We start from the raw sequence: 57671 nt of genomic DNA on the forward strand, positions 1-57671 counted from the left end.
TGCCGGAATACTCGCGCCTTTTTCTCCACGGATGACCGCATCGGCATATTCTTCGGCCAGCAGCATGTATTGTCGCGTGGTTGCCACATCGCCCCGGGCTGCCGGCACCATGGCCAGTCCGCGATAGAACGATGACAGCGAAACCAGATCCACCGGCGCGTCGCTCGAAGCAATCTGCCGGGCGGCCTTTTCGCCAGCGTCGATGAACCATTTATTCAATTCATCATCGATGGAATCGCCTTTCAGTTTCCAGACAATCGCCTGCGAGCAAACGTCCAGAACCCTGGACGGTGGCATACGTTGAGCCTGTAGCAATGCCTTGAGCGCAGTGAAGTCTTGCTGATGCGAAGTGGTCATTTCAAGACGGTTCTGAATGGCAAACCGGGTCAGATGAAATGTCACACGCTGGTCGGGAAACAGTGCCTCGTAAGGTATTTTGGTCAATACCTGATTGGCGTAACGGTACCTGCAACTGGCGGCCAGACACTGTGCAAGGCTCAATTTCTGCACCGGCGGGGCCCATTCCAGCATGTCGGCCAACCACTTGACCTTGGTCACCGGGCCATCCATCGGGTAAGAAAAAAACTCCAGTTCGTCGACACCGATTGCGTGGCGCTGTGCCACTTCAATCAGCGTTGAGGGCTCAAGCAGTTGAGGCACCCGGTAAGGCACCTCATCGAAGTTCTGCTCCGCCAGCCCCGCACACACGGAGCGCGACCAATTCGTCGGATGGGCGCCTGCGTCATCATAGAAAAACACGGCGCGCGAAAAAGCATCGTCCAATTTGCTGTGCATATCACTTTCCCTAATGACATGTAGAAACTGCGCTGTCGAGATTAAATACGGCCGAAACAATGCTTCGGCCGTACCTCACAAGACACCGGTATCTTGTGTACAGCGGACAATCAGAGGATGAACAGTGCCGAAAGGATTCGGTTCTGTACGCTATTGAACTTAATCATGTTGAAGCTCCTTTTTAAAAGTATGCATGGCATATCCATGCGATTCCGTTACTTCGTTCACGACCGAATCTTTCAATGCGGCCGAAATGGAAGTTACTGCTTCTCAGAGGATGAACAGCGCCGACAGCATCCGATTTTGTACGCTTTGATATTTGATCATTTCACTGTCTCCATGTGATTTAAAGTTTGCTGCAAATTGCAGCGACGTAAGATTTAGCTGTCGTCCGAAGATACGTCAAGAAAGTTTGTGAAAGGCACGCGCCAGGGCCAAACGAACCTTCTAGTTAGTTCCGTTGGCGTTTTTCGACGTGTATCAATGGTTTAAATGAAAAATAACCCGATCATGTTTTTTGCGATGCGCGACGGTGCACAGAAAGTTACCCGCCGTCGCGCCTCGCAATTTCGGCACCTTCAGCGTTAAAAGGTACAGCAGAAACAAATTGCAACAGTCCGTGGTGAATTGACGCACCTACAAACCTCAACTAGTTTAAACAACCGTCACCGGTGGTAACTGGATGTATCCGCCGTGGGACAGCGCATTCGAATGGAGTTCGACCGGCCGACACCCGCCTCGTCAGCCGTATGATCAGGAGCGATCAACCATGAAGTCCCTTAATCTGGGAATCCTCGCGCACGTCGATGCCGGCAAGACCAGCCTTACCGAACGGATCCTGTTCGATGCCGGTGCGCGTTTGCGCCTGGGCAGTGTGGATTCGGGCAACACCTGCACCGACAGCCTGCTGCTGGAACGGGAGCGTGGCATCACGATCAAATCCGCCGTGGCCTCGTTCGAGCTCAACCACCTGCTGATCAATCTGCTGGACACCCCCGGGCACCCGGATTTCATTGCCGAGGTGGAGCGTACGCTCGCCTTGCTCGACCTCGCCGTCGTCGTGGTGTCGGCCGTCGAGGGGGTTCAGGCGCAAACCCGGGTACTGGTCAACGCCCTGCAACGAATGGCGATACCTCATGTTTTCTTCATCAACAAGGTTGATCGTAAAGGCGCCGATTTCCTGCGCACCCTGGAGGCTCTCCAGGCTCAGCTCAAGAGTCACCCGTTGGCCTTGTGCACTGTGCGAGACGCCGGCACGGCACAGGCCACGGTCGAACGCATTGATCAGGCGTCAGCCGAGGTCACGTCACAGTGGCTGGACGTGCTGTGCGAACACGATGAGACGTTGTTGCACGACTACGTGACGGCGGCGCAAACAATCGACGGTTCGCGCCTTGAACAAGTGGTGCGCGAGCAACTGGGCAGAGGCCTGGTCAATCCGGTGTTTGCCGGGTCCGCCATTACCGGTGTTGGCGTCGCACAGATGATCGAGACGCTCACGCGGTTGGCCCCGGCCAGATGTCACGATGCCGAGGCACCTGTGCTTGCCTCGGTATTCAAGATCGACCGGGGCTGGGGTGGGCACCGGCGTTTTCATGTCTGTGTCCAGGCCGGCACGCTGCACGTACGCCAATCGATCGAGACGCCGCAAGGCACCAGCCGGATCACCGCCATTCAGGTCTCCGAAAGCGGCGGTCTGCAACCGGCAACGCTTGCCCGCGCAGGCCAGATCGCTTGCGTCACCGGGCTTGAAGGCGTGCGCATCGGCGATCGGATCGGCGCGTGCAGAGAACGCAACACAGCCGCGCGCACCTTTACCCCGCCGGCGATCGAAACCCATGTTTCAGCCGCTTTGCCAGCGCAGACCAAAGCCCTCTGGGAAGCATTGAGCCTGCTGGCCGAACAGGATCCACTGATCGATTTGCGCCGAAACCCGGCGGGGCTAATGTTCGTTTCGCTGTACGGCGAGGTGCAAAAGGAAATCATCCAGGCCACGCTGCAAGAGGAGTACGCCATCGAGGCGGTCTTCGAGGAAAGCTCGGCGATCTGCGTTGAAACCTTGCAAGCGTCTGGTCAGGCCCAGGAATCAATCGATGAACCCGACAACCCGTTTCTCGCCACCGTCGGTATTCGTGTCAGTCCAGGGACGGCAGGATCGGGACTCACATTCATTCGTCAAGCCCATGCCGGGCTGATGCCGACGAGCTTCTACAAAGCGATTGAAGAATCGGTCTTCGAGAGTCTCAAGGAAGGCCCGTGCGGCTGGATGGTTCACGATTGCGAGGTGATATTGACCACCGTCGACTATGCATCGCCCTCAAGCACTGCGGCTGATTTTCGACACCTCACACCGCTGGTACTGGCTGCAGCGATCAGCCGCGCCGGCACCGCGGTCTGCGAGCCGCGCAGCCAGTTCAGCATCGAAGTGCCGGCGGCCTTGAGCAGCGCGGTGCATGGTTTGCTGGCCAAGGCCGGGGCCACAATCCATGGCACCACGCTGGACGCAGAGACCGCGCGGATCGAAGGCTCGATCGTCACCACGCGAATCTACAAGTTGCAGCACCAGATACCCGATGTCACCAGCGGCCTTGGTTTTATGGAAAGCCAATTGGCCACGTATACGCCAGTCACGGGCACTGCGCCTCGCCGGGAGCGCACCTTGGCCAACCCTTACAATCGCCAGGATTACCTGCGGCAAGTCAGACTGGGCTTGCGCACCGGACGGCCGGCAAGCAGTGCTTGATGGCTATTGAACCGGCGGCTGGCTGATCTGATTGAGATGACTGACATCGGCGGCCGGCAGGTGCAGTTGTGGCGCCGCCATGATCTCGCGCAATTGCTCGACAGTACTGGCCCCCACCACGGGTGCCACCACCGCAGGTTGCGCCAGCAACCAGGCAAGTGCGACTTGCGTACAGGTGCTGTCGCAGTCCCGTGCAATCCGGCGCAGTGATTCAAGGATCTGCCAGTTGCGCTCGTTGAAGTAATCTCTCTGTACACCCGGCGCGCGCGGAGAATCCGGCAATCCTGCCTGCGGGTGGTACAGGCCAGACAAAAAGCCCTTGGCGAGCGGGTTATACGGCAAGAGTCCGACGCCCTCTTCCACGCACAATGGCTGCAGTTCGGATTCGACACGACACCGTTCGAGCAGGTTGTAGCGTTCTTGAACACTGACGTAGCCGACCAGTGCGTTGCGCTCGCTGATCGCCAGTGATTTCATCAGGCGCCAGGCCTTGAAGTTGGAGCAACCGACGTAACGCACCATGCCCCGCTGCACCAGATGTTCGAAGGCGCGCAGGGTTTCTTCGACCGGAATATCATCGTAGTCATCATGGGCCTGATACAAATCGATGCAGTCGACTTGCAATCGCTCCAGCGAACCCTCCACAGCCTTGACGATGTGCCGCCAGGAAAGCCCCTCGTCATTCGGCCCAGGCCCCATGCGCCCGGACACCTTCGTTGCCAGCAATACCTCATTACGCCTGGCCGTGGTTTGCAACCAGCGGCCGACGAACGCCTCGGAAGCCTTGCCACCGACACCGTCGCCCAGAACCGGGTAGACATCCGCGGTGTCGATCAGGTTACCGCCCGCTTCGACATAGGCATCGAACAAGCGGCGTGAGGTAGGCTCGTCGACCCACCAGTTGCATTGTGCGGTTCCCATCGCAATCGCGGAAACCTTGAGTCCCGAGCGTCCCAGTCGTCTGTAGTTCATGATCGATATCGCCGTCCCTGTTACGAAGCTTCCATGATGTCGCGGGGCAGTATAGTGGAGTCTCGGCACCTGCCCCCTTCAAGGCTGACTGCTTTGCAGGTGTCACAAATACCACCGGTACTCCCGCGCACTGATCTCCTGCATGAATGCCAAATGATCCTGGCGTTTATTCTCGCAATATACATCCACAAACTCTGCGCCCAAGCCCTCACGCAACTGCGGCTGATGCTGCATCGCACGCACGGCTTCTAACATTTCCTTGGGAAAATCGATCCCGCTGTTGCGGTCTTCATTCAGCGGTGTGATCGGTTCTTTAGCCGATTCCAGCCCGTGTTCAAGCCCCACCAGAATCGCCGCCAGCACCAGATACGGATTGGCATCCGCCCCCGCCAAGCGATATTCAACCCGCAGGTTCTTTGCGTCCGACTCGGGAATCCGCAAACACGCATCACGATCCTCAAAACCCCAACTGGCTTTGGTCGCGGTGTTCACCGTGCCGCCCAATCGGCGCATTGAGTTCTGGTTCGGCGCGAAGATCGGCATGCTGTGCGGCAGCAATTCCAGACACCCCGCGACTGCATGGCGTAGCGGCTGCTGCTCATTGGCCGCCAACAGATTATTGCCGACTGCGTCGTACAAACTGACATGCACATGCATGCCGCTGCCCGGATGCTGCAAGTACGGCTTGGCCATGAAACTGGCGCGATAACCATGCTTGAGCGCCACACCTCGCGTGCTGCGGCAGAATAACGCCGCCCAATCCGCCGCACGCAAACCGTCGTCGAGATGGCCGAAGTTGATTTCAAACTGTCCAGGGCCAAGCTCAGCGGTAATCACCGTGGCGTCGATACCTTGCGCCCGAGTGGCTTCGACCATGTCATCGAGCACCGGCGCGAAGCGTGAAAGACGTTCGATGTGCAGGTTCGGTTGATCATCGGCGTCGTCGGTCAGGTCGTCGCGAGGAAATTGCGGCAGACCGTCGCGCAGCTTTTTATCGAACAGGTAGAACTCCAGCTCAAAGGCCACCACCGGGTGAATGCCTTTGCGGGCCAGGCGCTTAAGCACCTGTGCGAGCACTTCACGGGGTTCGAATTCGATCGGCTTTTCAGTGCCGTCGGAAGTGATCAGCATCTGCCCCAGCGGCTGCGCTTCCCATGTCACCAGTTTCAGTGTGCCCGGCACCAGACGGCGCACGGCATCCGGATCGCCGTCGTTGAAGCAGTAATCGCCAATCGGGAACAAACCACCCTGCACGCCCAACAGTACGCAATTCTGCGGCAGCTTCAGTACGCTGCCGGCGGCGACTTTTTCGAGCATGTCGATTGGATAACGCTTGCCATAGAAGTGCCCGGGAATGTCCAGGCAAATCAGATCGACATAACGCACCTCGGGGTAGCGTTGGCGAAAGGCACGCACTTCGGCGAGCAGGTCAGCGCAGACAGCGTCCATCGTGTTCATCCTTTGTTGTGATCAGGTGTAGACCCAGAGCACGCGGGCCAGCTGCTCGGAGAGGTTGCCGTAGCGGCAGCGGGTATGGCTGTCGAACTGGAAGCTGTCGCCGGCCTTCAGCGTGATCGGTTCTTCGTCGTTGCCCAGCCATAAGGTCAGCTCGCCTTCGAGGACATAACCGCCCTGCTCCGAGCTGTCGGTCAGATGGCGATCACCGCTGCTCGCGCCGGCTTCCAGATGGCTTTCGAGCATGGAGAACGAGGCGCGGATCTGCGGCGACACCAGAATGTCGGTGATGCCATTGGCGTAATACAGCGTGCGACGCTCGTCCGGGCGCGTCACCCACGGCAATTCCTTGGGTTTGGGCAGGCTGTAGAAATACGTGGTCGGCACGCCGAAGGTTTCGCTGATTGCAGTCAGGTCCGCCACGGTAGGCCGCGACAAACCGCGCTCGACCTGCGACAGGAAGCCCACCGAACGACCGATCTTGTCGGCCAGTTCCTTCAGGGTCCACTTCTTGTGCTTGCGCAGGTCGTGGATGAGGATCGCCAGCGCGGCGATTTCTTCTTGCTTGTTCATGGCCGCGATTCCAAAAAAAGTCTCATCAAATGCTGTCGCGCAGTCGATACCAGGCCTTGCCGATGGCTTCCAGCGGTGCAGCGAAATGTTTGCCACCGGGGAAACGGCCATTGCTCAAGCCCTGGTACAGCGCCAATTCATCACTATCGCCGAGGATCGCATTGGACACCGCACGTGCGGCAGCCAATGTCGGCAGGACGCCGTGGCCCGAGTAACCTTGCAACCAATAACGGTTACCCTCGCCGCCAACGTCCGGCGTGCGGTTGATCGTCAGGTCGATATGCCCGCCCCAGGCAAACTCGATGCCGACACCCTGGAGCTGCGGGAACACTCGCTCAAGAAACGGCCGCGTCGCCGCCGCGATGTCCTTGGGCATGCCGCCCAGGTAAGTGCAGCCGCCGCCGAACAACAAGCGGTTGTCCGGTGTGCAGCGGAAGTAATCGAGGACGAACTGGTTGTCGGTCACGCAGACATTGCGCGGCAACAGCGCCTTGGCCTGCTCAGGCGTCAGCGGTGCGGTGGCGACCTGATAAGTGCCCACCGGCAGAATGCAACTGGACAGTTGCGGGTCGAGTTCATCGAGATAAGCGTTGCACGCCAGCACCAGCACATCGGCGCGCACCGAACCGCGCGCGGTGTTGACCCGGAAACCGTCGCCCTCCTCCTGATAACTCAACGCCTTGCTTTGCTCGTGGATACGCCCGCCGGCCCGCTCGATGGCGGCCGCCAGGCCAAGCGCCAGTTTCAGCGGATTGAGGTGTGCGCCTTGCGGGTCGTACAGCGCGGCCTGATAGCGATCAGTGGCCACCCATTCGGGCAATTGATCACGAGGAATGAACTGCAAGGCATCGTGGCCCCACTTGTGACTGGCCTCGTGTTGCCATTCGCTGAGCAAGCTGACCCGCCGTGGCATCACCGACGTCCACAAATGCCCAGGGCGATAGTCGCAATCGAAACCATGGCGCCCGGGCAATTCGCGCAATTCGTCGGCAGCCCAGCGCATGCCATCCCAAAGCCGTCTGGCCCGCTCATAACCGAGAGCGGCTTCCAGCGGCGGCATATCGCACGACCAGCCGAGAATCGCCTGCCCGCCATTACGCCCCGAGGCCGCCCACGCCACGCGACTGGCCTCCAGCACGATCACGCGTTTGCCCGCCAAGGCCAGACGCAGCGCGGTGTGCAGGCCACTGAAACCGGCGCCGATGATCACCACGTCGACGTCATGTTCGCCTTCCAGCGCCGGCCGATGGCGCAGAATATCGGCGCAACTGTGGGCGTAATAGCTGTCGACGTGCTGGCTGGATTGCTGAAACATTCACGACCCCATGAAATTTGTTTCTTGTAATTTCATGAAAATCTACAGAAGAAATTTCACACAGGCAACTCGACCTTCGCGATCAACCCTCCGCTCTTGCGATTGCTCAGCGTCAATTCACCGCCCTGCTCACGGACGATGGCTCGCGCTGCGGAAAGACCCAGACCCACACCGCCGGTGTCACGATTGCGCGAAGTCTCCAGCCGAAAGAACGGATCGAAGACCTGCTCCAACGCCACCTCGGGAATGCCGGGGCCTTCGTCGCTGATCTCGATGCGAATCGAATACTCGTCACGCTTCAACGCAATGACCGGACGCTGCGCATACTTCAGCGCATTCTCCAACAGATTGACGACCACCCGTTTGATCCCCAGTGGCCGGCCTTCATACACCAGATGCGCCGGGCCGCCGAAGTCGACATTGATCTGCTGATCGCGGTAATCATCGACGATGGTTTGCAGCAGCTCCGACAGATCGAACGCCGTGGTCTGCTCGCGGTGGGTGTCTTCGCGGAAGAACGCGAGCGCGGCGTTGATCATCGACTGCATCTCTTCAACGTCGCGAATCAGTTTGCCCTGATGATCGAGATCTTCCATAAATTCGCTGCGCAAGCGCATGCGCGTCAGCGGCGCACGTAAATCATGGGAGATCGACGCCAGCATGTGCGTGCGCTCGGCGATGAAATGCTGGATCTGCGCCTGCATGGTGTTGAAGGCAATGATCGCCTGACGAATTTCGTCGGGGCCTTCGAGCTTGATCGGCGGTGCGCGCAGGTCGGTGCCAAATCTTCTGGCGGCACGCGTGAAGCGCTGCAACGGATTGGCCAGTTGCCGGGTGGCGACCCAGGCGACGAGCAATGTGGCAATCAGTCCCAACGCGATGACGATCACGATACGCACGCCAAATTCCAGACCCCAACTGCGCTCCGGCGGGATAAATGACAACCAACTGCCATCGACCAATTGCACGACGGCGGCGTAATGCGCCTGGGCACTGCCGTTCGGCCAGTCGCCTGGGCTGAACACCTCGATTTTTCGATCATTGCCCAGCAGTTGCTGCAGCACCGGCACCCTGCTCGCTGGCAGGCGAAGGCCGTCATTGGGCAGATCGAAGTCCGCGCGCTGCGCTTTCCACGACACTTGCAGCATGGCGCTGCTCGCCGCAGCGGCCAGTTGCGGGCGCAGGTTGGCCGGGGCTGCCTCGATCACCCGGGATGTCGCGGCAATTTGCTCGAGCAGGCCGGTGCGTTCAATCGGTGGCCGCGCCCAGATCCCGGCGACTTGCACGAACAGTGCATTCAACGCCAGCGACGCGACCATTGCCGCAATGATCGTCAGGGCGATGCGCCGGCGCAGGGTGTCGCCACGCCACAGTCGGCGAATCACGAGCGGCTGACCTTGGCGGTGAACAGATAACCGCCGTTGCGCACGGTACGGATCAGGTCCGGGCGCTTGCTGTCCGGCTCGATCTTGCGCCGCAGGCGGCTGACTTGCACATCGATACTGCGATCAAAAGCGTCGTGACCATGGCCGTGGGTCAGGTCGATCAACTGCTCGCGGGTGAGTATGCGCTGTGGATGATCGAGGAACACCACGAGCAAATCGAACTCGCCGCCGGACAGCGGAATCATCACGTTTTCCGGTGAGCGCAGTTCACGACAGGTGATGTCCAGATGCCAACCGGCGAAGGCGATCACCGGGCGGGAAGGCTCGACCGGGTTGCGCTGTTCAGCGGCGCGACGCTGCAAGGCACGTACGCGAGCGAGCAGTTCTTGTGGGGCGAACGGCTTGGTCAGATAGTCGTCCGCGCCCAGTTCCAGCCCGACAATGCGATCACTCAGTTCGGCCATGGCGGTGAGCATGATGATCGGAATGCCCAACTGCGCGCGCACCTTCTGGCACAGGCTCAGGCCACTTTCGCCGGGCATCATCACATCAAGAATGATCGTGTCCGGCCGGTTCAGTGCGATCGCCGCCCACATAGCCTCGCCGTGCGGCGCCACGTCGACTTCATAGGCGTGCTGCACGAAGAACTTCTTCAGCAGCGCGAGAATTTCCACGTCGTCGTCGACGAACAGCAGTCTGCTCACAGTTACAGAATCCATGCACCAAAAAAAGCCAATCTAAAGCCATTTCGGCGCCCGGGTCATTTATTTCAATCGAGCAACATTTCTACGCAGCAGACATCAAGCGGACATTCTCTGGCAAAACCTCGCGGGCATTCTGCGGCCATTCCAATCCAAGGGGGTTCGCATGAAGCTATTGAACGACAACCATTGCGCCGCGGGGCACAACAGCAATCGTCCCTTGATCCTCAGCCAGCGCACCGCCGCGCTCGGCCCCGACACGCCGATTGTGTTTCAGGAGTCGTGCCTGAGCGTTTCCAGCGATCAGAGCCGCATCGTCCTGCGCCGCTACTTCGAGCAGTTCAGCCCGACCAATGCGCACTGGGTCGAATACGTCCACAGCATTGCTGCCGCCGACCTGATCCAATGGATCATGAGCCACGGCCAGTTGCACATCGAATGTTCCGACAGCATCGCCACGCAACCTCACAAGGAAACCCGTTAATGACCCGCACGCATTCGCTGTCGCTGGCCCTCGCCACCACCCTGAGCCTGTCGGCCTGCAGCAGTAACAAGGTCGAGCACAGCGGCTTTCTGCATGACTACAGCGTGTTGACTGAACGTCAGTCGCCGTCCGGTCAGCCGGTGCTGGCGTGGGTCAGCCCGGCACTCGCCCGGGGCCGATATACCCAGGTTTACCTGGCGCCAAGCCAGTTTTACCCAAGTGCCGAGCCGACGTCGCGGATTCCGCTGAGCACGCTGTCCGGGGTCACTGACTACTACGATGCGGCGCTGCGACTGGAATTAGGCAAGGTGATGCATCTGGTCAACCAACCGGGGCCGAACACGTTGGTGGTGCGCCCCGCCATCACCCAAGTGGCGACCAGCACTCAGGGTTTGCGCTTTTATGAGTGGCTGCCGGTCACCCTCGTCGCTGCCGGTGTGAGCACGGCGACCGGCATCCGCGATCAGGACAGCCAAGTCGCCACCGAGGTGTCGTTCGAGGACGGTTCGACCGGCGAGGTGATTGCCGAAGTGGTGCGCAAAGGCACCGGTGTGCCGCTGGAGAACGACAAGCAGGTGTTGACCGCCGATGATGTCAAGGTTGTGCTGGATGGCTGGGCCAGCGACCTGCGGCAATCGTATACGGCCATCCGCCGGTAAACACATATCCCCTGTAGGAGCTGCCGAAGGCTGCGATCTTATTGGGACGCGGAGCGTCCCCGGCTGCATTCCCACGCAGAGCGTGGGAACGATCAATCGCAGCCTTCGGCAGCTCCTACACAGGTGTGCAAGGAAAAAAAGCGCCGAGCAGTGAATTATTTCGTGTCCTCATGTATCTGAGCCAAAGAGTACGCGCCATCAAAAAGATGGCATCTACGCGGCACGATGGATCAGCAAAGAGAAGACCCGGATGAAATCACGCAAGAAAACCGTCAAGCCGATCGGCCTGAACGACATCACCATTGTCGACGACGCCAAGATGCGCAAAGCGATTACCGCTGCCGCCCTGGGCAATGCCATGGAATGGTTCGACTTTGGTGTCTACGGCTTCGTCGCCTATGTGCTCGGCAAAGTGTTCTTCCCCGGCGCCGACCCCGGCACCCAGATGATCGCCGCGCTGGCGACGTTCTCGGTGCCCTTCCTGATCCGGCCGCTGGGCGGCTTGTTCTTCGGCGCCTTGGGCGACAAGTACGGGCGACAGAAAGTCCTCGCCGCGACCATCGTGATCATGTCGCTGAGCACCTTCGCCATTGGCCTCATCCCCTCCTATGCCTCGATTGGCATCTGGGCGCCGATCCTGCTGTTGCTGGCGAAAATGGCCCAAGGCTTCTCAGTGGGCGGTGAATACACCGGTGCGTCGATCTTCGTCGCCGAATACGCGCCGGACCGCAAGCGTGGCTTCCTCGGCAGTTGGCTGGATTTCGGCTCGATTGCCGGTTTCGTCCTCGGTGCCGGCGTGGTGGTGTTGATTTCCACTACGCTCGGCGAAGCGAAGTTCGAGGAATGGGGCTGGCGTCTGCCGTTCTTCCTCGCCTTGCCGCTGGGCATGATCGGCCTCTACTTACGTCACGCCCTGGAAGAAACCCCGGCGTTCCAGCAGCACGTCGAAAAGCTTGAGCAAGGCGATCGCGAAGGCCTCGCCGGTGGCCCGAAAGTCTCGTTCAAAGAGGTCGCGACCAAACACTGGCGCAGCCTGATGACCTGCATCGGCGTGGTGGCGGTGACCAACGTCACCTACTACATGCTGCTCACCTATATGCCAAGTTACCTCTCGCACAATCTGCACTACAGCGAAAACCGTGGCGTGTTGATCATCATCGCGATCATGGTCGGCATGCTCTTCGTACAACCGGCGATTGGCTTCATCAGCGACAAGATCGGCCGCAAGCCTTTCATCGTGGTTGGCAGCATCGGTTTGTTCATTCTGGCGATTCCGGCGTTCATGCTGATCAACAGCGGGAAGATCGGTTTGATCTTCGCCGGTCTGCTGATGCTGGCCGTGCTACTGAACTTCTTTATCGGTGTCATGGCCTCCACCCTGCCGGCAATGTTTCCCACGCACATTCGCTACAGCGCGCTGGCGGCAGCTTTCAACGTCTCGGTATTGATTGCCGGCCTGACTCCGACCGTGGTCGCGTGGCTGGTCGAGAGCACCAATAATCTGTACATGCCGGCGTATTACCTGATGGTCATCGCCGTGATCGGTCTGGCCACCGGGGTGACCATGAAGGAAACCGCGAACAAGCCATTGCGCGGTGCCGCGCCGGCAGCCTCGGACCTCGAGGAAGCCAAGGAACTGCTGCAAGAGCACCACGACAACATCGAGCAGAAGATCGAAGACATCGACGCCGAAATCGCCGCGCTGGAAGCCAAGCGCAAGGAACTGGTGCAGCAGCATCCGCGAATTAACTGAGTCGTTTTATTCACTCATCCAAATCGCCCGGTCAGCCAAATCGGCTGACCGCGGCATCGATGAACTGGCGCACTTTCGCGGTCTTCTGCCGATGCGCCGTGTACAGCAGATGCATCGCTCTGCTCGGCGCCTCAACCCCCTCCAACAACCTCACCAACTCGCCTCTGCGCAATGCCGGTTCAAGAAAGTCGGCAGGCCCCAGCACAATCCCGAAACCATCCACCGCCGCTGACAACAACGCCTTGCTCTCGTTGACGTGCAAGCGACTGCTCACCGGCACGCGCTCGACCTGCGCACCGTTGAAAAACGACCACTCGTGATCGGCAGGCCGTGACCAATAGGCATAACCCAGGCACTCATGTTGTTGCAGATCGGCGGGCACTTGCGGCGTGCCGTGTTCTGCCAGATAGCGTGGCGCCGCGCAGACAATCAAGCGATACGCGGCCAAGGGCCTGGCGGTGAGGCTAGCCGTGGCCAACGGGCCGATCCGGAAAGCCACCTCAAACCCCTCCTCCACCAGATCCACCGCACGGTCTGTCAGGTGCAGATCAATTTCCACTTCAGGGAATTCGCGCAAGAACGCGGTCATGAACGGCATCAGGCTGTACGAACCGAAGGTTACCGGCGCGCTGATCCTGAGCTTGCCGCGCGGCGTGTCATTCATGATTTGCGCCAGCGAATCAGCGGTCTCTGCCTCAGTGACGATGTGCTTGCAGCGCTCGTAGTAGGCCTGGCCCAGTTCGGTCAGGCTCTGCCGGCGCGTGGTGCGATTGAGCAACCGCGCACCCAGCCGCTGTTCAAGGGCGGCCACGTGTTTGGCAACCATTTGCGCCGACATGTCGAGGCGTTGCGCGGCACTGGCGTAGGAGCCCGCTTCGGCCGCCATCACGAAAGCCGCCATGCTGGTCAGCCGATCCATTCGAAACTCCTGTTAGCGAAAGTAAGTAACAGAGTGCAATTTATCTGCATCTGGTCATGAATCATCATAGTGGCTCCCCACCTGACAGAGGAACACACCATGCGAATTGGAATCGTTGGAGCCGGATTCATTGGGCGCGCCGTCGCGCAAATCGCCCTCGCCGCCGGGCACGAAGTAATGCTCAGTAACTCACGCGGCCCGAAGACCATGAGCAGCGTGCTCGCCGGCATCACCGGCTGCCAGATCGGCACGGCCGAACAGGCCACACAGTTTGCCGACGTGGTGTTGCTGGCCATCCCCTACGAACACATCCCGAGCCTGCCGCCAGCCTGGTTCGAAGGGAGAATCGTGCTCGACGCCAACAACTATTACCCCGATCGCGACGGACACATCGCCGTACTCGACACCTTCCAGACCACCACCAGCCGTTTGCTCGCCGAGCATCTGCAGGGCGCCACCGTGGTCAAGGTGTTCAATGCCATCCTCGCCGCGGACTTGCTCACCGATGCCCGCCCGCACGGCTCCAGCGAGCGGCGCGCCCTGCCCGTCGCCGCAGATGACGCTGACGCCAAGGCGTTGGTCGTGGGTTTGCTGGACGAACTCGGCTTCGATGCGGTCGACGCCGGAGGCCTCGATGAGAGCTGGCGATTCGAGCGGGCGAAACCGGCTTACTGCGCGCCGCTGGACAAGTCCGGGCTGGAGATAGCCCTGGCTGCTGCCGAGCGCGAGGTCGAGTTACCCTTGAGCAGTTGGCGGCGCTGATAAAGCCTGAACAGCGTCCAGCCAGTCGTGCTCCGGGTGCAACAGCGTCAAATGTCGAACCAGCCACACGCGTTCCTGCACCGACATCCGCGGTAAAGCCATGGCGAAATCGCTGCGGTCTTTGGCGCGCGCGTGCTTGGCTTTGAACAAGAGAACGGCAGCAGGTCGCAGATACGGAATGCCGGCCGGGCTGCGCATCACCATGTCGGCGCGTGAACAGACAATCGACGGATCGCGTTTATAAACCCAGGTGTCCGGCGTGCCTGGTTCGATCATCACATCCACGCGCCAGGCCTGTGCGGCGCGGTCGTATCCCCAGACCTGAAAAATGTCTGCGGCGGGCAAGCAAATCGCTGACAAAACCTGGAACGTACCGTCCTTCACCGCGTAGAAGTCGAGATCGCTCAGCGCCTGACGAAAACACGCAAAATCCGCCCGCAACACCGTGAACTCCAGATCATTGTGAGTCCGGGTTTGCCGCCCGTGCCACAAGTCCAGCGCCCAGCCGCCGACCACACACCACGGGTAGTTTACCGCGCTCAGACGTCGGGCCAATTCGTCAGGTGTCCAGGGTTGCCATTGCTCTTGATCGGGCACCAGCGGCCGGGCTGTCGTCATGTCTCAGGCTCGTTGTTCTATTGATGGATAACGGGAGTGCGCCATTCGAACCGCTTTCACCACCCGGCTCAAGATTTTTATCAGCTAGCCTTGAAACGGATCGCACGTCATTCAAGGAGCCGTCATGTTCAAGTTCATCAAGACCACCGTGATCGGCGGGCTGCTGTTCATCCTGCCGCTGGTGCTGATTGTCGTGCTGATCGAAAAAGCCATCCACCTGCTGCGCGGGCCGATGGAGAAGTTGTTGCCGATGTTCAAAGGCTATGACGTGGCGGGCGTGACGCTGGTGAGTGTGGCGACGTTGCTGGGCCTGATCGTCCTGTGTTTTCTCGCCGGGCTGCTGGCACGCACGTCTGCGGCGGCGCGGGCGCTGGAGGCCACGGAAAACAAGCTGCTCAGCAACCTGCCCGGTTACCAGTTGTTCAAGGACACCACGGCGCGGTTTGCCGGGCTGGAAAACGAGGACGGTTCCAAGGTCGGCCTGATTGCCGAGGGCGAAGGCTTTCGCCTGTGCCTGATCGTTGAGAGCGTGGATGACTGGCTGACGATTTTCATGCCCGACGGTGGCCCGGCGGGCAGCACTGCCGGTGAAGTGCGACTGGTGCCTGCCGCACACGTCATCGTTACTGAGCTGTCGTGGCTGACCCTGGCCACCGGGTTACGCCGAGGCGGCCGTGGCATGTTGGCGCAGATGCAAGCGTGGGTGCCGAAAGCCTGATCAAGGCGCATTGACCACCACATACGTCACATCACTGCCCTGATACTGCGGCTGGTACCAGGTCGAGCCGCATTGCATGTAGGCGACGTTGTACTGAATCACCTGCACGCAACTGCTGGGCATTTGCGCCGGGGTAAAGATTGCCCCTACCACCGCCGCAGTGGCCGCGACGGTTGCCGTTACCGCCACTGCGGCCGCCACCGGATGGTAGTGATCGTCGTAGCCATAACGGCCATGGCCGTCGACATCAATATCGACATCGCGGCTGTTGTCGATGTTGACGTTTCGGTTGCCGTTGTTGACGTTCGTACGGTTACCAACGTTGTTGCCGGCATTGACCCGGTTACCCGAATTGACCCGATTGCCCGAATTGACCCGGTTACCGGCACTGACATTGTTGGTGCGCTGCGGCGCATTGATCCGCTGCGCCCGTTGCGCATTCGGCGCCGGCGCGCGGTTGACGTTGGCGCGGGCATGCCCCTGGGCGCGTTGCCCCCGGGCATCGGCTTCGACGACATAACCGGCGGTCAGCAGCGTGGCGGCGGCCAGCGACAACAACAAACTCCACGTCATCGACTTGTTCATGTCACTGCCCTCCCTGATCGCTGGCTTTTTTAAACGCAATCGCCACATCGCCTTTGCCCGGTTTGAAGGTGAACTGCGTGTCCGGAATGGTCGGCTTGAGGTTCCACTGATACACCGCGCTGTACTCGGGGAAGCTCTTATCGTCGGTGGTGGTGATCACCAGCTTGCACGGCAAGGGTTTGTCGGAGCGGGTCAGCCACAATTGCCAGTCGATACCTTCCTGGCGAAACGCCAAATGATCGCAGAGCTGGCCCTTGATGACCGACGGGCCCACGTACAACGCGGCTTTCAAGGCATCGATCTGCGCCTGATCACTGCCGAACAGAAACAGGTCCTCCATCGGCACCTGCACACCGTAGAAATTCTCGACCTTGTGCAGGGTTTCCGCCACGGTGGCCGGGGCGTCGACGGTGGTGTAGTACTTCAGGTATGGCGAATACTGGGTGAGTTTTTTGCCGTTATAGAAAAACTCGCGGGTGCGCACATCGCCTTCGCTTTTCGCATACAGGCGATCATGGCCGACCACTTTCAGGGTGTTGGCGGACTCGGTCTTGATCTTCTGCCCGGACTCAAGAACCGTGTCGCGCGAGACTTGGGCGTCGACCTGGAATTTCGGCAGGCTGCGCAGGTAATCGCCCATATCGATGAGCTTGTCGACCACTTGCGGGTTGATCAACGGCGCATCATCGGTGGCCGCGTGAGGGGGCGCCGCCGGCGGGTCTTCGGCGCGGACTCCCGGCGCGAGAACCAGTGTGAACATCAGGCAGACAATACTGGCTGGGGCTTTCATCGGTTCCGCTCCTGTCCCTGCGTGGGCGTTGCGCCCGAAGGGCGACTGACTGACCAGCCTAGACGTCCGCTAAGGTGTACGCCAATGCGTCAGCGAGAGGGATGAGTGTCACGGTAGATTTTCTTTGCGCTGGCTCTCCAGAAGCTCGGTGATATCGGCCGGTTGATAGACCCAGCCGATGAACAATTCATAGCCAACCGCCAGAATCACCGGCCCGGTGAACAAACCAATAATGCCGCTGGTGACCATGCCCCCGAGCGCGCCGATCAGGACTACTGGCATCGGCACCGCGACGCCGCGTCCCAGCAGCATCGGCTTGAGCACGTTGTCGGCAAGCCCGGCAATCGCCATCCACACCGCAAAGATAATCGTGCTGGCGCTGACCCCGTCCACGGCGAAGACATAAATCACGATGGGCAGCGTGATCAGCAACACCGGCAATTGGGTGATGCCCAGCAGCAGCACCATCAAGGCGAGAACACCGGCCGCCGGTACGCCCATGACCACCAGTGCCACGCCGACCAGCAGCATCTGAATAAAGGCGATGCCGACCACACCCTGTGCCACGGCGCGGATGGTTGCCGTGCACAGTTGGGCAATCTGCGGGCCGCGCACCGGCCCGGAAATACGTGTGGTGACTGCAACCGCTGTGCGGTGGCCGCGCTCGCCGTGGTGCATGATCAACCCGGCAACGATCAAGGCAATCACAAACACCACGATGCCTGCGCCGACGCCGGCGGCTTGATGCAACACCACTTTGCTCCAGTCCTTGAGGTGTGGCGCCAGTTCCTGAAACACCCAGCTCAGATCCTGTGACGCATGCATCCAGATGCCGTAAAGCGGCGCGCCAATCAACGGCCAGCCTTCAACACTGGCCGGTGGCGGCGGTATCTCGAACTGCCCCGCTTCGAACGTGTGCATGCTGCCCTTGATCGAATCGGCGATCGAAGCACCCAGCAGGCTCAACGGCAGCATCAGAATCACCAGGCCCAGCAGCACCAGAATGATTGCCGCCCAACCGTAGCGATTACCGAGTTTGGCGCCCAGAGCCTGATTCAGCGGATACAGCGTGACGGCCAGGATCAGCGCCCACAGCATGACATTGAGAAACGGATGGAAAATGTCGTAGCAGAACAGCACCAGAACGGTGATCAGGCCGGCTCGAATGAGCACGTCGAGCAATGCTCTGGAACTCTGAAACGTTATCAGCGGTTTGTCTTCCATGTCGGCTCTCCTGATTGGGCCAGCGTTGAACCGCTGTGAGCCTAGTCCACTTCCAGCTCATCGTCTTTTAGCCTTAGCGCTCCAGCATGCCGTGACACAACAGATTCAGAACCCCGCGCATGTGCAAGGCGTGCGCGGGGCGATCCGGCACCTCCTGCGTGGCGAGGCGAATGAACGCCATGTTTGCGTATTGGTTGAACAGCGTCGCCACCACGTCGAGATCGATCAATTCGCGCACTTTGCCGGCCTGCTGAAAATGCAGAAGCAGCGCTTTGGTCTCTTCGATCACGGCGGCATTCCACGGGCTCATCGCCTCAGCCAACTCACCGGTCAGCAGGAACGGCGCCAATTCTCGCCATAACGAAGCCGGCATCGCTTGTAGCTGGTAATCGGTCATCAGCCCTTCGAACTCGCACAGCGCTTCCAGCGGATCACTGGCATCGTCGAGATTCGCCCGCGCCTCGCGCATGGCTTGCTCGTCGGGTTGCTTGAGCAAGGCCAGCAGAATCTCCTGCTTGCCGCCGAAATAGTTGACCACGGTGGGGGCGGAAACCCCCGCCTGCACGGCGATCTGGTCCAGCGTGGTAGCCGCAAAACCGTTGCGCTTGAACAACTCGAGCGCCGCCTCGGCAATCACCTGCCGGCGCTGTTCCTTCTGCCGTTCTCTGAGTCCGCTCATGTTGCCTCTGATGATCCTTGCCAATGGCCCTCAGCCTACGGAGATCTTTTTTCACCGACAAATATTTTCTTTACAAAAATATTTTTAGATGACAAAACTTTCTCCGTGCAGCGCTGCAACGAGCTCACTCACTTGCCCTTTGCTCTGGAGATCCGCCATGTCCGCCGAACTCGATTCGACCCGCAGTACCCGCGATTACCAAGCCTCTGACGCCGCTCACCACATCCACGCGTTCGTTGATCAGAAGGCGCTCAACGAGGAAGGTCCGCGGGTGATGGTCAGCGGTGATCGGCTGGCGTTGAGGGATAACGACGGCAATCGTTACCTGGACGGCATGTCCGGCCTGTGGTGCACCAACCTTGGTTACGGGCGCAAGGATCTCGCCGCTGCTGCGACCGCACAGCTGGAACAACTGCCCTACTACAACATGTTCTTCCACACCACTCACCCCGCGGTGATCGAGCTGTCCGAACTGCTCTTCAGTCTGTTGCCCAAGCACTACAGCCACGCGATCTATACCAACTCCGGCTCCGAAGCCAACGAAGTGCTGATCCGCACCGTGCGCAAGTTCTGGCAGGTGATGGGCCAGCCCGAGAAGAAAATCATGATCGGCCGCTGGAACGGCTACCACGGCTCGACCCTGGCCGCGACGGCGTTGGGCGGGATGAAATTCATGCATGAGATGGGCGGGACCATTCCCGATGTCGCGCACATTGATGAGCCGTACTGGTTCGCTCACGAAGGCAACCTCAGCCCGGAAGCATTCGGCCTGCAAGCGGCGCGGCAACTGGAAGACAAGATTCTTGAGCTAGGCGCCGACAAGGTCGCCGCGTTCGTCGCAGAACCGTTTCAGGGTGCGGGTGGGATGATCATTCCGCCGGCGACGTACTGGCCGGAAATCCAGCGTATTTGCCGTAAATACGATGTGTTGTTGTGTGCGGATGAAGTGATTGGTGGTTTTGGTCGCACGGGTGAATGGTTCGCCCATCAGACGTTCGGTTTTGAGCCGGACACATTATCGATCGCCAAGGGCCTGACCTCGGGTTACATCCCTATGGGTGGCTTGATTCTGTCGCGGCGCATGGCTGAGGCGCTGGTGGAAAAAGGTGGCGTATTTGCCCACGGCCTGACCTATTCCGGGCACCCGGTGGCGGCCGCGGTGGCGATTGCCAACCTCAAGGCGTTGCGTGATGAAGGTGTGGTCACCCAGGTAAAAAACGACACTGGCCCGTACCTGCAGAATTGCCTGCGCGAAGTGTTTGGCAATCACCCGTTGGTGGGTGAGATTCAGGGCGTTGGTTTGGTGGCGGCGTTGCAGTTTGCTGAGGACAAGGCCAGCCGCAAGCGCTTTGCCAATGAAAACGACATCGCCTGGCGTTGCCGCACGATTGGCTTTGAGGAGGGATTGATCATTCGCTCGACATTGGGACGGATGATCATGGCCCCAGCGCTGGTGGCCACGCGCACGGAGCTGGATGAGTTGATCGACAAGACGCGGATTGCGGTGGATCGGACGGCGCGGGAGTACGGGGTGCTGTGATCGACTGCGGTCATACCTGCCGTCTGTGAACACCATAAAATCCCTGTGGGCGCTGGCTTGCCAGCGATGGCGATAGTTCAGACACATCATTATCGAATGGGCTGGCCCCATCGCTGGCAAGCCAGCTCCCACAGGGAATGGTGTAAGCCTGAAAGGGAAAATCGGTTGGAGATCAATCCCGCCGATTACTCCATGCGCCGCTTGGTGTTAAATAGGCGCCAGTCTTAACCTTGTCGCTTATAGCTGTGCAACGAGAACCGATATGAACACCCACTCCAGGAAAAACACCCAAATTCAAACAGCGGTGAGCGCATGATCGAAGTCACCGAAGTTTCCATTGCCCAACTGCGCGCCGCGCTCGAGTCCGGCCAAACCACCGCTGTCGAACTGGTACAGGCATATCTCGCACGCATCGATGCCTACGATGGCGCCGACACCCCAACGGCGCTGAATGCCGTGGTCGTGCGCAACCCTGAAGCGCTGAACGAAGCCCGGGCGTCCGATGCCCGCCGTGCCGCAGGCAAAACCCTCGGCCCGCTCGACGGCATTCCCTACACCGCCAAAGACAGCTATCTGGTCAAAGGCCTCACTGCAGCGTCCGGCAGCCCGGCCTTCGCCGATCTGGTCGCTTATCGCGACGCCTTCACCATTGAACGTCTGCGCGCGGCCGGGGCGATTTGCCTGGGCAAAACCAACATGCCGCCGATGGCCAATGGCGGCATGCAACGTGGCGTCTACGGTCGCGCCGAAAGTCCTTACAACGCCAATTACCTCACCGCGCCGTTTGCCTCCGGTTCGTCGAACGGTGCCGGTACCGCCACTGCCGCGAGTTTTGCCGCGTTTGGTCTGGCTGAAGAAACCTGGTCGAGCGGGCGTGGCCCGGCGTCGAACAACGGCTTGTGCGCCTACACCCCGTCGCGCGGCGTGATTTCGGTGCGTGGCAACTGGCCGTTGACGCCGACCATGGACGTCGTCGTGCCTTACGCACGCACCATGGCCGACCTGCTCGAAGTCCTCGACATCGTCGTCGCCGAAGACCCGGACACCCGTGGCGACCTCTGGCGTCTGCAACCGTGGGTGCCGATCCCGAGCGTCAGCGAAGTGCGCCCCGCCGCCTACGCCGATCTGGCCGCCAACAGCCAAGCGCTGGCCGGCAAGCGTTTCGCCGTGCCGCGCATGTTTATCAATGCCGACCCTGAGGCTGGCACCAGCGAAGCCCCGGGCATCGGAGGCCCGACCGGCCAACGCATCAACACCCGCGCCTCGGTGATCGACTTGTGGAAGCAGGCGCGTCAGGCCCTCGAAGCGGCCGGTGCCGAAGTCATCGAAACCGATTTCCCGCTGGTGTCCAACTGCGAAGGCGACCGCCCCGGCGCCCCGACCGTGTTCACCCGGGGTCTGGTCTCCAAAGAGTTCCTCCACCATGAACTGTGGGACCTGACCGCGTGGGCGTTCGACGACTTCCTGCAAGCCAACGGCGATCCGAAACTCAATCGTCTGGTCGACGTCGACGGGCCGAAAATCTTCCCGCACGACCCGGGCACCCTGCCCAACCGTGAAGGCGATCTGGCTGCCGGCATGGATGAGTACGTGCGCATGGCCGAGCGCGGCATCACCCCGTGGAATGAAATCAGCACCGTGCCTGACGGCCTGCGCGGCCTGGAGCAAACCCGACGCATCGACCTCGAAGACTGGATGGACACGCTTGGCCTCGACGCCGTGCTGTTCCCGACTGTTGCCGACGTCGGCCCGGCGGACGCGGACGTCAACCCGGAGTCGGCTGACATCGCCTGGAGCAATGGCATTTGGGTGGCCAACGGCAACCTGGCGATCCGTCATCTCGGCGTGCCGACCGTCACCGTGCCGATGGGCGTGATGGCCGACATCGGCATGCCGGTGGGCTTAACCTTCGCCGGCCGCGCCTACGACGACTCGAACCTGCTGCGTTTCGCCGCCGCGTTTGAATCAACCGGCAGCAAACGCCAGATCCCGCCACGCACGCCGCCGCTGGCGTAAACGCGGTTAAAACTGTAGGAGTGAGCCTGCTCGCGATAGCGATGTGTCAGCTTGGATAAACTTGGCTGACACACTGCCATCGCTGGCAAGCCAGCTCCCACAGATTTCCGCTCCCGCCACAAAACCCTCATTCAACCCAAAACCCTGTAGGAGTGAGCCTGCTCGCGATAGCGGTGTGTCAGTTAAATTTATCGAGACTGACACACCGCTATCGCGAGCAGGCTCACTCCTACAGGGGGTTGTGTGATGCCGTTCATTGAGCACATCCGCTCAATCCCCTGCCCTACATTCCCGCGATCATCCCAGCCATCTTAATTGCCGCTGGCCACCGACCATGATCGACCGCGCCTCTTCACGCCTCACCCTCCTCGCGCTGCTCTGCGGTCTGAACTCAACCGCCCAAGCCAGCGGTTTTTTCGACGATGCCAAAAGCGAAGTGCTCACCCGTAATTTCTACTTGAGCAACGACTATCGCTCCCCCTCACCGTCCGGAAAAAACTACAAACAGGAATGGGCTCAGGGCCTTATCGGCACTTTCTCATCCGGTTTCACCGCCGGAACGGTCGGTTTCGGCATCGATGCCCACGCCTTCGCCGGGCTGAAACTCGACGGTGGCAGAGGCCATTCCGGGACCGGTCTGCTGCCGGTCGACAGCGATGGCCGCAGCGAAAACGATTACTCCAGCGCAGGCGGTGCGCTCAAGCTGAAAGCCTCGCGCACCACCCTCGCCTTCGGTGAAATGACCGTCGAAACCCCGGTGTTCGACACCTCCGACAAACGCTTGCAACCGGAGTACGCCACAGGCTTCCTGCTCAACAGCGCCGAGTTCGACCACATCAACCTGATGGCCGGGCATTTCACCGCTTTCAAGAACCAGGACAGCTCCTCCGGCAGAGGCGACTTCTACGGCTATGGCGCCAATACCGAGGCCGGCGCGATCAGTTTTCTCGGCGCCGATCTGTTCACCGACAGCCCAGTGGGCGGCGCGCTGTATGCCTCCGACCTGAGCGACACCTGGCATCAGTACTACGGCAATCTGCACTTCAAGCAGTCCGGGGTGCTGCTCGACGCCAACCTCTACCACACCCGCGACACCGGCCGAGCGCTGGCCGGCGCCATCGACAACACCGCGTTCAGCCTCTCCGGCAAATACGCCTTCGGCCCGCACGCGGTGATGCTCGGCTGGCAAAAGATCAATGGCGACACACCGTTCGATTTCGTCGGCGGCGACTCGATCTACCTCGCCAACTCGATCAAATACGCCGATTTCAACGGCGCCAACGAACGCTCCTGGCAAGCGCGCTACGACCTCGACCTCGGCGCCTTCGGCATCCCCGGCCTGAAGTTCATGACCCGCTATGTTTCCGGTAGCCACATCGACGGCACCCACGCGCCCAAGGGTGGCGCGTACAACCCGTTCGATCCTGACAGCGGCAGTTACCAGCCGCAGCAAGGTGACGGCGGCAAACACTGGGAGCGCGATATCGATTTGAAATACGTCGTGCAATCGGGCGCGGCGAAGGATCTGTCGGTGCAGGTGTCGCATGTTTCACACCGGGCCAACGAGGCGCAGGCCGGTGATGACATTGACCGTATCTACGTGGTGATCCAGTACCCACTGGGTTTCTAACCCATCGCCCATCCCGAATTGAAACACTTTCCCCTGTAGGAGTGAGCCTGCTCGCGATAGCGTCTTTTCAGCAACATTCATGCTGACTGATACACCGTTATCGCGAGCAGGCTCACTCCTACAGGTTTCTGCGGCGATCACCAGGCTGTACCTGTGGGAGCGAGCTTGCTCGCGAAGGGGCCAGTGAAGTCAGCGCAAATCGCCTTTTAAACTCAGGCGTTTAAAAGACACCTTCAGACACGCCTTTCAGGCTACAAATTCTTGCGCCATTGCCTACAGCTACGCCAGAATCCGCCGGCTTGTGCGCCTTGGGGGCGGGTTCTATTGTGGGTCGGTCGCTGATTATCAGTGATCGGGTTTAGCAGCCCGGTTTTTTCTCTAGACGCACAAAGTCCGTTGCCGTTATGGCGGCTTTGCGTGGGGCACTTCGGTGCGCCGGGTTCTAGAGTCCTGGTCTGCTAACCCGCGTACAGCCGCCACCTCCTTCGTTAGCAGCGAACAGTGGCAGCTTCAATACTCTAGAGGCTTTACCCATGATCAAACCAACACCAAACCCGCCCGAAACCGACCTCGCCTCCCCCTACGAATCCCTCGATTCCAACAAACTCAACGACGCCGCCGAACGCGCCCTCGATCACTACCTCTGCCCACCTGGCTCCACACCGCCGCCCCGTAAAACCCGCCGGATGTACGCCGTCACCGCAGACTTCAAAAACGAGGAACTACTGGCTGATGCCAGCGAAACCCTCGCCTCCGCCAGAACCATCGCTCATGACTTCGCCCATCTCATCCCCGCGTCGCAGCGCAGGACGCTGTTGGGCATCGCGCAATTGATCATGCTCGGCGAGCTGGCGGTGAATCGGGTGATGGATAATCTGGAGTTGCCGCAGTAGCAGGAATACAGATCGTTCCCACGCCGAGCGCGGGAACGATCAACACCGGCAAGATCAAAAGATCGCAGCCTTCGGCAGCTCCTACACCGATGCCCGTAGGAGCTGCTGAAGGCTGCGATCTTTTGCTTTTAACCTCCAAACCAATGACCACTCGTCGCCACCTGTCAGATCTGACAGGTGCGCAATTCTCAATTAAGCGCTCTGATAACCCCTGCCCGTTCCCAACACGCAGGAGCCTCATCCATGACCACCTCAACCCCGCCGGACAACACCGTCCTCGTCCTGTACCCGCCAGAGGTCAACGGCCAGACCACGTCCGTGGTAGGTGCACACATCGGCGTGCCCTTGGTGGCCTATGATCTCGTCACCGACGGTGAAGGCGCCGTTGTCCTCGTCGACCCACCGTTGTCGGGCACCATGGATCCCGGCGACGTCATGGAGCTTTGGCTTGAGAATGAACCGGCCGCACTGGACAGCGAAACCATTGAGGATCCGGACGGACGCACCACGTTACGCATTCCCAAGGGTCGCCTGCATCCGGACGAGGTCAACAAGATGTACTACACCGTCAGGCGTGGCAGCGACAATCGAGGCATTTCCACACCACCGCTGGAAATCCTCTACAACCGCATCCGCCCCGGCTTGAAGGATCGCTTTCCCGAAATCGACGGCCACTCCGAACTCGGCCTGGACTTGTCCGACCTCATTAAACAAGGCGTCGGCAAAGACTTCGTCAGCGCGCCCGTCTGCTTCCGTTATCCCTACTGCCGCGCTTACGACACCATCAGCCTGAAGTGCAACGGCGAAATAAAGACCTTCCCGGTCAGCAACGATCAGGCCCCCGAACCGCCGAACCCGGGCACCGAAAAGCCAACGACCGTCTGCTTCACGGTGGAGCGCGAGTTTCTCGACAAAGCGAAACGTCAGAACAAGGTCCTCAACTTTTCCTACACCGTGACCGATCAATTGCTCAATGGGCCGGATCCCGATGCAGTATGGTCCGCTGCGGTGGCAGTGAATGAGGATCTGGATGGCACGCTCCTGGACATGCCGATTTTGCGAGAAATCATAGGCGATACAGCCGACGAGCCGGGCATCATTGATCTTAAAAAACTCGGTAGCAATCCACTGCTACTGTACATATCGACGGTCGACCCGCGCTTCGAGCCTGGCGACAAAATTGAAGCCACTTACACCGCGAAAATTCCGGGCGAAGATGACAAAACAGTGGTGCTCACCGGTCAAGTCGAAACGGACGACATCGGCAATAAAATAACCTGCCTTCTGAAAGTACTGAACAAAGACGTCATCGTCGCCACCAGCGTATCGGTCAAATACAAATTACTGCGAAAACTCGACGACACACTGAAAGCCGAATCCAACATCGCCACTGCAACAGTAGAAGGCGAGTACATGGAACTGAAGCCCGCCGGCGTTCAGCAAGCCACCGGCAACAGCTTGGCCCCAATGGCTGCCGTTTCCAAACTCACTATTGTCGTGCCACAAGGCACCACCCACCCCACCGACCTGCTCAACGTAAGCTGGATCCCCGAACCCGGCACCCACGCTGAAGGCTCATTCACCAGCGATCCACGGCCGATCAGTGAGATTGGTCTGAGCATCGATATTCCGCCGTCACTCGTGGCCTTTTGTCTGGGCGGCAGAGTGACCGTCAGTTACACCATTACCCGTGGCAACGGCCAGCCGCAGCCGTCTGATCCATTCATCCTCAATGTGCAGGAACTGCCCCAGGCAGAACTCATCGCTCCTCGCTTGAAGGAAGCGAGCAATGCGGGTGAAGGATCGGAGCTGAATCTGGCCGAGCTGACACCTGAAGGCAAAATGTGGTGTTCGGGGTTTCCCTTCAATGCGGTGGGGCAATATGTCTGGTTGCTGTTCAGGGGCACTAACGCCGATGACTCGACCTATGACAAATACATTTGGGCGGCACCGTTTGCCTTCGTCAATGATGACTGGGTGAAGAATCGCTACTTCGAAGCGACCGCGCCTTATGAGGATTTGAAAGGGTTGAAGGATGGGACACCACTGACCATGGAGATGTGGGTAGCGTTTGGGAAGAGTGAGGATTTGGGGTTGGCGAAGCGGTTTTTGCTGCGTACGTATACGGTTAGTGCGGTTCAGGTTGTGGTGCCCGCGATCACATCGGTCAAAGGCACTTCCAGCGATGAAGAAATCCCCCCTGGCAGCCTGACTGTACAAACAGACATCACGCTGACGGGGACGGCTACGCCAAGCACAAAGATTGATCTGGTCAATGGCAGCGAGACGATTTCAGACGATGAAATTCCAGTCGACGTCCACGGAGACTGGACCGCTCGACTGAGGGTGCTGGTTGCCGGAAACACCTACAACCTGCGCGCTAAACGCAAGGATGGTGAACTCTCCGCAGCTCACGATCTGGTTGTCGTCGCGCTAGTGAAGCCGACGCTGGACAATGTGCTGGATGACAAAGGTGTGGAGGTGCCTGACCGTGCAACGACCGTCAGCACAACAGTGAAACTCAAAGGCAAGGCAAGTTACGGCCAGAAGGTCGAAATCTTTGATGGTAGCGGGGCAAGCGCAGTTTCTAAGGGCATCGCAACGGCAAGTGAAAGGACTGGCGAGTGGGAGCGTGAAATCGAGGTGGCGGTCCAGGATGCTCTGCACCGGTTGTATGCAAAGTCTCTTTATCACAGCAGCTCGACCTATTCGAATGTCCGCCACGTGGGGGTGACTGCCTCCACCGCTCCAATACTGACCTCAGTAAAGGGCTCGCCGAGCGGTGTCGAAATTCCGCAGAACGGCACCACGGTAGAAACCGCCGTAACGCTGTCCGGGATCGCTGCCAAGGGTCAACAAGTCGAAATATTCGATGGCGCCACTTCAAAAGGCAAAGCGACTGCCGATCCCGCAACAGGTAAATGGGAGCTGCCGGTTTCAGGCCTGAGCGCGGCCGTGCACAACTTCAAGGCCAGTGCGGTGTATGCGCCGGGGGTCGAATCGGCGGTCAGGACCCTGACCGTGACCGCCGCCACCGCCCCAACGTTGACCTCCGTGAAGGGCTCGCCGAGCGGTGTCGAAATTCCGCAGAACGGCACCACGGTAGAAACCGCCGTAACGCTGTCCGGGATCGCTGCCAAGGGTCAACAAGTCGAAATATTCGACGGCGCCACTTCAAAAGGCAAAGCGACTGCCGATCCCGCAACAGGTAAATGGGAGCTGCCGGTTTCAGGCCTGAGCGCGGCCGTGCACAACTTCAAGGCCAGTGCGGTGTATGCGCCGGGGGTCGAATCGGCGGTCAGGACCCTGACCGTGACCGCCGCCACCGCCCCAACGTTGACCTCCGTGAAGGGCTCGCCGAGCGGTGTCGAAATTCCGCAGAACGGCACCACGGTAGAAACCGCCGTAACGCTGTCCGGGATTGCTGCCAAAGGCCAGAAAGTCGAAATCTTTGACGGCGCTGTCTCCAAAGGTCCGGCAACGGCAGATCCCACAACCGGTGTCTGGACGTTGCTCATCATTGCCTTGGCTGTGGCAGCACACAGCTTTACCGCCAAGGCGCTGTATGGATCCGGTGCCGCCTCGGCCGCCAGGACACTGACCGTCACAGCTGACGCTCTGGAAATAGATACCTCACCAATGGTGCTGGATGGGCCCCACTTCTATCCGGCGCCGGCCCCCCATATCCCGCCTTTCGATACGACTGCATATTTACACGATAACGCGCATCGCACACGAGAAGCTCGGGGCGGTAATCCTCCTTACCAATACAGTTCGTCAGACCTTAACGTTGCTTCCGTAGATCCAAAAACTGGCCATGTTGTTTCTACAGGAATAGGAACCGCACGCATCACCGCGCGTGACGAAAGGGGCGCGACCAACAGTTACGAGGTTAGCTGTAAAAACGTTTATGAACTGGTATTCAACTCGCTGCACCGCACTCACGCAGAGTCCATGGCTTGGCTCACATCCATAGGCGCCCAACCTTTCCCACATGAATTCACAAACGACCCGACTGCCCAGGCCGCGTCTTTTAGTTTCCAAAAGGTAAGCTCATCCCCCTACCATTATTGGTACACAGCTAAAACCTCCAATCCATCTCAGCCGCAGGCAGCCACATGCTTCACAAGGGGATACGCACAATGGGTCACACCGCCTTATTCAAAAGGCATAAATTTTTCAAATGAAACAGTCGACGTTTACTCGCCATACCAAACCATTGGATTCAAAGCCAGGAGGTTTTAACGTAAAAAAGGGATGGATTTATTTAACCAGTGATTTAAACGTCGGGGCTTGATCAAGGTTTTTTCTGCTAGCCGGGATGGCCCTTTCGCGAGCAGGCTCGCTCCCACAGGGAAACGCATTCCAAATGTGGGAGCGAGCTTGCTCGCGAAGGGGCCAGTGAAGTCAGCGCAAATCGCTTTTTAAACTCAGGTGTTGAAAAGACACCTTAAGACACGCCTTTCAGGCTACACATCCTTGCGCCATTGCCTACAGCTACGCCAGAATCCGCCGGCTTGTGCGCCTTGGGGGCGGGTTCTATTGTGGTGCGGTCGCTGACGAATCAGCGATCGGGTTTAGCAGCTCGGCAATTTTCAAGGCACGCGAGTACTGCCATTACGTTATGGCGGCTTTGCGTGGGGCACTTCGGTGCGCCGGGATCCTTGAGCCTGGTCTGCTAACCCGCGTACAGCCGCCACCCTATCCGTTTAGCAGCGATGGAATGACGGCTCCACATCTCAAGGAGCTTCACGATGATCAAACCAACACCCAACCCACCCGAAACAGACCCCACCTCCCCCTACGAATCCCTCGATTCAAAAAAGCTCAACGACGCCGCCGAACGCGCCCTCGATCACTATCTCTGCCCACCCGGCTCCACGCCACCACCCCGTAAAACCCGCCGGATGTACGCCGTCACCGCAGACTTCAAAAACGAGGAACTACTGGCTGATGCCAGCGAAACACTCGCCTCAGCCAGAACCATCGCCCATGACTTCGCCCGCCTCATACACGCGTCGCAACGACGGACGCTGTTGGGGATTGCGCAATTGATCATGCTCGGTGAGCTGGCGGTGAATCGGGTGATGGATAATCTGGAGTTGCCGCAGTAGCGGGGATACAGATCGTTCCCACGCTCTGCGTGGGAATGCCTCAACGGACGCTCCGCGTTCGGCTCTGGATGGGACGCAGAGCGTCCCGGGCTGCATTCCCACGCGGAGCGTGGGAACGATCAATCTACGGCAGCCGTTCTTTGGCTTGTTGGAAACTGGCGGAAGGCAGCCGGAGTCGAACCTGCCCGGGAACGGATGCCGTCCCCAACCGGGTTTGAAGCCCGGCCGCGCCACCGGGCGCGATTGCCTTCCTTGAACTCATTGCGCGTCGGCGTTGGCCAGCGCGTTGTCGGGGCGGATCTGGCGGGATTCGCCGATGCGTCGGGTCAGGCCGACGCGGTCGAAATATTCGAGGTACTGAATACAGCGTTTGCGTCCCAAGCCTAGCGCATCGCGGAAGGTTGTCACCTGGATCTGCGGATTTTCCTTGGCCAGTTTTAACAACACGTCAGCCATTTGGCGCAGTTGCGCGTCACTCAAAAACAGATCGCGTACGACTTGATGCATCAGACCCAAGCGCGCCAGTTTGCGCAGCAGCAGGCGCACGACGGCGTCGTCCTGGCCGAGCATTTTCGCGATGTCGCGCACCCACGGCGGGTCGAATTTGGCGTTTTCAAACAGCGGTTGCAGTTGTTGCCAGAGGGTTTCGTCTTCGGCGTTCAGGCGCACCTGATGCTCAGGCAGGTGCAGCCATGGGCCGCTCGTTTGGATCGATCCGGCCGCCAGCAATTCATCCAGCAAACTTACAAACGTCGAACGCTCCAGCGCCAGACCGCTGAAGCGGCGCAGGCGATCGCGGTCGGGGCCCATCTGGTCGGGCTCCTGTTCATGAAACTGTGTGAGTTGTTCCAGCAGGGTGAATTTCAACTGCGCCCAGCGTTGCACGTTGAACAGCACCGGGCCTTGGCGGGTGTCGATCAGGCGGACGTTTTCCGCTAACGACCACGACGCGCGCGGGCGATTGAACTGGCGCTCCAGCCTTTGCGGATCGAGGCCGCCGGCGCTGTAGTTGAGCAGCACGGGCAAGACGTGTTCGAGTTCGCCGCCGGAGGCCAAGGTGCGTAGTTGCTCCAGACGTTCAGGGCTGCGCCGTTGTCGCGCCGGGGCGAACGGGTCGAGGACCTGACCGCCACCCAAGGTGCGTTGCGCGCTCTGGTCGCGCAGGATCAGGCGATCGCCCTTCACCGCATGCACCGGCGCATTGATCAGCAGTTGCGCGAACATGCGCTCGCCGGGACTCAGCCGCGGGCCTTCAAGTAAAGCCACCCTAGCGATGACGTCCTGCGTACCGAGGTGCACATGTACCGGGTGAAAGTGTTCGAACGTGCGATCGCTGGGCAGCAGTTTAAAGTCGAAGTCGACCCGTTGTGTTGGCGCGTGCAGCCACTCCGCCAGCAACCATTGGCCGCGATGGATCTGCGCCAGTTCAAGACGCTCGCCGCTGATATTCAAAGCCACTCGCTGCCCGGCGAAAGCCTGTTCGGCAGGTTGATTTTGCGCATGCAAGCCGCGAACTCGGACCGATTTGCCGGAAGGTCCGAGCAACAGTTTGTCGCCGACTGAAACAGTGCCCGACAACGCCGTGCCGGTAACCACAATCCCCGCGCCGGCGACGCTGAACGCGCGGTCGATGGCCAGGCGAAAACCACCTTCGCGGCTGCGCTCCAGTATTTCACGTTGCGTCTGCAATAACGTCTCGCGCAGTTCATCAACGCCCTGCCCGGTCACGCTCGACACAAGCACGATCGGCGCTTCAGCAAATGGCCCGGCCTCAAGCAAATCCAGCACCTGCCGCTGAACCTCCTCCACCCTGCCCGCTTCGACCCGGTCGCATTTGCTGATCGCCACCACGGCGCGCGGGATGCCGAGCAATTCGACAATTGCCAGATGCTCGCGGGTCTGCGGCATCACGCCATCGTCTGCGGCGATCACCAGCAAGACCAGGTCGATACCCTGCGCACCGGCGAGCATGTTGTGGGTGAATTTCTCGTGGCCGGGCACGTCGATAAACCCGGTCAGCCCCGCGCCGGGTTCCAGTTCAGCGTAGAGATAACCGAGGTCGATGGTCATGCCGCGTGCACGTTCCTGCGGGCGGCGGTCGCCGGTTTGTCCGGTCAGCGCTTGTAACAGCGAAGTCTTGCCGTGGTCGATGTGCCCTGCCGTGCCGACGATCACGACTCGACCTGCAACTGCGGCAATTGCCCGAGCCACGCCGGTTCATCGTCGAGCTGACGCAGATCCAGCCACAGTGCATCGTCGTCAATCCGCCCAAGCACCGGGATCGGCAACGCGCGCAACGCCGCTTCCAGATTCAGCAGGCAACGCCCGCGCAAACGCTTGGAGACTTGCGGGCGCATACACAACGCCGCGCTCGGCAAACGCGCCACCGGTTGGCTGCCGCTGCCGATCATGCCCAAGGCCTTGACTGCGCTAACCTGCCAAACCGATCCCAAGATTTCAGCCATCAAGGGCTTCAAGCGTGAGGCCTGCGCAAAGATATCTGCCTGCGGCCGGGTGAGCAGACGCAAGCTCGGCAGACGTTCGGCCAGGCGATCGGGATCGCGATACAACCCGAGCACCGCCTCCAGTGCCGCCAGGGTCAACTTGTCCACCCGCAGCGCACGTTTCAACGGGTTCTTCTTGATCTTCGCGATCAGCTCTTTGCGCCCGACGATCAACCCGGCCTGAGGGCCGCCGAGCAACTTGTCGCCGCTGAAGGTGACGATATCCGCGCCATCCAGCAGCGCCTGCCGCACAGTCGGTTCCGCCGGCAATCCCCAACGGGTCAAATCCAAAAGGCTGCCGCTGCCCAGATCTTCCAGCAACGGCAAACCATGCCGATGGGCCAACTCGGCCAATTCCGCAGTCGGCACGCGAGCGGTAAACCCTTCGATGCTGTAATTGCTCGCGTGCACACGCATGATCAAACCGCTGCGCGGGTTGATCGCCGCTTCATAGTCGCGGGCATGGGTGCGATTGGTCGTGCCGACCTCATGCAGGCGCACGCCGGCGCGGGCCATGATGTCGGGGATGCGGAAGGCGCCGCCGATCTCGATCAGCTCGCCACGGGAAATAATGCCTTCCTTGCGCGCGCCCAGACTGTTGAGCGTCAGCAGCACGGCGGCGGCATTGTTGTTGACCACGGTAACGGCCTCGGCGCCGGTCAGTTCGCGGATCAGGCCTTCGATCAGGTCATCGCGATCACCGCGTTTGCCGCTGGCCAGATCGAACTCCAGATTGAGCGGATAACGCGCGGCCATTTGCACCGCGTCGATGGCTTCTTCGGGCAACAAGGCGCGACCAAGGTTGGTGTGCAGCACCGTGCCGGTGAGGTTGAAGACCCGGCGCACGTGGCTGCGTTGTTGCTGGAGCAGGCGTTCACTGACGCGGCCAGCGAGCACTTCAGGGCTGATTTCGACGGCTGACAATTGCCCGTTCAACACACCGGGGCGCAGTTCATCGAGCAACTGGCGCAAACCCGCCAGCAGTGATTCACGCCCATGACGCTCAAGCAAAGGCACACAGGCCGGATGACGCAACACACCATCAATGGAAGGTAACCGCAGGGACATCAGTCACTCCTGGAGACAGTTCACTGCGCCCCGCAGTGAAAAACAAGAGTGTAGACCTTGAGGTCATTCGTCTCCCGGTGCGAGCAACAGATTCGGTGCCAGCCGCTGAAAACCATCCTGAGCCAGACGCATATCGAGCAGCAAACTGCCGAGATCCGCCGACAACGCCTCGGCATCGGCATCGTTCTCCAGATACACCAGTTTCAGATAGCTGTTGCAGCCCGGACAGACTTCCGCCCTAAGCGGCGCCTGATTGGCAGCATGGCGATCGTCCTCAAGGCTCAGATAATCCAGACCCTTGCTCGACTCGCAATACACGCACTTGACCCGCACCACATGCCATTCGCAGGCGCACAGCGAGCAGACCAGATAACGCAAACCGTTGTGTTTGCCGCGATGGCGGATCACCCCGGCCATCGCCGGTGAACCGCACGCCGGGCATTGGCTGAGGCTGTCGCCGGGTTTCAGTTGCAGATTCGCCGCGCTGAGCAGCCAGTGACTCCAGGCCACTTGCAGCGCTGCGCCAAGAAACGGCACCAGTTGCGCCGGCACCATTGAGTATTGGCCACTGACCAACGCCACGGCCCATGCACGTAACTGACCGGGACTGGCGACCCGCAACGTTGTCACCGCCTCAATGACGGCGGGCTGTTCATCAGGTTCATAACGCTGCAGCAAAGCTTCGAGATAAGCCTGCCAGCCCTCTTCGCGCACCAAGCTATCAGCCGCGAACGGCGGCAAACCATGCTGCTGACAAGCCTCGATCCGCTGCTGATCAAACGGCGCCGTCAGCGGCGGATCATCAAACACCTGCTGCTGAACCCGGCACAACCCGGCAATCAGTCGCAGGTACTCTGCCAGCGCATGCCCCTCGGCCAGTTGTTCCAGTCGATCAGCCCGCAGCGCAAACAGGTTCGAAGGCGGCAGATGCAGAAACGGCGGCGAACTCGCCGCCGCTTCGATTTCCCCAGGTTCAAGAATGGTTGGCAAAAGTCAGCCCTTTTTGGTGATCGGTCGCTCCGGCACGTCCGGTTGGCGTTCATCGCGGGTCACCTCGCGATACCAGAGTTCATGGTGTTTCTTCGCCCAAGCGCGGCTTACCCAGCCATGCATCATCGCGTCCACCGAACCCTTGATCCACAGCCCGGCGTAGATGTGAATGATGATGCTCAGCACCAGAATGAACCCGGCCAGCGCATGCAGCAGCATTGCCCAGCGAATCACGGTGATGCCGAAATACGCACTGAACCAGGCGCGCCAGATCACCAGCCCGGTGAACAGCAAACCCAGCATGCACAGGAGTAAAGTCCAGAACAGCAGCTTTTGCCCGGCGTTGTATTTGCCCACTGGCGGTACGCTTTCTTCGTCGTTGACCAGCACCCGGTCAATGCGGCGCATCCACTTGCCGTCGTTGCTGATGAAGAAGTTGGCGCGCCAGAAACTCAGCACCAGACCGAGGAAAAACACGAACATCACTATTCCCATGTACGGGTGCAGAATCCGCGTCCACGGCCCGCCGCCGAACAGGTTGCTCAGCCAGAACAACGACGGATGAAACAACGCCAGACCCGACAGCCCGGCCATGAAAAACAGGATCGCCACCAGCCAGTGATTAGTGCGCTGGTTGGCGGTGTAACGCAGGATCGTCTTGTTGCTCATGGCCGGTCCTCCCCGCGTGGATCGAAGGTGTGCACCGCCGGATCGACGACATGCACCGAGGTGTCGGGCGGCGTCGGATGTTCATCTTCTTCGACGCGATTCGGGCCGATGCGCACGTAATGGAAGAACCCGGCCAGCACCGCCGCACCCATGGCCAGCAGGCCCAGCGGTTTACTGATGCCTTTCCACAGGCCCACCAACGGACTGATTGCCGGATCTTGCGGTAAACCAGCATAGATTTTCGGCGTGTCGGCGTGGTGCAGCACGTACATCACGTGCGTGCCGCCAACGCCTGCCGGGTCATACAGACCGGCGTTTTCAAAGCCTCGGCTTTTAAGGTCGACGATGCGCTCGGCGGCGTGTTCCTTCATGTCTTCCTTGGTGCCGAAGACGATGGCGCCGGTCGGGCAGGTTTTCACGCAGGCCGGTTCCAGCCCTACCGCCACGCGATCCGAACACAAGGTGCACTTGTAGGCCTTGTGATCCTTCTGCGAAATGCGCGGAATGTTGAACGGGCAACCGGTGATGCAATAGCCACAACCGATGCAGTGATCCTGATCGAAATCGACGATGCCGTTGGCGTGCTTGATGATCGCACCGGGACTCGGGCACGCCGCCAGACAACCCGGCTCGGCGCAGTGCATGCAGCCGTCCTTGCGGATCAGCCATTCGAGGTTGCCGGCGTCGGTTTCGTGCTCGGTAAAGCGCATCAACGTCCAGGTTTCCGCGCTCAGGTCTTGCGGGTTGTCGTAGGTGCCGTGGTTGTGGCCGACCTCGTCGCGCAGTTCGTTCCATTCCGAGCAGGCGACCTGGCAGGCTTTGCAGCCGATGCATTTGGTGGTGTCGATCAGCTTCGCCACCGCTTCCTGATTCCTCACCGACGGCGGCACGGTTGTGGTGGCCGAGCGGGCAATGATGTCTTGGCTGGCCATTTACAGTTTCTCCACGTTGACCAGGAATGACTTGGATTCCGGGGTCTGGGTATTGCCATCGCCGAGGAACGGCACCAGGGTGTTGGTCAGGTAACCGTGACGCGTCAGGCCGGTGAACCCCCAATGCAGCGGGATGCCGATCTGATGCACGACTTGGCCGTTGACCTGCAGCGGCCGAATCCTTTTCGTCACCACCGCCACCGCTTCGATAAACCCGCGCTTGCAACTGACGCGCACACGATCACCGGCAGCGATTCCCTTCTCTTTCGCCAGCACTTCACCGATTTCGACGAACTGCTCAGGCTGGGCAATCGCGTTCAACTTGCAATGCTTGCTCCAGAAGTGGAAATGCTCGGTGAGCCGGTAACTGGTGCCGGCGTACGGGAAGTCCTTGGCCTCGCCGAGGGTTTCCCAGACCGAATCGAAGATCCGCGCCGCCGGGTTACTGGTGGCTTTCTTGTTTTGCGGGTGCAGCGGGTTGATGCCGATCGGCGTTTCGAACGGCTCGTAGTGCTCGGGAAATGGCCCTTCGTTCATCTTGTCGACGGCGAAGAACCGCGCCACGCCCTCGGGGTTCATGATGAACGGGTTCATCCCGGCTTCCGGCGGCACATCAGCCTTGTAGTCCGGCACGTCGGTGCCGCCCCAGGCCTTGCCGTTCCACCACACCAGACGTTTTTTCGGGTCCCACGGTTTGCCGGCGACGTCCGCCGAAGCGCGGTTGTAGAGAATCCGCCGGTTGGCCGGCCAGGCCCACGCCCAGCCGAGATGCTGATGCATGCCGTACGGATCGGCGTTGTCGCGGCGGGCCATCTGGTTGCCGGCCTCGGTCCAGCTGCCGGCGAAGATCCAGCAACCGGACGCAGTGCTGCCGTCATCCTTGAGCAAGCCGAAACCTGCCAGTTGCGAGCCGGCCTTGACCGCGACGCCGGTGGCATCGGTGAAATCGGCCACGGCACTGCCGTTGATTTCCTTGGCCAACTCTTCCGGCGAAGGCTCGTCGGGGATCTTGTACGGCCACGTCAGTTTCAGCAGCGGATCAGGGAATTTGCCGCCCTCGGCCTGATAGCGCTTGCGCAGGCGCAGGAACAGCTCGCTCATGATGCGAATGTCGGTCTGCGCTTCGCCCGGGCCATCGGCGCCTTTCCAGTGCCATTGCAGCCAGCGACTGCTGTTGACCAGTGAGCCGTCCTCTTCGGCAAAACAGGTGGTGGGCAGGCGAATGACTTCGGTCTGGATCTCGGCACTTTTCACGTCGTTGTACGGCCCGACGTTGTGCCAGAACTCCGAGGTTTCGGTAGCGAGCGGATCCATCACCACCAGCCATTTCAGCTTGGCCAAGGCGCCCATCACGCGGTTCTTGTCCGGCAGCGCGGCGATCGGGTTGAAGCCCTGGCAGAAGTAGCCGTTGACCTTGCCCTGGCTCATCAGGTCGAACATCTTCAGGACGTCGTAGTTGGGGATGTCGAGCTTCGGCAAATGGTCGTAGCACCAATTGTTCTCGGCAGTGGCGTTTGCGCCGTACCACGACTTCATCAGGCTGACGTGGAATTTGCTGTAGTTCTGCCAATAGGACAATTGCCCCGGCCGCAGCGGGACTTGCGTGCGTTTGTGGATGAACTGGGCGTAATCCTGCTCGGTGTCGCTGCCAAGGGTCAGGTAGCCCGGTAGCGCATTGGAGAGCAAGCCAAGGTCGGTCAAGCCCTGAATGTTCGAGTGACCGCGCAAGGCGTTCACACCGCCGCCGGGCATGCCGACGTTGCCCAGCAGCAATTGCACCATCGCCGCGCTGCGAATGATCTGCGCGCCGATCGAGTGCTGCGTCCAGCCGAGGGCGTAGAGAATCGTCATGGTCTTGCCCGGTGTCGAGCAGGTGGCGATCTCTTCCCAGATTTTCTGCATGGCATCGACCGGCATGCCGCAGATCTGGCTGGCGAGGTCGATGGTGTAGCGGCTGTAATGCTGCTTCATCAGTTGATAGACGCAGCGCGGGTCTTGCAGGGTCGGGTCGACTCTGACGAAACCGTCGTCGCCCATCTCGTAACCCCAGCCGGATTTGTCGGTGTAGCTGCGTTTCTCCGCGTCGTAGCCGCTGAAGATCCCGTCTTCGAAGCCATAGCCTGCTCTGACGATGAACGACATGTCGGTGTAGTTGCGCACGTATTCGTGCTGGATCTTGTCCTCGGTCAGCAGGTAATTGATCAACCCGCCCATGAAGGCGATGTCAGTGCCGGTGCGGATCGGCGCGTAATAGTCGGCCACGGACGCGGTCCGGGTAAAACGCGGATCAACCACGATCAGCCGCGCAGCGTTGTGCGCCTTGGCCTCGGTCACCCATTTGAAGCCGCACGGATGCGCTTCTGCAGCGTTGCCGCCCATCACCAGGATCAGATTCGCGTTGGCGATATCGGTCCAAGTATTGGTCATGGCACCACGGCCGTACGTCGGGGCAAGACTTGCCACCGTCGGGCCGTGTCAGACACGCGCCTGGTTATCGAACCCCAGCATGCCAAGACTGCGAATCACCTTCTGGGTGATGTAGCCGGCTTCGTTGGACGCCGCCGATGCGGCGAGAAACCCAGTGCTCAGCCAGCGATTCACCGTTTGCCCGTTGGCATTCTTCTCGATGAAATTGGCATCGCGGTCGGCTTTCATCAGGTCGACGATGCGATCAAGCGCTTCGTCCCAACTGATTCGTGTCCATTCGCTGCTGCCGGGCTTGCGTGTTTGCGGGTAGAGCAAACGGCCGGGGCTGTGAATGAAGTCGAGAAGGCCTGCGCCTTTCGGGCAGAGGGTGCCGCGATTGACCGGGTGGTCGGCGTCGCCCTCAATGTGAATGATGCTTTGCGCGACATTCTTCGCGGCATCGCCCTGGCTGTACATGATCAACCCGCAACCGACCGAGCAATACGGGCAGGTGTTGCGGGTTTCATGGGTGTGGGCAAGCTTGAAGTGGCGCACCTGCTCGGCGAAGGCTGGCGTCGGGGCCATGCCCAACGCGCCCAGGCTAGAGCCTGCAAGGCCGATACCGGCGACCTTGAAGAACTGACGACGGCTGAGATCCATCGTGCACTCCTGATCAGGTGGAACCCGGTACTGGTGCCGGGTTTTATCTGGACAATCACGGTTGCGGCAAACGTCTGCCGACTTTTTCACTGTAGACAATGACCACACGATCTGTGTGAAAACCGACCGTCGGCCGTTTGTCGGCACTCCTACTAACAACCGCAAACCCTGTGGGAGCTGGCTTGCCAGCGATGACGTCGGCTCCTCCAACAATGATGGTGACTGACCCACCGCTATCGCTGGCAAGCCAGCTCCCACAGGGTTTGAGTGTGTTTCCAAAGGGACAAGGGTTTATCATGCCCCGCAGGACCATTCCCGCCTTCACGAGACCGCGCATGACTTTCGATTTTGATCAGGTATTCGACCGCCACAACACCGGCAGCACCAAGTGGAGCCGCTATTCGGCCGACGTGTTGCCGATGTGGGTCGCTGATATGGATTTCGCCGCGCCGCCGGTGGTGATCGAGGCGCTGCAACAACGCTTGCTGCATCCGCTGGTGGGTTACAGCGTGGCGCAGGACAACCTGCGTGAAGCCATCGTCGCCGACCTCTGGAACAAATACGCCTGGCAGGTCAAACCGCAGGAGCTGATTTTCCTGCCGGGCGTCGAATCGGGCTTCAACATGGCCTTGAAAGCGCTGGTGCAGCCACAGCAGAACGTCGTGGTGCAAGTGCCCAACTACCCGCCACTGCGCCATGCGCCGGGGAATTGGGGGTTGAACAAGGTTGAACTGGAGTTCGTCGCGCAGGCTGACGGCACTTACTTGACACCCTTGGACGTATTGCGTGAATCGCTGAACGGCGGTGGCGCGCTGTTGCTCAGCAACCCGCACAACCCGATTGGCAAGGTGTTTGGCCGTGAAGAGCTGCAAGCGGTGGCGGACATTTGTACAGCGCAGGACGCGTGGATCATCTCCGACGAAATCCACGCCGAGCTGTGCTTCGACGGTCGCGTGCACATTCCGACCGCGTCGCTGAGCGCGGAGATCGCCGAGCGCACCATCACTCTGATGTCGGCGAGCAAGGCGTACAACATCGCCGGCCTCAAGACCTCGTTCATGATCATTCAGAACGCTGCCCTGCGCGAACGCGTCAATCACGCCCGTTGCGGCATGGTCGACAGCGTCAACCCGCTGGGCATGGAAGCCACCCGCGTGGCTTACAGCGAAGGCGGGCCGTGGCTGGCCGAGCTGAAAACCTACCTGCAAGCCAATCGCGACTGGCTGGTAGAAGCGGTGCGCAAGCGGTTGCCGGGCGTGACCATCAACGTTCCGCAGGGCACCTATCTGGCGTGGCTGGATTGCTCGGCGCTGGACCTGGACAACCCGCAGCAGTTCTTCCTTGAGCAGGGCAAGGTGGGCCTCAGCGCCGGTCTGGACTTCGGCGATCAACACCAGCAGTTCGTCCGTCTGAACTTCGGCTGCCCGCGTTCATTGCTGGAAGAAGGTATCGCCCGCATGGAGCGCGCCCTGACACAACGCATTATCTGAGAACACCACATCCCCCTGTAGGAGTGAGCCTGCTCGCGATAGCGGTATTTCAGTCAACAATGATGTTGAATGTCAGGATGCTATCGCGAGCAGGCTCACTCCTACAGGGGATGTATGTTCACGCAAAATCATCGTTGGAAATCCGATCGAACTCACGGCAAACACCCCGGGTCAACCGCCCATACCTGCCCTGAGACCTCGGAGACCCGCGATGACCGACTATCCAAAACCACCCTTCCCCGCACAACCCCAGACCGTTCCCGGTTCGCAACGCAAGATGGAACCCTATCCCGATTGCGGCGAGCAAAGCTATGTCGGCTCCGGACGACTAGCCGGCAAGATCGCTCTGATTACTGGCGCTGACAGCGGTATCGGCCGCGCCGTGGCCATTGCTTTCGCCCGTGAAGGCGCTGACGTGGCGGTCGCCTATCTGAATGAACACGAGGACGCCAAGGAAACCGCGCGCTGGGTCGAGCAGGCCGGGCGCCAGTGCCTGCTGTTGCCGGGCGATATCGCGCAAAAGGCCCATTGCCAGGCCTTGGTCGACAAGACCGTGGAACGCTTCGGCCGAATCGATGTGCTGGTCAACAACGCCGCGTTCCAGATGACCCACGAAACCTTCGAAGAAATCCCCGACGAGGAATGGGTGATGACCTTCGACGTCAACATCACTGCGATCTTCCGCTTGTGTCAGGCCGCGATAAAACACATGCGCGCCGGTTCGTCGATCATCAACACCAGCTCGATCAACTCGGACATGCCCAAACCCACCCTGCTCGCCTACGCCACCACCAAAGGCGCGATCGCCAATTTCACCGGCGGTCTGGCGCAGATGCTCGGGCCAAAGGAAATCCGCGTGAACTGCGTGGCACCGGGGCCAATCTGGACGCCGCTGATCGTCTCGACCATGCCCGATGAAGAAGTGCAGAACTTCGGCGGCAACACCCCGCTCGGCCGCCCCGGCCAACCGGTGGAAGTGGCGCCGATCTACGTATTGCTGGCCTCGGACGAAGCCAGTTACATCACCGGCCAGCGCTATGGCGTGACCGGTGGTAAACCGATGTTGTGATGACGCCTTCGCCAACGCCTACAGTAAAACTGAAGGCCCATTGAACACGGTGCGATTGCCGTCACATCAAACATTTGAGGGCGGCAGATCATGAGTTTTATCGTGTGGGTCGCCGTACTCGGCGCAGTCCTGCTGACCCTGGCACTGACGTCGTCATACCTGCGCTGGATGCCGGTGACCACCTCGGCGGTTTGTTTGCTGTTGGGAATCGGCATAGGCCCCAGTGGCCTTGATCTGCTGAAACTATCCCTGGAAGACGCCTCGCTGTGGATGGAGCACCTGACAGAAGTCGCGGTGCTGTTTTCTCTGTTCGTCTGCGGCCTGAAATTGCGCCTGCCGCTGCGCGACAAGCGTTGGCGAATCGCCTTCGGCCTCGCCGGCCCCGTAATGGTGCTGACCATCGCCGGGGTGTGCCTGCTGCTGCATTTTGCTTTGCGCTTGCCGTGGGGGCCGTCGTTGTTGATCGGCGCGATGCTGGCGCCCACCGACCCGGTGCTGGCGGCGTTGGTGCAGGTCAATGATGCGCGGGATGTCGACAGCGTGCGTTTCGGCCTGTCGGGTGAGGCCGGGTTGAATGACGGGGTAGCCTTTCCGTTTGTGATTCTCGGCTTGTTGTTGATTCACGGTGATGGCTCTGCCGCCGAGTGGCAGGGCTGGGTCTTGCGCAGTTTGTTGTGGGCGGTGCCCGCAGGTCTGCTCACCGGTTACTGGATGGGCCGAGGTATCGGCCGCGTGACCCTGTCGCTGCGTATTCACAATGACGACAGCACGCTCAGCCCGAACGACTATCTAGCGTTGTCGTTGATTGCCCTGGCGTATGTCGTTGCCGAAGCGATTGGCGGCTATGGTTTTCTGTCGGTGTTCGCTGCCGGGTTGGGCCTGCGTCAGGTCGAAGTCAAATCCACCGGCGCCGGGCAACCGCCCGCCGAGCACTTGGTACAGCCGGTGGTCGGTCATCAGAACGTCGAACCGCAGCACGCGGTGCACGGCGACACCGAACGGCTGGAAAGCAGCCAGGTCGCCGCCGGGATCATGATGGGCGACATGCTGTCGTTCGGCAGTCTGGTCGAGCGCGCCATGGAAGTATTTCTGGTGACCCTGCTCGGCGTGGTGCTGGTGGCGCACTGGGACTGGCGGGCGTTGCTGGTGGGCGGCGTGCTGTTCTGCCTGATCCGCCCGGCCTGCGTCGCGCTGATGCCTTGGGGCGCACTGCTCAAAGGAAGGCAACGGCTGTTGATCGGCTGGTTTGGCATTCGCGGTATCGGCAGCCTGTTCTATCTGTTTTATGCCTTGAACCACGGGCTGACCGACACGGTGGCCAGCCTGTGTACCGATCTGACCTTGTCGGTGGTGGCGCTGAGCATCTTGCTCCATGGCATCAGCACGCAACCGATCCTCGCCCGTTACGAACAGCGCAAAAAACAAAAAAACTGATTTTTGATTTGCGAATTTATTCGGCGAATTGATCGAATTTTTTTCTATATAAAAATGGATCCCTGATTAATGGCCGGCAGTCACAAGCATAACCCCTCGCCGGATATGTCCGGCGGGGCCCGGCAGGTTCGGTTCCCCTGCGGCGCTACGCCTATGAAACGGAATCCTTGAAGATTAAGGTCACGGTCATGAAAGAATGCTCGACTCCTGCGCAAATCAAGGCTTGCAGAGCACTGGCTCTGGAACGCAATCGTCAATTGTTTGATAACGCCCACACCCTCAACCGCGCAGCCAATGCGCTGCTCGACGTGGCCGATCTGGACATTGAACAGTTTGAGCGATACCGCGCGCTGCGCAAGAAAGCCGATTCGATGTTTGAAGATGCCATCGACCATTTGTGCGTCTTGAACGAAGACTTCCCGCCGATCCCGATGTCCTCGCAGAACTCGGTGGCATTGCGTCGAGAGCTTGAAACTGTGGAATGAGCCAGAACAGCCCCTCACCCTAGCCCTCTCCCAAAGGGAGAGGGAACTGACCGAGGTGAATGGTCGAGGTACGCCGACCTGAGATACCGAGTCGAACGCAGATTCTGACCACGACATTGAGATACCGAGTCGAACGCAGATTTTGAGTACAACGAAGATCTGCTCCCTTCCCCCTCGCCCCCATTGGGGGCGGTCCGACGTTTCGGGAGGGTTGGGGTGAGGGGGATCGGTCTGAATAGCACCACAAAATCCACGCGAATAAAAAAGCCCGGCTACATAAGCCGGGCTTTTCCCTACCTGCCAATCACCCGCCCGGATTGGTCACCTGAATAAACACCGCATAACTCCCCAGCAACACCCAGAACGTCGCAAAGATCCACGGCGTACGCACCGAAAACAGCAGCGACTTGCGATAGCCCTTGTGGCTCGACTCCATCTCGCTGAACAGCGGCGATTCGTCATACGCCAGGCCCATCAGCGGCTCGCTGTGCAGCAAGTGGCTCTGCTTGAAATGCCAGTGATCGATGATGTCGTACGCCGCGCGAATCCCCGGCCAGGCATTCAGCGAGCTGAGCAGCCCGAGCAGTGCCAGAAAGGGTGGCACCACCAGCGTGAACAACTTGCCCCACTCCGGGTTGAGGTTGGCCATGCACGAGGCAAAGGCAATCACCAGAAACGACTGCGCCGCCAGATAAGCGTCGGTACGGTTGGCGAGGATGCTGGTTTCGTACTGGATCTCCCGCCGATAGAAATCCAGCCGTTCCTTGGGTGAGCCAAACATCTTGGCGTCATGTTCGGTCAGGGTTTCTTCAGCGGTGGGCTCAGTCAGTATGCGAGACAAAAGATGCACGCTCCGGGGTGGGGAAAACGTTTAGAAGTCCCCGTTGGCGCCCAAGTTCAGACGGATTGACCGACGCCTTGTTTCATCGATTGGGCAATGATTGCCACCAGATTCATCTGCGTAAACGGCTTGGGCAATCGTGGCAGTTGCGCGGCAAAGCCTTCCAGGCGTTCGGCGTAGCCGGTGGCCAGGATGATCGGCAGATCCGGTTTGAGCACGCGCACGGCATGGGCCAGTTGCGCGCCGCTCATTTTCGGCATGGCCATGTCGGTGATCATCAGGTCGATGACCTCGCCCTGATCGAACAACGCCAGCGCTTGCGCACCGGACGTCGCACTGACCACCCGATGGCCGAGGTCTTCGAGCAGTAGACTGGTGCTGTTCAATACCAGTGAGTCGTCATCCACCACCAGCACGCTGAGTCTTGGTACCACCACGGGCTCGGCGTGTGGCTGCAGCGAATTGCTGACGGTACCCTCGCCGGCCACCGGAATCCACAGTTCTGCCGTGGTGCCCTGGGCCTTTGCACTCTTGAGAATGAAACGGCCACCGAGTTGTTCCATGAAGCCGTGGACCATCGACAAGCCCAGCCCGGTGCCCTTGCCCAAGCCTTTAGTGGTGAAGAACGGATCTCTGGCCGACGCCAGCGTGTGATCATCCATGCCCTCCCCGGTATCGATTACGCTAAGGCAGACGTAACGCCCCGCAGGCAGGTCCGAATGCCCCAGTTCTAGCACCACTTGCGGTTCAGCGCTGATGCTCACCGTACCTCCATCGGGCATGGCGTCGCGGGCGTTGGTCGCCAGATTGAGCAAGGCCAATTCCAACTGATTGGTGTCCGCCAGCACCAGCTCGAGATCGTCGGGAAACCGCGTGTCGACAAGGATACCCGGCCCGAGGGAGCTACGCAGCAAACCGCTGATGCCCTGAACCAATTGCGCGATATCGACCGACTCGGTCTTCAATTCCTGACGGCGGGCAAATGCCAGCATGCGCTGGGTCAGCGAGACGCCACGCAAGGCGCCTTGGGTGGCGTTTTCCAGCAGGCGGCTGATTTTCGCATCGTCGCCCACGCGCTTTTGCACGATCTCGAGGTTACCGAGAATCACCGTCAGCAGATTATTGAAGTCATGGGCGATGCCACCGCTGAGCTGACCGATGGCCTGCATCTTCTGCGCCTGGAACAGCGCTTCACGGGTTTTCTCCAGCGCCTGTTGCGCCTGGTGGGCTTCGGTGATGTCGCGGGTGATCTTGGCAAAACCGAGCAATGTGCCGGTGTCACCACGAATCGCATCGACCACCACATGAGCGAGAAACCGCGTGCCGTCCTTGCGCATGCGCCAGCTCTTGTTCTCGAAGCGGCCCTCGCGGGTGGCGATTTCCAGCGCCCGTTGCGGCTCGCCGAGTTCGCGGTCTTCGGGGGTATAGAACAGCGAAAAATGCTGACCGATGATTTCTTCCGGCAGATAGCCTTTGATCCGCTGTGCGCCCTGGTTCCAGTTGCTGACCCGGCCTTCGGGGCTGAGCATGTAGATCGCGTAGTCGGTGACGCCCTGCACCAGCAAGCGGAACTGCTGCTCGCTTTGCTTGAGGGTTTCTTCAGCCATTTTCCGGTCGGTCAGGTCGCGGGTGATCTTGGCGAAACCGAGCAATTTGCCGTCGGGATCAATGATCGGATCGATGACCACATGCGACCAGAAATTGGTGCCGTCCTTGCGCACCCGCCAGCCCTCGCCTTCGAAACGTCCCTCACGGATCGCCGTATCGAGCGCACGTTGCGGCAGACCGGCGGCGCGATCCTCAGCGGTATAGAAGCGGGAGAAATGTTCGCCGAGAATTTCCGCTTCTTCGTAGCCCTTGAAGCGTTTGGCGCCAGAGTTCCAACTGGTGATGATGCCGTCGGGATCGATCATGTAGATCGCATAGTCGACCACCGCATCGATCAGCAGACGAAAACGCATCTCTTCGATCGCCGCGGTCTTGTTTTTCTCGCTCATCACACTCACCAGCCATTGTCATGAGCAGAAGTATGCGGTAATCCGGCAAATTGGGAAGCGTCCGTCTCGTGATTGATTGCCCACCAGCGCGGCAGCAGCTGTTTGATCCGGCTCTCGGCAAAGCGATCGTCAATCAGCATCACCACGCCGCTATCCTCACGGGTGCGGATGACTCGCCCGGCGGCCTGTACCACTTTCTGCACGCCGGGGTACAGGTAGGTGTAATCGTAACCGGCGCCGAAGATGGCGGCCATGCGGTGTTTAAGTTGTTCGTTGACCGGATTGAACTGCGCCAGCCCCAACGTGGCAATGAACGCCCCGATCAGCCGCGCACCGGGTAAATCGATGCCTTCGCCGAACGCACCGCCCAACACGGCAAAGCCGACACCTTGGCTGTGCGCGGTGAACTGATCGAGAAAGGCCTGCCGCGCCCCTTCGAGCATGCCCCGCGATTGCTGCCACAGGGTGATGTGCGGGTAACGCTCAGCGAGTAACGACGCCACTTGTTGCAGATAATCGAAGCTGCTGAAAAACGCCAGATAGTTGCCCGGACGCTCGCTGAACTGCTGCGCGATCAATTCGACGATCGGCTCCAGCGAGGCCTGACGATGATTGAAGCGTGTCGAAATGCGGCTGACGATCTGCACCTGCAACTGCTCGGCGCAAAACGGCGATTCGACGTCGATCCACACGGTGTCGGCGGGCGTGCCAAGCAAATCGGCGTAATAGTGACGCGGGCTGAGGGTCGCGGAAAACAGCACGCTGCTGCGCGCCGCTTTCAGGCGCGGACCAATGAACGCGGCCGGCACCACGTTGCGCAGGCATAACTGCGACAGCGGCTTTTTGCGGTCGAGGTCGCGCTTGCTGATGTCGAACAGGTAATGCTCGTCGTACAGTTCGGCCACCCGGGCGAATTGCAGCAGGTCGAAATAGAAGTTCTGCACGGCGCTGTCGAGACCCTGCGGATGGTCATTGAGGTAATCGCCAATGGCCGCGCAACACAACGAGATCGCTTGCAGGAGTTTTTCCGGGGCCTTGTCGTAAGCCTGATACGCCGCCAGTTGCGGCGCATGCAGCGCGTTCCATTCACGGTTGATCCGTTGCAGGGAGTTTTTCAGCGGTGCCGGCGCGGTTTTGCGCACGCTGCCGAGGGTGAACTGATCAAGACTGGCGCTGTACATTTGCCGGCCGCGTTCGACCAGGTTGTGCGCCTCGTCCGCCAGCACCGCGACTTTCCATTGATTAAGCTGGGCCAGACCGAACAGCATGGCGCTGAAGTCGAAGTAATAGTTGTAGTCGGCGATCACCACGTCTACCCAACGGGCCATCTCCTGACTCAGGTAATACGGGCACACCGCGTGTTGCGCAGCGACCTCGCGCATGGCGGCTTGATCGAGCAGGCGGATTCGGCTGGCCGCTTCCCGCGCGGCCGGCAGGCGATCATAAAAGCCCTGGGCCAACGGGCAGGATTCGCCGTGACAGGCTTTGTCCGGATGTTCGCAGGCCTTGTCCCGGGCGACCATTTCCAGCACCCGCAAGGGCAAGGCTGGTGACTGATCGAACAACACCTGACTGGCATCCAGCGCCAGTTTGCGCCCCGGTGTCTTCGCGGTCAGGAAGAACACCTTGTCCAGTTGCTGCGGCGCCAGGGCCTTGAGCATCGGGAACAGCGTGCCGAGGGTTTTGCCGATGCCGGTCGGTGCCTGGGCCATCAGGCAACGGCCGGTGCTGACGGCTTTGAACACTGATTCCGCCAAGTGCCGCTGACCGGGACGAAAATCGGCATGGGGAAACGCCAGTTGCTGCGCGGCCAGATTGCGCGCCTCGCGATGGGCCATTTCCTGTTCGGCCCATTGCAGGAACAGCGTGCATTGCTGCTCGAAAAAGGCCTTGAGGGTTTCGGCGCTGAAGGCCTCGACCAGGCAGGTTTCCTTCTCGCTGACGATATCGAAATACACCAGCGCCAGATTGATTTGCTCAAGTTCGAGTTTGCGGCACATCAACCAGCCGTAGATCTTCGCCTGTGCCCAGTGCAACTGGCGGTGATTGGCCGGTTGCTTACTCAGGTCGCCACGGTAGGTTTTGACTTCTTCCAGGCAGGTTTGCGCCGGGTCGTAGCCGTCCGCCCTGCCCTTGACCTTCAACTGCAGAAACTCGCCTTCGAGCGCCACTTCGCTTTGATACTTTTCGCTGCGCCGCGAGGCCACAGTGCGGTGGCCGGCGATGCCTTCCAGCGCCGTGGGCGATGGGGTGAAGCGCAGGTCGAGGTCGCCGGTCTTGGCGGTGAACTCGCACAGTGCGCGCACGGCAATGCTGTAGCTCAAGCGCTCTGCTCCGCCCATTGCACGTAACACACCGCTACTGGCATCTGGTGTTGATGACAGAACTCCAGCCAGCGCAACTGGTTGTCCTGCAGGCGATCGCCGGGGCCTTTCACTTCAATCATTCGGTAGGTTTTGTGCTGCGGCCAGAACTGGATCAGGTCGGGCATGCCGGCGCGGTTGGCCTTGATGTCGAGCAGCAAACGGTTGAACCAGTGCTTGAGATGTTCGGCGGGCAGACAGGCCAATGCCTGCTCAAGCAATAGTTCATTCACCGCGCCCCAGAATACGAATGGCGACTGGACACCCCATTTGTCGACAAAGCGCTGGCGAATGGTCGCGGCATAGCGGCCGTCGTCGAGTTCGCTCAGGCACGCCTGGAACAGCTCGGCGCGGCGTTGCTGGAAATCTTCGTTGAGCAGGTCCACCGGGCCGCGCTGGAACGGGTGAAAGAATGCCCCGGGCAATGGCGCGAAGATCGCCGGCCAGCACAACAAACCGAACAGCGAGTTGATCAGGCTGTTTTCCACGTAATGCACGGGGCCATCGTCATCGTGCAGATGCGCCTGCACGTAAAACTCCACGGACAAGGCTGGGTCGGTGCGCGGCAATTGCAGATCCAGCCGCTCGACCGGTCTGGCCGTTGTGCGCTTGAGTGGCGGGCCGCCGAGTTTGCGCCGCAGCCTTGGCAATATCCGTTGCAGGCCTTGCTGCTCGGCAGCGCTTTCCGGCGCCTGCTCCGCCAGCGTGGCGAGCTCCAGCGCCAACGAGTATTCGCCGCTGCGCTCCAGCACGCGGATCATGCGTAAACGGGCGCCGGGATAGGCGCAGTCGCGATAAATGCTCAGGGCCAGGGCAAACTCGCTGATGCGCTCGCAATACTGGCCGATCTGGAACAGCACCTTGCCACGCCGGCGTTGCAGCCACGGGTTGTCGAAGTGCAAGGCGCTGACCTGCGCAACAATGGTGTCCAGTGGCTCACCGGCCTCGAAACGCAATTGACAGTTGTGCAGGAACAGGCACGCATCGACGTCGTCGCGACTGCGCAGGCCCCGCGAGTCGGCGCAGAATTCGACTTTTTCATAAGTGAAGATGCCAAGGTCGGCGAGGACGAATTCCGACCAGTCCTGATACAGGTTGCCGAAGAACATCAGCCGCAAGCGATCGCACAGGTCCATGATGGTCAGGCTGAACAAGCGATCATCGAGCAGCGGAGCCCAGTCGCGCAGGCTGCGAGCGTCTGCAAACTGCTCGGCGAGGAGCGGCAGCCAATCGTCCTTGCGGCCCTTGGGTTGCTCGATAAAGGCTGCGAACGCTTGCAGGATCTCGGCCTTGAGCAACACATCGAACAACTCGGCGAGGACCAGCGGCGCGTGTTCGTCGATCCAGCCGTGCTCCAACAAGGGCTGCGCGGCCTCGGCGATGTCACCGATTTCCACGTAATTGAGTTTGCCGGCACGAAAATGCACACCCTTGCGCATCACCATCCGCACCAGCAGCCCCTGACTCGGGCGGGGCAACGCGTTGAAGTCGCGGATGAATGCGTGTTCCGGCTCGCTCATTACATCGGCATAACGAAGCTCAAGCCAATCAAGCACTTGCCGAAAGTTGTTAAGGTAATAGAACGGGTCGTCGAGGGGATTGGCAGTCACGGGAATTCTGGGCCATGGCAAGCGAGTACTGGTTATGCGTACAGATACCAGCTGTGCCCCACCCGGTGCAAACGGAAAATGATCAATGGCATTTTTTCGCCGGGCTATCGAACTTTTCCCCCGGGGATGGCACCAACCGCGTTAGAGGGCCGACAATGCTCGGCATCACATCGAATGAGGATTTAGAGGTGGGTATGAAAATCAAAGCACTGGGCATCCCTTTCGCCATCGCCGCCGCGCTGGCACTGGCCGGTTGCTCGACCCCGACGGTGGTCACCCTGCAGAACGGCACCCAGTACCTGACCAAGGACATGCCGAAGACCAAAACCAAGGACGGCTTCTATGAGTTCGAGGATATTTCCGGGGCCAAGGTGAAGGTTCGCGCTGATGAAGTGGCCACAGTGCGCGAGGAAGACTGACTCACGGCGATCGATCGTTCCCACGCTCTGCGTGGGAATGCAGCCCGGGACGCTCCGCGTCCCATCCAGAGCCGAACGCGGAGCGTCCGTTGAGGCATTCCCACGCGGAGCGTGGGAACGATCATCAAAGCAGCTTTTTTATTCGAAGGTAGGCATACCCGGAATGCTGCCGTCGCAAGGCATGTACGTGCCACCCCGCTTGACCACTTCCCCCTGCAAGCGCCGGCAGCGTTCCAGATCCTGCTGCGCCATGCGATCGATGCTCAGATTGCCGGTGGTTTGCGGCTGCTTGCCGTCACCCAGGCGCAGGGTCACGAACGGTTGTTCGGGCTGAATCTGAAAGCGGCTCTTCTCTTCGACCGGTTCGACCTCCGCGGTTTTCGGCGGGCTCGGCAGTTGGTCGGTGGTGACGCCGTAACGGCTCAGAATCGAGCTTTGAGGCAGATCGGCGCAGGCATTGGCCGAACACAGCGCCAGTGCGACGAACCCGACATACCCCTTGAAACCTTTCACGTTTGAATCTCCTGTACTCAATGGCGGCTAGCTATAGAACGTGTGTGCACGTGCTGGCTTTAGGCCGCATTTCCTGTTTTCGCAGGGGTTTGAGTCAGGGAGTGGCTGTCGAGTCACTTTTGAAACCGAGTTATCGTTCTTCGCGAGCAGGCTCGCTCCCACAGGGGATTTATAAACGACACAGATCCAGTGTGGGAGCCAGCCTGCTGGCGAAGAGGCCCTTACCGGCGCCCCATCAACCTCAGGCGATCACAACGCCGTCAGCACTCAAGCTGTTGAGCGACACCCCGACCAACGTCACCGAATCATTGCCAAACGTCAGCACCGTGTCCTGCCCGACGGTCGCAGCATGAGCCCGGAAATCCTCCGCCGGCAACACACCCTGCACACCAAGAAACACCAGTTTGTCATTGGACGTGAAACCGACCACCCGGTCCTGACCGAACGCACCGTTGAACAGGAACGTATCCGCCCCGCCCCCCGACTCCATCAGGTCATTGCCTGCGCCGCCAACAAACACGTCATTGCCCGCGCCACCCATCAGGTGATCGTTGCCGTCCAGCCCGAACAACCAGTCGCCACCGGCATGCGCCTTCAACGTATCGGCGCCGCTGGTGCCTTTGACGCTGGACTCGTACGCGGTGACGTTGTTGCCGACCTTCAAGCCGCTGGCCGTGACGCTGTGGGTCACATCGTCCTTGAACAGCCCCCAGAGAAAGCCCGGTTCCTTGGTGACAATGCTGCCTATGTCGCGGGTGATGCTGATCCCGCCGTTGGCGTCGCGAATGTACAGATTGCCGGCGCCGTCGTTGGCGAAGTCGAAGTTCTTCACCGCGCTTTGCAGATCGAGGGTGTTGTTGCCCTGCCCGCCAAGGATGACGTTGTAGCCACCGCCATCGCGGAAGGTGTCATTGCCGGCGCGACCTTCCAGGTAATCGTTGCCGCTGCCGCCCTGGATCAGATCGTTGGCGTCACTGCCAATGATGAACGTGCTGCCCTTATGGGTTTCGGCGTTGCGGTTGAGATCCTGTACCCAGGTGTTGGCCCGCGCCGGGTCCGAGAGGTTGGCGACAATGATCGTCGAGTCGCGGCTGGTCAGGTCGTAGAATTTTGAGTCGATCACCCGATTCATACCGTCGCCATACGCGGTCGGCAAGTGCGAGATCCAGGTGGGAATGTTGAGGATCGAGTACGGCAGCAGATTCCACGCGGTCGAGGCGTAGTGATCGTTGAAGCTGACGATGTTGTCGGTGGCCGAGACCTTGGGCGCATCGTGCACGCCGATCGAAGCTCCGGTGAAGGTCGAGCCGTCGAGGGCGCGGAACACCGGGTCGTTTTCGTAGCCGACGTTGAGCACTTTGTCGGTGCTGCTTTGCGTTGGCGAGGCGTAGGCGATGTAGTTGGAGTCGGCAAAGAAACCACCCCACTTGCCACCGCTCAGGTCGGCCATGCTGTTGACCGCCAGGCCACCGAGGCTGTGGCCACTGACGAGAACGTCCTTGCCGCTGAGGCCGTTGGCCTTGGCAAACGCCACCACGTCATTGAGCAGATTGCCGAAGGCTTCACCGACGTAATTCTTCGCATAATCCTTGGGGCCGAAGGCGGCGAGCAGGTCGTTGATCACGTCACCGATGGAGTCGAGGATCAGGTTCTCACGCGGGCCGCTGGTGCCGCGAAAGGCAACGCCGAGTTCGGTGAGATGGCCCTGGGCGTCGTACTTGCCGAGGATTTCCACTTGGGCGGTGGTGTAACCGGCCTTCTCGCCGAAGAAGGTACCCCGCGCATCGGTTTTGCCGTCGTAGCCCAGTTGCGAGGCGGTGATGGGCGTCCAGCCGGCCTTTTTCACCGCGTCGAGGGCGAGTTTTTCCGAGTCGGGATTCCACGGAACGCCGGGAATCACCCCCTGGGAATCGGTGCCGCCGAGCAGTGCCGTGACCAGCGTGGCGGGCAGGCCGAGGCCGAAGCCGTTGTGCTGATAACCGGCGGCAAAGCCGTTATCGAGGTTGTGGTAGGAATACAGCGTGATCGCCATGGCATCGCTGAACAACGCCTTGGAATCGGCTGTGCCGAAGTTCTTGTAGTCATACACACCCATTGCTATTGCCTCTCTCTTGTTGGAATTGTTAGAGATAGCTCACAGCCAGGGCGCCCCACGGGGACGCCCCGGAGCATTTCGATACAACACTTCTTTAACGCTGCCTCTGTAGGAGCTGCCGAAGGCTGCGATCTTTTGACTTGGCTCTTAAAAGCAAGATCAAAAGATCGCAGCCTCGTTTCACTCGACAGCTCCTACAGGATTACTGTTTAGGCGAACACGAACGCCGAGTCCGACAGGTTAGCCACTCCCACCCCGACCAGGGTCACGGCAAAGTCGCCAATCTTCAGCACGGTGTCGTTGCCGGCCTGCGCCGCGTGCTGTTTGTAGTCATAGCCCTGCCCCGCGCCCTCGACGCCCATGAACACCAGTTTGTCGCTGCCCTGATAACCGTTGATGGCATCAAAACCGAACGCGCCGCTGAACAGAAAGGTGTTGCTGCCACCCACGGCAGTCATCACGTCGTTGCCAGCACCGCCAACGAAGGTCACATGGCCCTTGTCGCTGATCAACTTGTCATCGCCACCGAGGCCGAACAGCCAGTCACCGTCAGCCGTGGCGTGCAGCGCATTGCCGTAGCCATCGCCGCTGAGCGAGTGGTTGTACTGGGTCAGTTCGTTGCCATTGGTCAAACCTTTGGCCGTAACGCCCCAGGTGATTTCCTTGCTGCCCCACCACGAACCCGACTCCTTGCTCACCAGCGCGCCGATGTCGCGGGTCATGCTGATGCCGCCATAGGCATCGCGTACGTACAGCGTGCCGTCACCGTCGTTGGCGAAGCTGAAGTTCTGCAACGGTTTCTGCAGTTCGAAGGTGTTGTGGCCCTGGCCACCGAGCAGGATGTTGTAACCGCCGTCATCACGGAACCGGTCATCACCGCCCAGGCCTTCGAGGAAGTCGTTGCCCGCGCCGCCCTTGAGCCAGTCGCTGCTCTGGGTGCCGATGATGAACGTGCTGCCGGTGTGCGGCTCGCCACTGCGGCCGAGATCTTCGACCCAGGTCTTGCCGCGAGAAGCTTCTTCCAGATTGGAGACGATGATCGTCGAGTCTTTATGCGTAAGGTTGTAAAACTTGGAATCGATGACCCGATTCAAGCCATCGGCATAGCCCAACGAGCTGTGGGCCGACCAGTTCAGCGGATTGACGATGCTGAACGGCACCAGGTTCTGCGCGGTGGACGCGTAGTTGTCGTTGAAGTTGACGATGTTGTCGGTGGTCGAATCGTGCGGCTTGTCGTGCTTGCCCATCGAGGCGCTGCTGAACGTGGTGCCGTCGAGTACACGGAACACCGGGTCGTTTTCGAACCCGATGTTCAGCACGTTATTGCCGGTGCTGCTCTGAGTCGGCGAGGCGAAGGTGATGTAGTTGGCATCCTTGAAAAAGCCGCCCCAGTTGCTCGCGCTCAGTTCGGCCACGCTGTTGACCCCGAGCCCACCGAGGCTGTGACCGCTGAGCAGCACGTCCTTGGCGGCAATGCCGTTGGCAATGGCGAATGTGGCGACCGCCTTGAGCAAATTGTCGAAAGCGTTTTTAGCGTAATTGCTCGCGTAATCCGACGGCCCGATGGCGGCCAGCAGGTTGTTTTTCAGGTCGCCGAAGGTGTCGCTGTAACCCAGCCCGCCGGTGCCACGAAAGGCCACGCCGATGCCGATCAGTTTGCCGGCAGCGTCGTATTTGCCGAGCACTTCGGCCTCGGCACTGGTGAAGCCGTCCTTCTCGCCGAAGAACGTGCCCTGCGGCCCGACCTTGCCCTGATAGCCCAGCGCGGTTGCCGTGAGCGGTGCCCAAGCGGTGGCCGGCAGAGGCTTGCCGGTCGGCGTGTAGGCGTACAGCGTCAGTGCGATGGCGTCGCTGTACAACGCTTTGCCATCGGCATTTTTATAATCGAACAGTCCCATGTTGTGCTCTCTCTTCCTTCAAAAACCGGCAGCTCCGCAGAACTGCCGGTACGCCTTAGAACTGCCAGTCGAGGGTCAGACCCACACCGTGGTCCTTCTCGTTCGAGCCGATCAGTCCGTTGTAATCGAGGTTCACCCGCACATCGCGATTGAGCGCCAGACCCGCACGCACACCGACCACCGCCGCATCGCGATCCATCGACACGCTCTGCACGGTGAACGCGCTGTTGCCATTGGCAAACGCCAGATGGCTGTCGGCATCGACGTTGTTCAGGTTGTGCTGCCAGCCCAGGCTTGCGCCCAGTTCCAGCTGATGCTGATCCGACAAGGCAAACGAACGCTTGGCGCGCACGCCGAGGGTCGACAGCACCACATCACGATTGTCCTCACCGCCCTTCAACGCTGCGGCATCACCCTTCTCGGTGAAGCTTTCGGTATTGAGGTGCACGTAAGCCAGATTGGCGAACGGTTCCAGGTTCATCGGTTGCAGGCCCAGATCATAAGCGGCCTCGGTGAACACTTGAGTGGTGGCGGCATCGTGCTTGGTCTTTTGTTTACTGCTGACGTCCCCGAACTGCAGGTCACGTTTGACGTCGACACGATGCCAGCTGTAAGCGCCACCGACGGTCAGACGCAGCGCATCGATCTGATGCCCCAGGTACGCACCCAAGTGGTAGCTGTCGACTGACGCCGACGAATGCGTGCCGCTGCCCATGCTCAACGAGCTGTCGCTATAACCGGTAACGAAACCCAGACGGGTATCTTCAGCGATCAAGCCATCGACACCGGCTAGCAGGCCGCCGATGGAGCTGTTGGAGTCGGCATTGTCATGCCCGCCATCACTCTTGCCCCACGAACCCAAGACCTTGACCCAGGCGTTGCTGCGATCGTCGGTCGGTGCGCCAGCGTTGAACAGATCACGCTCACGCAGACGCTCGCCCACCGCTTCACGCAGGTAACGGCTGTCGTTGATCAGCATCGTGCCAATGGCCGGATGGATCTCGCCGGACAGTTGCTGGAAGGCTTGCTGCGCCGACGCCGCATTCGGCGACAGCAACAGGGTTTCGAACAGCGCATTGCCAGCGCCCAAACGTTCCGCCGCCGCACCGACCGCACGCTGGTTTGGCGTCAGACCGACACTGGCGAACGAGGCGTCGTTACGGCCGACCGCCAACTGGATACCATCGGCCGAATACGCAAGGGTGCCGCCGAGGAACGCGTAGTCAGGCAATACCTGACCGAAACGCCCTTCAATTCCACCCGCCGCTTGCAGGATGTTGTAGCGCGTGCCGAGCAGGCTTTGCACCTCGTTGGTGGTCAGCAACGTCGGGCTGTTTTCCAGCGACATGCTCACCGTGGCACCTTCAATCACGGCTTTGCCGGTAGCGATAATCTGATCGCTGCTGGTCGGCGACAGCTCTACGGCGTAGGTCGAACCCGGTGCAAATGTCACGTCACCGGCCACGTTGAGGGTGCCGATGGAGTTACCCGGTGCGACCGTACCGCCGCTGTTCACCGACAGCGCGCCGATGTGGCCATTGCCGCCGAGGATGCCGCCGTCATTCACCGTCACCGCCGATTGCAGCGAACCGTTGATGGCCAGACGCCCCTGATTGACCAGGGTCGGGCCGCTGTAAGTGTTGTTGCCGGTCAGCACCAGCGTGCCGATACCTTGCTTGGTCAGCCCGCCGTGGCCGGAAATGTCGTTGCGCCAGGTGTCGAGGCCGCAGGTGATATCGGTGCACACGCGTTCGGTCGGTTTGCCCTGATCGATGATTGCGCCGATGCCCGGCAGATCGGCGACAAACTGGCCGGAGCCGTAAGCGCCGTCGATGCGGAATTCCGCTGGAATGTCCTGCTCGGTGACGAACATCGACGGGCCGTCGATGCCTTTGCGCAGGTTGA

At 60.1% G+C, this 57671-nt stretch carries 44 protein-coding genes and 1 tRNA gene (2 of these 45 only partly in view); 17 read left to right on the forward strand and 28 right to left on the reverse strand.

What is annotated here, in order from left to right; all coding sequences use genetic code 11:
- Window positions 1-795 carry the 5' portion of a M48 family metallopeptidase gene (locus LOY43_RS14670; RefSeq protein WP_258708251.1) on the reverse strand. The gene continues 459 nt to the left of window position 1, outside the view, so only the first 795 of its 1254 coding nucleotides appear in the window; the start codon lies at window positions 793-795; the stop codon falls past the left edge of the window.
- A 769-nt stretch (window positions 796-1564) separates the two neighbouring features.
- On the opposite strand from LOY43_RS14670, the gene LOY43_RS14675 reads away from it, so the two are divergent.
- Window positions 1565-3538 (forward strand): GTP-binding protein, encoded by a 1974-nt coding sequence (locus tag LOY43_RS14675; protein WP_095126029.1) that lies wholly within the window; start codon window positions 1565-1567, stop codon window positions 3536-3538.
- Window positions 3539-3541: 3 nt separating this feature from the next.
- On the opposite strand, the gene LOY43_RS14680 is transcribed toward LOY43_RS14675, so the two are convergent.
- The 6 genes from LOY43_RS14680 to LOY43_RS14705 all read right to left on the reverse strand — a co-directional run bounded on the left by LOY43_RS14680 (window position 3542) and on the right by LOY43_RS14705 (window position 9957).
- Entirely contained in the window at window positions 3542-4510 is a 969-nt protein-coding gene (locus LOY43_RS14680; RefSeq protein WP_245397983.1) for an aldo/keto reductase, read from the reverse strand.
- A 102-nt stretch (window positions 4511-4612) separates the two neighbouring features.
- Window positions 4613-5959 carry a glutamine synthetase family protein gene (locus LOY43_RS14685; RefSeq protein WP_258708252.1) on the reverse strand — a complete coding sequence of 449 codons (1347 nt, stop codon included), beginning with the start codon at window positions 5957-5959 and terminating at the stop codon, window positions 4613-4615.
- Between the two features lie 21 nt (window positions 5960-5980).
- Complete coding sequence (locus tag LOY43_RS14690; RefSeq protein ID WP_258708253.1) at window positions 5981-6538, reverse strand: helix-turn-helix domain-containing protein; 558 nt, start codon at window positions 6536-6538, stop codon at window positions 5981-5983.
- Between the two features lie 25 nt (window positions 6539-6563).
- Window positions 6564-7853: an FAD-binding oxidoreductase gene (locus LOY43_RS14695; RefSeq protein ID WP_258708254.1), complete on the reverse strand. Its 1290-nt coding sequence runs from the start codon at window positions 7851-7853 to the stop codon at window positions 6564-6566.
- A 56-nt stretch (window positions 7854-7909) separates the two neighbouring features.
- A complete protein-coding gene (locus LOY43_RS14700) occupies window positions 7910-9238 on the reverse strand; it encodes an ATP-binding protein (RefSeq protein WP_095049045.1) in 1329 nt (442 codons plus the stop codon).
- Window positions 9235-9957: a response regulator gene (locus LOY43_RS14705; RefSeq protein ID WP_095049046.1), complete on the reverse strand. Its 723-nt coding sequence runs from the start codon at window positions 9955-9957 to the stop codon at window positions 9235-9237. Before LOY43_RS14705 ends, LOY43_RS14700 begins: the two co-directional genes overlap by 4 nt.
- A gap of 148 nt (window positions 9958-10105) precedes the next feature.
- Here LOY43_RS14705 and LOY43_RS14710 point away from each other — a divergent pair, with 148 nt between their 5' ends.
- From LOY43_RS14710 to proP, 3 genes are all read left to right on the forward strand, one after another.
- Window positions 10106-10423 (forward strand): hypothetical protein, encoded by a 318-nt coding sequence (locus LOY43_RS14710; protein ID WP_258708255.1) that lies wholly within the window; start codon window positions 10106-10108, stop codon window positions 10421-10423.
- Entirely contained in the window at window positions 10423-11082 is a 660-nt protein-coding gene (locus tag LOY43_RS14715; RefSeq protein WP_258708256.1) for a DUF3313 domain-containing protein, read from the forward strand. The genes LOY43_RS14710 and LOY43_RS14715 overlap by 1 nt, the downstream gene beginning before the upstream one ends.
- A 250-nt stretch (window positions 11083-11332) precedes the next feature.
- Entirely contained in the window at window positions 11333-12835 is a 1503-nt protein-coding gene (proP, locus tag LOY43_RS14720) for a glycine betaine/L-proline transporter ProP (protein ID WP_093431427.1), read from the forward strand.
- A 31-nt stretch (window positions 12836-12866) separates the two neighbouring features.
- Here the strand turns inward: proP and LOY43_RS14725 are convergent, their stop codons facing one another.
- On the reverse strand, window positions 12867-13754 hold the full coding sequence (locus LOY43_RS14725; protein WP_258708257.1) for a LysR family transcriptional regulator: 888 nt from the start codon (window positions 13752-13754) through the stop codon (window positions 12867-12869).
- A 99-nt stretch (window positions 13755-13853) separates the two neighbouring features.
- Between LOY43_RS14725 and LOY43_RS14730 the strand changes: the two genes are divergently transcribed.
- Window positions 13854-14516: an NADPH-dependent F420 reductase gene (locus LOY43_RS14730; RefSeq protein ID WP_408980806.1), complete on the forward strand. Its 663-nt coding sequence runs from the start codon at window positions 13854-13856 to the stop codon at window positions 14514-14516.
- On the opposite strand, the gene LOY43_RS14735 is transcribed toward LOY43_RS14730, so the two are convergent.
- Window positions 14490-15134 carry a nucleotidyltransferase domain-containing protein gene (locus LOY43_RS14735; RefSeq protein WP_258708258.1) on the reverse strand — a complete coding sequence of 215 codons (645 nt, stop codon included), beginning with the start codon at window positions 15132-15134 and terminating at the stop codon, window positions 14490-14492. The two genes, LOY43_RS14730 and LOY43_RS14735, sit on opposite strands and share 27 nt — an antisense overlap.
- Before the next feature lie 124 nt (window positions 15135-15258).
- Between LOY43_RS14735 and LOY43_RS14740 the strand changes: the two genes are divergently transcribed.
- The gene (locus LOY43_RS14740; RefSeq protein WP_095126035.1) at window positions 15259-15852 is read left to right on the forward strand and encodes a hypothetical protein; all 594 of its coding nucleotides are present in this window, start codon (window positions 15259-15261) and stop codon (window positions 15850-15852) included.
- Here LOY43_RS14740 and LOY43_RS14745 read toward each other — a convergent pair whose 3' ends face one another.
- The 4 genes from LOY43_RS14745 to LOY43_RS14760 all read right to left on the reverse strand — a co-directional run bounded on the left by LOY43_RS14745 (window position 15853) and on the right by LOY43_RS14760 (window position 19130).
- Entirely contained in the window at window positions 15853-16437 is a 585-nt protein-coding gene (locus tag LOY43_RS14745) for a hypothetical protein (RefSeq protein WP_095049052.1), read from the reverse strand.
- Between the two features lies 1 nt (window position 16438).
- Window positions 16439-17227, reverse strand: coding sequence for a DUF2092 domain-containing protein (locus LOY43_RS14750; protein WP_258708259.1), 789 nt, complete (start codon window positions 17225-17227; stop codon window positions 16439-16441).
- Window positions 17228-17335: 108 nt separating this feature from the next.
- The gene (locus LOY43_RS14755; RefSeq protein ID WP_095049054.1) at window positions 17336-18451 is read right to left on the reverse strand and encodes an AI-2E family transporter; all 1116 of its coding nucleotides are present in this window, start codon (window positions 18449-18451) and stop codon (window positions 17336-17338) included.
- Window positions 18452-18524: 73 nt separating this feature from the next.
- The gene (locus tag LOY43_RS14760) at window positions 18525-19130 is read right to left on the reverse strand and encodes a TetR/AcrR family transcriptional regulator (RefSeq protein ID WP_095049055.1); all 606 of its coding nucleotides are present in this window, start codon (window positions 19128-19130) and stop codon (window positions 18525-18527) included.
- A gap of 157 nt (window positions 19131-19287) precedes the next feature.
- Here LOY43_RS14760 and LOY43_RS14765 point away from each other — a divergent pair, with 157 nt between their 5' ends.
- The 6 genes from LOY43_RS14765 to LOY43_RS14790 all read left to right on the forward strand — a co-directional run bounded on the left by LOY43_RS14765 (window position 19288) and on the right by LOY43_RS14790 (window position 30323).
- Entirely contained in the window at window positions 19288-20670 is a 1383-nt protein-coding gene (locus LOY43_RS14765; RefSeq protein WP_258708260.1) for an aspartate aminotransferase family protein, read from the forward strand.
- Window positions 20671-20982: 312 nt separating this feature from the next.
- Window positions 20983-22686 (forward strand): amidase, encoded by a 1704-nt coding sequence (locus tag LOY43_RS14770; RefSeq protein WP_258708261.1) that lies wholly within the window; start codon window positions 20983-20985, stop codon window positions 22684-22686.
- Between the two features lie 334 nt (window positions 22687-23020).
- A complete protein-coding gene (locus LOY43_RS14775; RefSeq protein ID WP_095049059.1) occupies window positions 23021-24316 on the forward strand; it encodes an OprD family porin in 1296 nt (431 codons plus the stop codon).
- 533 nt (window positions 24317-24849) lie between these two features.
- Window positions 24850-25209, forward strand: a complete 360-nt coding sequence (locus LOY43_RS14780) for a DUF6124 family protein (protein WP_258708262.1) — start codon at window positions 24850-24852, stop codon at window positions 25207-25209.
- Between the two features lie 243 nt (window positions 25210-25452).
- A complete protein-coding gene (locus LOY43_RS14785) occupies window positions 25453-29454 on the forward strand; it encodes a hypothetical protein (protein WP_258708263.1) in 4002 nt (1333 codons plus the stop codon).
- A gap of 509 nt (window positions 29455-29963) precedes the next feature.
- Window positions 29964-30323, forward strand: coding sequence for a DUF6124 family protein (locus LOY43_RS14790; protein WP_258708264.1), 360 nt, complete (start codon window positions 29964-29966; stop codon window positions 30321-30323).
- Between the two features lie 156 nt (window positions 30324-30479).
- Here the strand turns inward: LOY43_RS14790 and LOY43_RS14795 are convergent.
- The 7 genes from LOY43_RS14795 to fdnG form a co-directional block, all read right to left on the reverse strand.
- Window positions 30480-30575, reverse strand: a tRNA-Sec gene (locus LOY43_RS14795).
- Between the two features lie 6 nt (window positions 30576-30581).
- On the reverse strand, window positions 30582-32498 hold the full coding sequence (selB, locus tag LOY43_RS14800) for a selenocysteine-specific translation elongation factor (protein ID WP_258709935.1): 1917 nt from the start codon (window positions 32496-32498) through the stop codon (window positions 30582-30584).
- Complete coding sequence (gene selA / locus LOY43_RS14805) at window positions 32495-33898, reverse strand: L-seryl-tRNA(Sec) selenium transferase (RefSeq protein WP_258709936.1); 1404 nt, start codon at window positions 33896-33898, stop codon at window positions 32495-32497. The genes selB and selA overlap by 4 nt, the downstream gene beginning before the upstream one ends.
- A gap of 60 nt (window positions 33899-33958) precedes the next feature.
- Window positions 33959-34885, reverse strand: coding sequence for a formate dehydrogenase accessory protein FdhE (fdhE, locus tag LOY43_RS14810; protein ID WP_095049064.1), 927 nt, complete (start codon window positions 34883-34885; stop codon window positions 33959-33961).
- 3 nt (window positions 34886-34888) lie between these two features.
- Window positions 34889-35554 carry a formate dehydrogenase subunit gamma gene (locus LOY43_RS14815; RefSeq protein WP_258708265.1) on the reverse strand — a complete coding sequence of 222 codons (666 nt, stop codon included), beginning with the start codon at window positions 35552-35554 and terminating at the stop codon, window positions 34889-34891.
- Window positions 35551-36486 carry a formate dehydrogenase subunit beta gene (gene fdxH, locus LOY43_RS14820; protein WP_093431371.1) on the reverse strand — a complete coding sequence of 312 codons (936 nt, stop codon included), beginning with the start codon at window positions 36484-36486 and terminating at the stop codon, window positions 35551-35553. Before fdxH ends, LOY43_RS14815 begins: the two co-directional genes overlap by 4 nt.
- A complete protein-coding gene (gene fdnG, locus LOY43_RS14825; protein WP_139213394.1) occupies window positions 36487-39552 on the reverse strand; it encodes a formate dehydrogenase-N subunit alpha in 3066 nt (1021 codons plus the stop codon).
- 335 nt (window positions 39553-39887) lie between these two features.
- Between fdnG and LOY43_RS14830 the strand changes: the two genes are divergently transcribed.
- From LOY43_RS14830 to LOY43_RS14845, 4 genes are all read left to right on the forward strand, one after another.
- Window positions 39888-41042 (forward strand): MalY/PatB family protein, encoded by a 1155-nt coding sequence (locus LOY43_RS14830; protein ID WP_258708266.1) that lies wholly within the window; start codon window positions 39888-39890, stop codon window positions 41040-41042.
- 211 nt (window positions 41043-41253) lie between these two features.
- Window positions 41254-42111 carry a glucose 1-dehydrogenase gene (locus tag LOY43_RS14835; RefSeq protein WP_258708267.1) on the forward strand — a complete coding sequence of 286 codons (858 nt, stop codon included), beginning with the start codon at window positions 41254-41256 and terminating at the stop codon, window positions 42109-42111.
- Window positions 42112-42201: 90 nt separating this feature from the next.
- Window positions 42202-43545, forward strand: a complete 1344-nt coding sequence (locus LOY43_RS14840; protein ID WP_095049069.1) for a sodium:proton antiporter — start codon at window positions 42202-42204, stop codon at window positions 43543-43545.
- 188 nt (window positions 43546-43733) lie between these two features.
- Window positions 43734-44030, forward strand: a complete 297-nt coding sequence (locus tag LOY43_RS14845) for a hypothetical protein (protein ID WP_141125586.1) — start codon at window positions 43734-43736, stop codon at window positions 44028-44030.
- A 304-nt stretch (window positions 44031-44334) separates the two neighbouring features.
- On the opposite strand, the gene LOY43_RS14850 is transcribed toward LOY43_RS14845, so the two are convergent.
- The 4 genes from LOY43_RS14850 to LOY43_RS14865 are packed head-to-tail and all read right to left on the reverse strand — an operon-like array spanning window position 44335 to window position 50841.
- On the reverse strand, window positions 44335-44871 hold the full coding sequence (locus tag LOY43_RS14850) for a hypothetical protein (RefSeq protein ID WP_016983364.1): 537 nt from the start codon (window positions 44869-44871) through the stop codon (window positions 44335-44337).
- A gap of 56 nt (window positions 44872-44927) precedes the next feature.
- Complete coding sequence (locus LOY43_RS14855; protein ID WP_095126049.1) at window positions 44928-46868, reverse strand: PAS domain-containing sensor histidine kinase; 1941 nt, start codon at window positions 46866-46868, stop codon at window positions 44928-44930.
- Window positions 46869-46873: 5 nt separating this feature from the next.
- A complete protein-coding gene (locus tag LOY43_RS14860; protein WP_095126050.1) occupies window positions 46874-49192 on the reverse strand; it encodes an ATP-dependent DNA helicase in 2319 nt (772 codons plus the stop codon).
- Window positions 49189-50841: a VRR-NUC domain-containing protein gene (locus LOY43_RS14865; RefSeq protein ID WP_095126051.1), complete on the reverse strand. Its 1653-nt coding sequence runs from the start codon at window positions 50839-50841 to the stop codon at window positions 49189-49191. The genes LOY43_RS14860 and LOY43_RS14865 overlap by 4 nt, the downstream gene beginning before the upstream one ends.
- A 194-nt stretch (window positions 50842-51035) precedes the next feature.
- On the opposite strand from LOY43_RS14865, the gene LOY43_RS14870 reads away from it, so the two are divergent.
- Window positions 51036-51260, forward strand: a complete 225-nt coding sequence (locus LOY43_RS14870) for a YgdI/YgdR family lipoprotein (protein WP_095049074.1) — start codon at window positions 51036-51038, stop codon at window positions 51258-51260.
- A gap of 138 nt (window positions 51261-51398) precedes the next feature.
- On the opposite strand, the gene LOY43_RS14875 is transcribed toward LOY43_RS14870, so the two are convergent.
- The 4 genes from LOY43_RS14875 to LOY43_RS14890 form a co-directional block, all read right to left on the reverse strand.
- The gene (locus tag LOY43_RS14875; protein ID WP_095126052.1) at window positions 51399-51773 is read right to left on the reverse strand and encodes a hypothetical protein; all 375 of its coding nucleotides are present in this window, start codon (window positions 51771-51773) and stop codon (window positions 51399-51401) included.
- A 241-nt stretch (window positions 51774-52014) separates the two neighbouring features.
- On the reverse strand, window positions 52015-53868 hold the full coding sequence (locus LOY43_RS14880) for a polyurethanase (RefSeq protein WP_258708268.1): 1854 nt from the start codon (window positions 53866-53868) through the stop codon (window positions 52015-52017).
- Between the two features lie 209 nt (window positions 53869-54077).
- The gene (locus LOY43_RS14885) at window positions 54078-55766 is read right to left on the reverse strand and encodes a polyurethanase (protein WP_258708269.1); all 1689 of its coding nucleotides are present in this window, start codon (window positions 55764-55766) and stop codon (window positions 54078-54080) included.
- A gap of 55 nt (window positions 55767-55821) precedes the next feature.
- On the reverse strand, window positions 55822-57671 hold the 3' portion of the coding sequence (locus LOY43_RS14890; protein WP_258708270.1) for an autotransporter serine protease. The gene runs 1228 nt beyond the window's last position; the window shows 1850 of its 3078 coding nt (coding positions 1229-3078); its start codon lies beyond the right edge, outside the window — the gene reads right to left on this strand; its stop codon occupies window positions 55822-55824.

It is taken from the genome of Pseudomonas sp. B21-041 (assembly GCF_024748675.1).
Taxonomy (GTDB): Bacteria; Pseudomonadota; Gammaproteobacteria; order Pseudomonadales; family Pseudomonadaceae; genus Aquipseudomonas; species Aquipseudomonas neuropathica.

Bases quoted from the DNA above. Each gene is read 5' to 3' on its own strand.
- LOY43_RS14835 (WP_258708267.1), top strand. From the start codon at position 41,254: ATGACCGACTATCCAAAACCACCCTTCCCCGCACAACCCCAGACCGTT.
- LOY43_RS14690 (WP_258708253.1), bottom strand. From the start codon at position 6,538: ATGAACAAGCAAGAAGAAATCGCCGCGCTGGCGATCCTCATCCACGAC.
- LOY43_RS14785 (WP_258708263.1), top strand. From the start codon at position 25,453: ATGACCACCTCAACCCCGCCGGACAACACCGTCCTCGTCCTGTACCCG.
- LOY43_RS14840 (WP_095049069.1), top strand. From the start codon at position 42,202: ATGAGTTTTATCGTGTGGGTCGCCGTACTCGGCGCAGTCCTGCTGACC.
- fdxH (WP_093431371.1), bottom strand. From the start codon at position 36,486: ATGGCCAGCCAAGACATCATTGCCCGCTCGGCCACCACAACCGTGCCG.
- LOY43_RS14755 (WP_095049054.1), bottom strand. From the start codon at position 18,451: ATGGAAGACAAACCGCTGATAACGTTTCAGAGTTCCAGAGCATTGCTC.
- LOY43_RS14725 (WP_258708257.1), bottom strand. From the start codon at position 13,754: ATGGATCGGCTGACCAGCATGGCGGCTTTCGTGATGGCGGCCGAAGCG.
- LOY43_RS14740 (WP_095126035.1), top strand. From the start codon at position 15,259: ATGTTCAAGTTCATCAAGACCACCGTGATCGGCGGGCTGCTGTTCATC.
- LOY43_RS14775 (WP_095049059.1), top strand. From the start codon at position 23,021: ATGATCGACCGCGCCTCTTCACGCCTCACCCTCCTCGCGCTGCTCTGC.
- LOY43_RS14705 (WP_095049046.1), bottom strand. From the start codon at position 9,957: ATGGATTCTGTAACTGTGAGCAGACTGCTGTTCGTCGACGACGACGTG.
- LOY43_RS14880 (WP_258708268.1), bottom strand. From the start codon at position 53,868: ATGGGTGTGTATGACTACAAGAACTTCGGCACAGCCGATTCCAAGGCG.
- LOY43_RS14750 (WP_258708259.1), bottom strand. From the start codon at position 17,227: ATGAAAGCCCCAGCCAGTATTGTCTGCCTGATGTTCACACTGGTTCTC.
- LOY43_RS14855 (WP_095126049.1), bottom strand. From the start codon at position 46,868: ATGAGCGAGAAAAACAAGACCGCGGCGATCGAAGAGATGCGTTTTCGT.
- LOY43_RS14830 (WP_258708266.1), top strand. From the start codon at position 39,888: ATGACTTTCGATTTTGATCAGGTATTCGACCGCCACAACACCGGCAGC.
- LOY43_RS14790 (WP_258708264.1), top strand. From the start codon at position 29,964: ATGATCAAACCAACACCCAACCCACCCGAAACAGACCCCACCTCCCCC.
- LOY43_RS14770 (WP_258708261.1), top strand. From the start codon at position 20,983: ATGATCGAAGTCACCGAAGTTTCCATTGCCCAACTGCGCGCCGCGCTC.
- LOY43_RS14845 (WP_141125586.1), top strand. From the start codon at position 43,734: ATGAAAGAATGCTCGACTCCTGCGCAAATCAAGGCTTGCAGAGCACTG.
- LOY43_RS14765 (WP_258708260.1), top strand. From the start codon at position 19,288: ATGTCCGCCGAACTCGATTCGACCCGCAGTACCCGCGATTACCAAGCC.
- LOY43_RS14870 (WP_095049074.1), top strand. From the start codon at position 51,036: ATGAAAATCAAAGCACTGGGCATCCCTTTCGCCATCGCCGCCGCGCTG.
- LOY43_RS14760 (WP_095049055.1), bottom strand. From the start codon at position 19,130: ATGAGCGGACTCAGAGAACGGCAGAAGGAACAGCGCCGGCAGGTGATT.
- LOY43_RS14780 (WP_258708262.1), top strand. From the start codon at position 24,850: ATGATCAAACCAACACCAAACCCGCCCGAAACCGACCTCGCCTCCCCC.
- proP (WP_093431427.1), top strand. From the start codon at position 11,333: ATGAAATCACGCAAGAAAACCGTCAAGCCGATCGGCCTGAACGACATC.
- LOY43_RS14675 (WP_095126029.1), top strand. From the start codon at position 1,565: ATGAAGTCCCTTAATCTGGGAATCCTCGCGCACGTCGATGCCGGCAAG.
- LOY43_RS14685 (WP_258708252.1), bottom strand. From the start codon at position 5,959: ATGGACGCTGTCTGCGCTGACCTGCTCGCCGAAGTGCGTGCCTTTCGC.
- LOY43_RS14735 (WP_258708258.1), bottom strand. From the start codon at position 15,134: ATGACGACAGCCCGGCCGCTGGTGCCCGATCAAGAGCAATGGCAACCC.
- LOY43_RS14730 (WP_408980806.1), top strand. From the start codon at position 13,854: ATGCGAATTGGAATCGTTGGAGCCGGATTCATTGGGCGCGCCGTCGCG.
- LOY43_RS14710 (WP_258708255.1), top strand. From the start codon at position 10,106: ATGAAGCTATTGAACGACAACCATTGCGCCGCGGGGCACAACAGCAAT.
- LOY43_RS14695 (WP_258708254.1), bottom strand. From the start codon at position 7,853: ATGTTTCAGCAATCCAGCCAGCACGTCGACAGCTATTACGCCCACAGT.
- LOY43_RS14745 (WP_095049052.1), bottom strand. From the start codon at position 16,437: ATGAACAAGTCGATGACGTGGAGTTTGTTGTTGTCGCTGGCCGCCGCC.
- LOY43_RS14715 (WP_258708256.1), top strand. From the start codon at position 10,423: ATGACCCGCACGCATTCGCTGTCGCTGGCCCTCGCCACCACCCTGAGC.
- LOY43_RS14885 (WP_258708269.1), bottom strand. From the start codon at position 55,766: ATGGGACTGTTCGATTATAAAAATGCCGATGGCAAAGCGTTGTACAGC.
- LOY43_RS14815 (WP_258708265.1), bottom strand. From the start codon at position 35,554: ATGAGCAACAAGACGATCCTGCGTTACACCGCCAACCAGCGCACTAAT.
- LOY43_RS14680 (WP_245397983.1), bottom strand. From the start codon at position 4,510: ATGAACTACAGACGACTGGGACGCTCGGGACTCAAGGTTTCCGCGATT.